The sequence below is a fragment of the Acrocarpospora catenulata genome (assembly GCF_018476525.1).
Taxonomy (GTDB): Bacteria; Actinomycetota; Actinomycetes; order Streptosporangiales; family Streptosporangiaceae; genus Acrocarpospora; species Acrocarpospora catenulata.
On the sequence record NZ_JAHCST010000019.1, the window covers coordinates 1 to 57,671 of the forward strand.

Consider the following 57,671-nt stretch of genomic DNA (forward strand, 5'->3'; position numbering starts at 1 on the left):
GTGGGGGGTTGGGTGGGCTGGTGGGATGGGTGGGGTTGGGGGGTTTGGGGGGAATTTGGTTTGGGGTTATGGGTTATTTGGGGGAAGTGGTGGTGGATTTGAATATAGGGGGATGGGGGTAGGTCGAAAAGATATTGGATGTGGGGGAGTTTGGGAGATGTGGGTGGGATTTCGCCTATGGTGTGAGCTGACAGTGGTGGGCGTCTTGGGATGTCTCTCTTTCGAATTGGCGCGCCTGAATGGCAGGTGCGATGAGAAGAGAGGCAATCGCCATGATGTGCGACTGTCGAGAAGAGAACGATCAAGAGGAGCCGCGTGCGGACCGGCGTCAGGGCCGGACCGGATTCGTGGTGGTACGGGTGATCCTTTGGATCATCTGGCTCTTGATTGAATCTCGCACCCATTAGGGGTGAGGGGCCTCCTACCGCACAGGGCTGGAACTCTAAGCGGGTAGGAGGCCCCTTTTTTGATGGTGCATTAAAGCGAGTACATACCACCCTAGTGGGTTAGTGGTGCGCTGTACTGCGGTTCAGAGTCATGTCCTTTTCAAAGGAAGCATACAACCAGCTGGATGTATGTAGAGGAGTTACGCCCGTTTTTCCTCATCTAGCTGCAGGTATGACAGAACGGCGCCGAAGATGGCCGCCCGTACTGGGCCCAGAGACGGCCGAACCCGGCGAGGAGAACTCTGCCGATGAGAGCTAAGGTTTGCGGGCGACCGCGCCGTGGGCGTCGATGGAAGGTGGGGAGGGTTCGCCGCGCCACTGGGTGATCTGGGTGAGGCCGGGCGGGATCAGGTCGAGGCCCTCGAAGCAGCGGCCCAGCTGGTCGGGGCTGCGCAGGTGATAGGGGACCGCGCCCGCTTCGATGAGGGCCGCGCCGCCCTCGTTGACGGAGGCGCTGGTGTTGGTGCCGTCCCAGAGGACGAGGTGACTGCCGGACGGCATGGGCGCCAGCGTCCGGGAGACGATGGAGCGCAGGGTGGCGAAGTCGCCGACGTAGCCGAGGACCCCCATGAACATGACCGCGACCGGCTGGGTGAGGTCCAGGCTGGAGGCGGCGACGATGGCCTCGGGGTCGTGGTAGTCGGCCTCCAGGTAGGTGACCGGCCCGGGCGGGGTCCCGAGTAACGCGCGGCTCTGCTCGATGACCAGGGGATCGTTGTCGACGTACACGACCCGGGACTCGGGCGCGATCTCCTGGGCGACCTCGTGGGTGTTGGACATGGTCGGCAGACCGGTGCCGATGTCCAGGAACTGGCGGATTCCCGCTTCGGCGGTGAGGAACCGCACCACCCGGATCAGGAAGCGACGAGACTCCAGGGCCATGGTGACGATGTCCGGGTAGACGTCCGCGACGGCCTTGCCGGCGGCGCGGTCGGCCTCGTAGTTGTCGGTGCCGCCCATCCAGTAGTTCCAGATCCGGGCGGCGTGCGGAACGCCGTCATCGAACTGAAGATCATCCACGAGGGACTCCTAGCGCGAGGGTGGCCGGGCTGGTCAGGGCGGTGAGGCCGAGGCGGTCGTGGACGGCGAGCGCCTGGGTGGCGTGTTCCCGGGCCAGGGCGGGCTCGTCGAGGGCGGCGGCCAGTTCGGCCAGGACCTGGTGGACCGAGCCCCAGCAGACCACCTGGCTGCCCATCACCACAAGCTGATCGGCGAAGGGCGCCAGACGGTCGTACATCGCCCGGGGGTCGGGCATGCCGAGCCGCGCGGCGACCAGCCCCCAGCCGGCCGTGACGAACCCGGTGCTCCAGTCCGAGGGGAGCCGGCACGACCAGAGCTCGGTGAGCCGTCGCGCCTCCGCGACATCCCCGGCGGCGAACGTCGCCAGCACCGCCATCGGCCGCATCGGCGCGTGGATGGCCTCCTCTGCGGTCTCGGTCAGCGCTCCGGCGAGCTCCCCGGCCCGGCCCTGCGCCCACCGGCTGGTGAACAGGGTGGCCAGCCGGCAGTCCACCAGGCCCCACATGGTGGTCAGGTCGAGCAGCCGCCCGTACTCGGCGGTGAGCCGCTCCGACTCGGTCCACCGCCCCGCCATCGCGGCCCGGGTGGACTCGGCCACCCAGACCATCGCGGCCAGGTCCGGCTGGCGCACCTCGGCGACCAGGCGGCGGCAGCGCGCCAGCTCGGTGTGCCACTCCTCGACCCGGCCCAGCTCCAGCAGCCCCACCATGCGCATGATCCGGGCCACCAGTTCGGTGGACCTGGACAGCGAGGGCAGGCTCAGCATCTCCTCGGCGGCGGCCAGCCTGGCCTGCTCCCGGCCGGATATCCAGGCGGCGTTGATGAAGTTGTTCAGGGTCCTGGCCAGCAGCACCGGGTCGCCGAGCCGCCGCGCGATCTCCACCGCCTCGGCCGCGTGCCGCTCTCCCTCGGCGCGGCGCGGCCCGTAGTACAGCTCCAGGCCGAGCGTGCCGAGCAGGGCGGCCCGCTGCTCGTCGGGAAGTTCCCCGGCCAGCAGGTCCTCCAGTACGGCCACCATGTGGTCGTCGACGGTGCCGTAGACCCGCCAGTTCCACACGGTCACCCCGCCGAAGACCATGGTGGCCTCGGCCATCGCGGCCCGGTCGCCGGTCGCCTCGGCCAGGGCGATGGCCTCGGCCAGGGTGGCGTGCGCGCCGGTCACGTCGCCGGTCACCCGCTGGGCCCGCCCGAGCTCGATGAGCAGTTCGCACCGCCGTCCCGGCTCGCCCTCCCCGTACGCGGCGAGCGCGGTCCGCCAGAGCACGACCGCCTCGTCGAAGGCCAGCTGGGCGGTGGCCTGCCGGGCCGCCTGGCTGGCGTAGGAGACCGCTCTGGCCGCGCCACCGACCCGGGCGGCCAGGGCGAAATGGTGGGCCAGCACCGGCAGCGGGGCGTTCCCCGCCGCGAGGGCCTCGCCCGCCCGCAGGTGCAGCCTGGCCCTGGCCAGCCGGTCGAGCCCGGCGTACAGGGCGTCGCACACCAGTACGTGCGAGAACCGGTAGTCGAAGCCGTCGGGGGTCTCGGCGAGCAGGCCGGTGGCCACCGCGGGGGCCAGCCCGGCCATCACCTCCTCCTGCGGGGTCTCCGCGGCCGTGGCCAGCACCTCCAGCCGGACCTCCCGGCCGAGCACGGCGGCGGTGCGCAGCAGCTCCTGGGTGCCGGCGGGCAGCCGGGCGACCCGGCGGGAGAGCACCTCGCGGACCGTCTCCGGCACCTCCTCCAGCTGCTCGCTGTCCAGCAGCCGGACCAGTTCCCCCAGGTAGAAGGGGTTGCCGCCGGTGCGCTGGTGGAGTTTGCCGGCCAGTTCCCGATCGGCCTGGCCGCCCAGGAAGGCGGCCACCTCGTCGCGGGTGAACGGGGGGAGCCTGAGCCGCTCGGTGCCGGGTTCCCGGGTGAGCGCGGCCAGCGTCTCGGCCAGCTGCTCGGGCTCCCTGCCGGGTTCCGGGCGGAGGGTGGCCAGCACCAGCACCGGCCGCCGGTGCAGTTCCCTGGCCACGTACCTGAGCAGCCGGAGCGAGGCGGCGTCGGCGGAGTGCAGGTCGTCCAGGACGACCAGGACGGGTTCCCCGTTCAGGGCGGCCAGCACCTGGTCGTACAGCTCGAACAGGGCGGCGTCCAGATCGGTGGCGACCTGGCCGGAGCCGGTGGCCAGCAGCTGCACGGTCTCGGCCGCGCCCAGCTCGCGCAGCGCCTGCGCCCAGGGCCAGAACGCGGGCGCGGCGTCGGCCTCCACGCACCGGCCCCAGGCCACCCGGATGCCCGCCGCCTCCGCCGCCGTCTGGGCCAGCCGGGTCTTGCCGATCCCCGCCTCCCCGACGACCAGCACCACCCCGCCCCGCCCCTGTACGGCCTCCGCCACCCGTTCCCCGATCCGGCGCAGCTGGGAGTCCCTGGCGATGAGCGTGGCCTGCGGCCGGGCCGGGGCGGCGGCGGGGGGCGCCGGGGCGTCCAGGGCCGCCGACTGCTCGAAGACGGCCTGCTCCAGGCGGCGCAGCTCGGGCCCGGGCTCCAGCCCGAGGTCGTCGGCGAGCAGGGTACGGACCCGGCGGAGCGCCCCCAGCGCCTCGGCCTGCCGCCCGGCCCGGTAGAGCGCCAGCACCAGCAGCCCCCAGAGCCGCTCCCGGTACGGGTAGGCCTCGACCAGCCGTTCCAGGTCGGCCACGGCGGAGCCGCTGTCCCCCAGCGCGAGGCGGGCCTCGAACCGGTCCTCGGTCACCGCCGCCTGCAGCTCGGTGAGCCGCGCGATCACCGGCTGCGCGAAGCCGTACCCGGCGAACTCGGCCAGTGGCTCGCCGCGCCAGGTGGCCAGGGCCCGGTCGAAGGCGTCCATGGCGGCGCCGTAGGCGCGGCGGGACAGCGCCTGGCGGCCCTCCTCGGCGTCGGTGGTGAACCGGATCAGGTCGACCTGGGCGGGCTTGATGGCCAGCAGGTAGCCGGGTTCCCTGGTGACCAGCACCGTGGCGGGGGAGCGCGGCGGCCGGTCGGGCTCCAGTGCCCGGCGCAGGTGGGAGATGTACGCCTGGAGCGTTCCGATCGCCGAGGAGGGCGTCGCGTCGTCCCACAGCTCGTCCACCAGCCGGTCCAGGGAGACGATCCGGCCGGGGTCCAGCGCGAGCAGGGCCAGCACGGCCCGCTGCTTGCGCGGCCCGAGCTCGAGGAGCGTGCCGTCGGCTGTGCCGACCTCAAAAGGGCCGAAGAGGCGAAAAGCCAACGAGTTCATGCCACTCCCAGAAGATCTGCGCAGACAACACTAAGGGCAGTCGGGAGCGGCTTGGAAGCGGCTTGGAGGCCGTCCAAGTCGCGTCCATGATTCCTGCAAATCCGTCACTGCACCCTGATGTCACCACAAAGACATTCAGGGGAGAGAAAATGATCGACTACAGCGCCCTCCGCGCCGACCTGCGCCGCGTGGTCCGCGGTCAGGTGCTGGTCAGCGGTGACTCCGGCTTCGACCAGGCCAGGCTGCCCTGGGACTCCGCGGTTGAGCAGCGGGTGAGCGCCGTGGTGGAGGTGGCCGACGCCGCCGACGCCGCCGCGCTGGTGGGATACGCCCGGGGCGCCGGGCTCGGCCTGGCCACCCAGCCGCTGGGCCACGCCCCGGCCACGTTCGACGACGCCATCCTGGTCCGCACCAAGCGGCTGTCCGGCATCGAGATCGATCCGCGGGAACGCACCGCGCGCATCGGTTCCGGCGTGCTCTGGGGCGACGTGCTGGCCGCCTCGAGCAAGCACGGCCTGACCGGGCTGGCCGGGAGCACCGGCTACGTGAGCACCACCGGCTTCACCCTGGGCGGCGGCCTGTCCTGGTTCGGCCGCAAGTACGGCTTCGCCGCCAACAACGTGCGCTGGTTCGACATCGTGGACGCCGACGGCGTGCCGCAGCGGGTGACCGCCGACTCCGACCCGGAGCTGTTCTGGGCGCTGCGCGGCGGCGGCGGTGACTTCGCCCTGGTCACTGGCATGGAGTTCAACCTGTTCCCGACCCCCGAGCTGTACGGCGGGCGCATCCTCTGGCCGGCCGCCAAGGCCCAGGAGGTGATGGCCGCCTTCCGCGAGATCACTGCGACGGCCCCCGAGGAGCTGACCCTCTGGTTCCAGCTGATCCAGTTCCCGCCCTTCCCCGAGCTGCCCGAGCCGCTGCGCGGCCTGTCCGCGGTCGTCATGGACGTGACCTACCTCGGTTCCGCCGCCGAGGCGGCCGAGTTGCTCGCCCCCTTCGACCGCATCCCGGGCGCGATCATGGACGGCCGGGGCATGATGGACGTCGCCGACCTGCCCGGCATCTGCGCCGAGCCGACCGATCCGATGGCCGCGCTGAGCCACACCGAGCTCTTCGAGCGGTTCGACGCCGAGGCCGCCGCCCAGCTGCTGGCCGCCGCCGGTCCCGGCACCATCGAGCCGCTGGTGACGCTCCAGGTACGGCACCTGGGCGGCGCGCTCAGCCGGGCCGCCGAGACCGACGGGGCCTGCGGGCACGTCGCGGAGCCGTACCTGCTGTTCATGCTGGGGGTGCTGCCGTTCCCCGAGCTGGCGGGGCCGATCAAGGCGAAGCAGCAGGCGATCGCCGGTGCGGTGCGGCCGTACGTGTCGGGCCGGCAGCCCTTCACCCTGCTCAACCACGGCGCGCCGGCCTCGGACGCGTTCCCGGCGGAGACGGTGGAGCGGCTGCGGGAGATCAAGCGGCGGCGTGACCCTCGCGGGACGTTCCGCAGCAACCACTCGGTGCTTGGGTAAAAACACAAAAAACTTCCGGCCGGATCGGGGTGATCCGGCCGGAAGTCCGTGGGAGAGGATGATCGTCAGGCGGCGACGAGCCCCCGGTGGGGCGACATGACGGACCGGTCGGGCATCAGCAGGCCGGTGTCCTCGAACAGGATGACCCCGTTGCACAGAAGGCTCCAGCCCTGCTCGGGGTGGGCCGCCACGACGTGCGCGGCTTCGCGGTCTGAGGCGTAGGGGGAGGGACATGAAGGCTTGTGCTGGCACATGGTCTTTACCTCTTCTGGTCGCACTCCATTTGCGGTCTTGGGGCCGGCGGTCTCTTCATGGGGTCCGTCGCCTCGTGGTCTCAGGGTGCGCGCCGCCGCTGACAGTTCGCTTTCAGGTCGCTAACCAACGTCTTACGCGCCACTCTATGATCTTTACCGAAGCTTCTGTTTGGCTATCTGTCGGTCAGGAACTTCGTCTTGATACTTCATTGAACAGCACCGCTAACCCCTATATTTCGTCATGAAGGCAAAGAAACCGCTGGTCAGCGAGGTTTTTCCTGATGGGCGGCGGAATGCCACACCAGCCTCACGCGGCCCTCTGGCAAGCTAATAAAATGCCACAATTCTCACTTGAGTCTCCCGACACGCTGACGCCACATCATGAACGGGATTGCGGCCGTGGCCGGGTGAAACGCCGCGCGTACACAAGATCGCTCAGCCGTGGTGAACTATCGTGGGCCGCAGGGAGGCAACCATGGCAATCGTTTCGCGTGGCTTCCAGGGGCGCCGCCGGGAGGAGAGCGTCAAGCTCCCGCCGGGGCAGTATCTGACCTACGACTTCCCGGTGCTCTCCGCCGGTCCGACGCCGCGGATCCCGCTGGACCGCTGGGAGTTCGCCATCGACACCGAGGCCGGGCAGACCCACCGCTGGACCTGGCCGGAGCTGATGGCCCTGCCCGCCGAGCAGCCCACCGTGGACCTGCACTGCGTCACCAAGTGGTCAAAACTCGCCACCCACTGGCGGGGCGTCTCGCTGGACGTGCTCATGGCGGACGTGGAGACCACCGCCGAGTACGCGCTGGTCTACTCCTACGGCGGCTACACCACCAACCTCCCGCTGGAGGACCTGCTGGACGGCAAGGCCTGGATCGCCTACGCCTTCGAGGGCGAGGAGCTGGAGCCCCAGCACGGCGGCCCGGCCCGGCTGCTGGTCCCGCACCTTTACCTGTGGAAGTCGGCCAAGTGGGTGCGCGGCATCCGGCTGCTGCACGAGGACTGGCCGGGCTTCTGGGAGACCGCCGGGTACCACGACTACGGCGACCCATGGCGCGAGCAGCGCTACCAGGGGGACTGACGTGCGCCCGCTACCGTGGCGCGCGGCCAAGCTGGTCGAGATCCGCCAGGAGACCCGCACGGCCCGCACCCTGGCCTTCGCCGTGCCCGGCTGGCCGGGGCACCTGGCCGGCCAGCACGTGGACGTGCGGCTGACCGCGCCCGACGGGTACAGCACCCAGCGCAGCTACTCGCTGGCCGCCCCGGAGGACGGGGACCGGGTGGAGCTCACCGTCGAGCTGGTGGCGGACGGGGAGGTCTCGCCGTACCTGACCGAGGTGCTGGAGGTCGGCGACCTGGTGGAGCTCCGGGGGCCGGTGGGCGGCTGGTTCGTCTGGCGGCCGGAGTCCGCCCGCCCGGTGCTGCTGGTGGCCGGAGGGTCGGGGCTGGTCCCGCTGATGGCCATGATCCGCGCCCGGCGGCGATCCGCAGGACTGGCGCCGTTCCACCTGGTCTACTCGATCCGCGAGCCCGCCCAGCGCCTCTACCCGGCCGAGCTGGACCGGCCCGACCCGGGCCTGCGCGTCGACTACCTCTACACCCGGGCCACCCCCGGCGGGTACGGCAGGCCGCCCGGCCGCATCACCCGCGCCGACCTGCTGACCGCGGACCCGGACGCCGACTGTTTCGTGTGCGGCCCGACCGGGTTCGTGGAGGCCGCCGCCGACCACCTGATCGCGCTCGGCCACGACGCGGCCAGGATCCGAACCGAACGATTCGGCCCCACCGGAGGGTGAACCCGATGTCCACCGAGAACGACTATCTGGACGGCAACACCCTGGCAGGCCCGCTCGCCGAGCTCTTCGCCGTGGACCTGACGGTGGCCGAGGGGAAGTGCGTCAGCTGCGGCCGTAACGGGCCCATCGCCGACCTGCGGGTGTACGGCCCCGAGCCCGGCCTGGTGGCCCGCTGCCCCGGTTGCGAGGAGGTGATCCTGCGGCTGGTCCGCACCCCGGACGCCGCCTGGCTGGACCTGCGGGGCGTGGTCGCGCTCCGGGTCCCCCTCCCGTGACTTCCCGGCGGGACACGTTTTACCGGCTGTTCACGCGGCCTTGCGTCAGACGCAAAACCGGTATTGCCCTGCTAAATCCCGGTATTTGATCATCTGGGCATGAGGTTCTCCCTGTTCTATCCCGTGGCGGTGGCCTCCGCCGCCGACCTCGGGACGGGCCTGCTCGGCCTGGATCGCCACCGCTACCACACCACGATCGACGAACTCCGAGAGCAGGCCGTCTGCGCCGACCAGACCGGCTGGACGTCCCTGATGCTGGCCGAACACCACTTCGAGGTGGAGGGGTACCAGGTCACCCCGAACCCGCTGATGCTCAACGTCTACCTGGCCCAGCACACCACCCGGCTCCGGCACGGCCAGATGGGCCTGGTGCTGCCCAACTGGAACCCGCTCCGGCTGGCCGAGGACATCGCCATGGCCGACCACCTCACCGGCGGGCGGCTGGACATCGGGCTCAGCCGCGGCTACCAGACCCGCTCGGTCGGGGTGCTCGGCCAGCACTACGGCGCCAACGTGGCCGGCAGCGGCCGGGCCGAGGTGGAGGCGCACAACCGCCGGGTCTTCGAGGAGTGGTTCGAGGTGCTCCGCCGCTCCTGGACCGAGGACCTCTGGTCGTACGACGGGGAGTTCATCAAGATCCCGATGCCCGGCCTGAGCTGGCCGCACCCGATCTCCACCCGGCTCGGGGCCGGCGTCGAGAACGGCGAGGTCAAGCAGATCGCCACGGTGCCCAAACCCCTCCAGACCCCGCATCCGCCGCTGTTCACCACGCTCACCCAGAGCTCGGCCACCCTGGACTGGGCGGCCCGGGTGGGCAGCTCCATCGTGACCATCGCCACCGACCACGCCATGCTGCGCGGCCTGTTCGAGTCGTACGCGGAACTGGCCACCGGCTACGGGCGGCCGATGGCCCCCGGCGCGTGGAGCCCCGGCGGGGGAGTGGCGGTGTGCCGGATGCTCGCGATGGGCAGAACCCACGAGGAAGCATGGGAGACCGCACGGCAGAGTGTGGCCTTCACCGCGGACTGGCTGGGCGAGTTCGGCTTCTTCGAGGCGTGGCGGCTGCCCGGGCAGACCGGGCCGGTGCCCCGCACGCTGGAGCAGCTGGTCGCCGCCGGAGCCATGCTGGTGGGCACCCCGGACGAGGTGGGTGAGCAGGTGGAACGACTCCGCGACGAGCTCGGGGTGGAGTACGTCGTCTTCGTGGCGTGTGGCGGCGCGGTGGATCACGGCCGGATGCTGGACACTATCCAGCTCTTCGGCGACCACGTCATCCCGCGTGTCTCCGCCGGCGTGTCGGGCGCCCGGGTGTGAGCCGCCCGTCCTCCGACGGCCACGTCCGGTCGGTCCAGCGCGGCCTGGCCGCGCTGGACCTGCTGGTTGCGGCGGCCCCGCACACGGTCAGGGTCTGCGACGTGGCCGACCATCTGGAGGTCGACCAGGGTACGGCGTCCCGCATGCTGGCCACCCTGGTCGAGGCCGGTTACGCCAGCCGCACCCCCGACCGGCGCTACACGGTGGGCCCGCGCTCGCTGCCGATGGCGGTGCACTGGCTGAACCGGCTGCGCCGCGCGGCGGAGGGGCCGATGGGCCGGGTGAGCCGGGCCACGGGGGAGATCGTGATGCTCAGCCAGCTGCTCGGCAACGTGGACGTGCCGATCTCCTGGCTGCCCGGCCGGGACGAGCGGCCGGGCCTGCCCGCGTTCGACGCCAACTACCCGATCTGGGCGACGGCCAGCGGCCGTGCGCTGCTCAGCCACCTGTCGCCAGGGGCCCAGATGCAGCTGCTGCCGCCGGAGCCGTACCCCCGGCTGACCCCGCTGACCACCAGGGACTGGACCTCGCTGCGCGAGGCGATCCGCGCCGGGTCCCGGCGTGGCCTGCACATCGAGCAGGACGAGGTGATCTCCGGCCTGTGGTGCGCCTCGGTTCCGCTGGAGCGCTGCGCGGGCGGCGAGGTCATCGCCCTGGGCGTGGTCGTGGCGGGCGAGCCGACCGCCAGGCAACGCGCCCGCATCCTCAACACCCTCGCCGACGAGACCCGCGACCTGGGCTTCGCCCTGTCCGCCTGAACGGTCCACGTCAGGGACCGGAAAGGGCCTCCAGGGCGTCCGAATACCGCTGGTCCAGGTAGTAGTCGACGTGGCCGAGGACGCGGGCGCCGGCAACCGCGTCCTCGGGGTCCCAGAGGGACTGGTCGGTCGCGGCCGGGTCCGCCGGTTCGATCGCGGCGAAGGCGAACACCGGCCCTCCGATCGGGTCGGAGTCGCGGTAGAGGTTCTGCCAGCCCATCGCCTCCCGTACGGCGTGCAACATGCCCAGATCGAAATAGGCCGGGAAGAACCGCGCGTACAGCCGGGCCAGCGGCGACCCGTGGGTGAGCAGCCGCGCCGAGGGCCGGTCCGCCGGGTCGAGCTGGAGCACCACCGCGGCGGCGATCACGCTGCCCTGGCTGTGCCCGGACAGCACCACCCGGTTGCCCTCCCCGATCAGCCGGTTCATCCGGGTGATCAGCTCCGGCACCACCCGCTCGCTGTAGCAGGGCGGCGCCAGCGGGTGGATGGCCCGGGGCCAGAACGTGCTCAGATCCCAGAGCACCCCGACCGTACGGCGCAGCACCGGCACCCGGTAGGCCAGCCAGCCCACCACCAGCAGCACCACCACGAACCCGCCCAGAATGATCGCCCCGGCGGCGACCAGCGGCGGCCACGGCCGGGTCTCCGGGCCGGTGGCCAGCACCACCCCGACCAGGGCCAGCGTGCCGAGCGCGGTCAGCGCCAGGGCGGCCAGCACCACCTGCGCCTTGTCGGTGAGGGTGGCCGCCGCCCAGGCCCGGGCCACCCTGGCCCGCTCGCCGGGCGGGTAGCGGCCGTCGATCAGCGCGTTGGGGGCGGCGGCCGTGCGGAGCCAGGTCACCAGGAGCCAGATCCCCAGCAGGAGGACCGTGCCGATTCCGATGGGCACCGCGTACAGCGCCCAGGCGTAGGAGTCGGGCAGCACCACCGCGTCGGCGGGGGTGGACACGGGGGCGAAGACCGGGGTGCCGACCAGCTCGGCGGCGGCGAAGGAGGCGCCGATGCTGAAGGCCGCCGTGTAGGTCCAGGCGATCAGCAGGGTGGCGGGCGCGGCCAGGCCCAGCAGGGCCCGGTCGTACAGGCCGGGGGGACGGCCGCCCCTGGCCAGGAGCGCCACGCCCAGGGCGATCAGCGCGATCAGGCCGATCTGGGTCCAGAGCAGGGTCACCACCAGCGGTCCGAACCCGGGCAGCGGACCGGCCGCCGGGGCCTGGCCGTCCGTGCGGAACAGCAGGATCAGCGCCGCCACGTACAGCGCCAGGCCCGCCCAGCGCAGCCCGGTGCACAGCAGCGTGAGGGCGGTCGGCGCCGCCCCGGGGTCCCGCCTGGTCGCCGCGTACGGCAGCGCCACGCTGATCACCACCACCGCGCCGACGGTCGCCTCGGCGGCCAGCAGCGCCGGCGACGGGAAGGCCAGGGTCAGCACGGCGGCGATCAGCGTGAACCCGAAGGCCACGTGGAGCGAGCGCAGCCGCCCCACCGGCGGGCCGCCGTTCCACATCCGGCGCCGGGCCAGCAGCGGCCCGCCCGGCTCAGGCTCGGCGCCCTCCGGCACCGGCACCCGGTCGGTGGCCTGCCAGGACCGGTTGCTCAGCAGCCACATCAGCGCGAGCACCAGCGCGGGCAGCAGCGAGGCCAGCGCCAGCCGGAGCGGGGCCTCGGCGGGCCCGAGCCGCCCGAGCCAGGTGGTGGCGGCGTGGCCCGACTGCCAGCCGAGGATGTCCACCGCCACGCCCGCGAAGCCGAGCAGCGCGGTGCCGGTGAGCGAGAGCGCGAACAGCCGCTGCCCGGCGTCCACCGCCAGGCGCACCCCGCCGGAGCGTTCCACACCGTTCACCATGCGCCGGGGTGTCATGAAGAAGGCGATGTTGGCCAGCGCGAACGGCAGCAGCAGGAGCCAGAGCGCCCGGCTGGCGCGGCCCGAGGTGAGGCTGCCCCAGACGTACGCCTGCCGGTTCCAGTCGTCCGGCTGGGGGTCGGGGCGGTAGAAGCCGACCCCGCCGGTGACGCCGTCCGGTTCGACCTTGCCGGGATTCGCTGTGCCGGGATGGCCGGGGTAGAGGACCGACTGCGGGGACGCGCCCGCCACTCCGTGTACGCGTAATTCCACGCGGTGCATCTGCCAAGTGTGGATACCGGAACCCAGGGTCACAATCTCCCCCCTGGTTAACTTGCCGTAACGATCAATGTCGGATCTCGGCTGGGAATCGGGGGGTGGCGCGTGCGACACTCGGAGAGGCCACAAATCGGCAAATTGCTGTCTTGGAGTGAATATGCGCGTGGATCGGGCTGGACAGGATCTGCCCGACATATCCGGCTTCGTGCATGAAAAAGCCGGACCGACCGTTTTGCGGATGCTGGTCGGTGCGCAATTGCGCCGGTTGCGCGAGGCCGCCGGGATGTCCAGGGAGAAGGCCGGGGACGCCATCCGGGGGTCGCACTCCAAGATCAGCCGCATGGAGCTGGGCCGCCATTCCTTCAAGCTCCGCGACGTCGCCGACCTGCTCGACCTGTACGGCGCCACCCGCGACGAGCGCGACAGCCTGCTCTGCCTGGCCGAGCAGAGCAACGCGTCCGCCTGGTGGCACGCCTACCGCGACGTCATCCCCGACTGGTTCGACCAGTACCTCGGCCTGGAGCAGGCCGCCTCGGTGATCCGCAGCTCGGAGGTCCAGTTCATCCCCGGCCTCCTCCAGACCGAGCAGTACGCCCGAGCGGTCATCCGCCTCGGCCACCTGGACGCGCCCAACGCCGAGATCGAACGCCGGGTGGCACTTCGCCTGCGCCGTCAGGAGATCCTCCGCAAGCAGTCCCCCGCCGTCCTCTGGACGGTCATCGACGAGGCCGCGCTCCGCCGCCAGATCGGCGACCGGGAGATCATGCGCGCCCAGCTCGCCCACCTGCGCGAGCTCTCCCACCTACGCAACGTCACCATCCAGGTGATGCCGTTCAGCAGCGGCCACCCGGTCGGCGGCGGCCCGGTCACCATCCTCCGCTTCGCCGAGACCCGCGTCCCCGACGTCGCCTACCTCGAACAACTGGCCCAGGCGTCCTACCTCAGCAAGCCCAACGACCTCGACACCTACTGGCACCTGATGAACCAACTCTGCGTCCTGGCCGCCACCCCCGACGAGTCCCGAGATCTGATCCGCCAGATCATCGCCGAAACCTGAGCCGACCGCGCCGGTTCCACCGAGCGGAGAGCCACTGGTGTAGGTCGTCTCTTTCGAGGGGCGGCCCGGCCCGCCGGTGGGAACCCGAACGCCTGCCGTTTGGCCGCCGTGCCCTCGTGAAAAACGGTGCTAGGCGACCTTCGGTGAACTCGCCGTCCACGTATTGCAGGCGCCGGGCTTGCCCGTCTGGTAGCCCTTCTTGATCCAGTACAGGCGGCTGGCAGGTTTGCCGTTCCACTTGTAGCCGGCGTACTCACTGGGCTCCATTCCGGCGATCACCGGCTTGAAGTTCTTGATCTTCCGGCCCAGGCTCTTGGCGGACACCCCGGCCAGACAGTCGGCCTGCAGGTAGAAGCGGCGATTCTGCTCCTCCATGTCGGCTCCGGTCCGGTCGTTGGGCAGGGCCCACCACGCCCGGCCGATGCCCGTCTGTCCCTGGACCACGCCGCTCCACGCCCGCATGACGGCCGCGAACGCCTTCACGTCGTTCTTGGAGTTGATCCAGTCGTTGGCCAGCCGCACTTCGATGGCCTGGCCGCAGATCTCGGCATAGGAACCGGCGATGTCCAGCCCGGTGGCGCAGGACTCCTTGTCGGTCTTGAACACGACCGCCACCGGCTGGAAGTCGTCAATCGTGCCTTTCCAGGCGGAGTTCAGGCAGGAGACGAGTTTCTTGACGTATTTCTCGGTCGAGGACTTGGTGGTGCCCTTGACCGGCTTGCAGGAAATCTTCGGTAGAGCACCCTTCTTGTAGAGCTTGTTGTGGGTCAGTACGGGTTCGCCCTTGATGGGAGCGGCGTGGGCCGTACCGGAAAGCAGGACGAGGCCTGCCACTGTGGCGCCCAGTAAACGCGTGATCATGTGATCGGAGAGTAGTGGGGCGCGTCCCGGCATGGCCGGAAACTTCTCAGCTTCTTCACAAAATCTCCCCAATGAGTACGACAACGGCGCATCCTGTCACCCACGCCAGAAGGCGATAGCTACTTCAGCTCGTTCCAGAGAGCGGTGGTGAGGGATGCCTGGGCGTCGTCGCCGTCGAGGGACCACAGCATGGAACCGCCGAGGCCGCGGGCCTTGATGTACTGCGCCTTCTGAGTGAGTAGCGTGGGGTCGTCGTAGCTCCACCAGTTGCTGCCGTCGTAGAGCCAGAGGGCGCCGATCGCGGTGTCGCGGTAGCGGGTGCCGCGGCTGGCGACGATCTTCTTGTAGTCCTCGGTGCCGTTCTCGTACGTACCGCGGGCGGGCCCGGTGGAGGTCTGGTAGAGGCCGTTGTTCGTGTTAGGGACGCCCTTCCAGCCCTTGCCGTAGGCGGGGACGCCGACAATGATCTTGCCTGCGGGGGCGCCGCGGGACAAGTAGGCGCCGACGGCGGCGTCCACGCTGAACTTCTCCGCTGACGGGTCCTGCGGGTCGGAGTAGAGGTTGGACTGATGTCCGGTCCTGCTGTTCCACGGCCCGTTGAAGTCGTAACCCTGCACGGTGGCGAAATCAAGCGAAGAGAAGACCCCCGGCACCTCGACCCCGGCGTCGATCTTGACGGGGTCGGCGGGGAGAAAAGCCGTCAGGTAGTAGTGCCTGCCGGTCTGCGTGCCGTACGCGTCGAGCTGGCGGCGGAGTTCGGCCAGCAGCAAGGTGAAGTTCTGCTTGTCCTCGGGGCGGACGACGTTACCGACGTTGCCCGCGGAACCGGGCCACTCCCAGTCGATGTCGATGCCGTCGAAAACGCCCGCGCCGGAGCCGGGCCCGCCGTGCGGGGAGGTGCCGATCTTGGGGAGGTTACCCTTGAGGTACAGGTCGATGCAGGACGCGGCGAAGGCCTGGCGGGAGGCCGGGGTCAGAGCGGCGTTGGAGAAGTACTTCGACCAGGTCCAGCCGCCCAGGGAGATCAGCACCTTCAGGCCGGGATGCTTGGCCTTGAGCTTTCTGAGCTGATTGAAATTGCCGGCCAGCGGCTGGGTGACGACGTCTCCGACTCCGTCGACAGAATCGCCCGCCTTGAACCGTTGCTGATAATCCGCCCACGCGTCGCCCACTCCGGCCTCGTTGGCCTCGAAGCACAGGCCCTGCTCGCTGACGTTTCCGAACGCGTAGTTGATCGTGGTGAGCTTGGCCGCCGCGCCGCTGGTATCGACATTCTTGACGAGGAAGCTCCGCTTGTAGATGCCCCACTGGGTGAAGTAGGCGACCCGTTCGTGGGCGACGGCCGCGCTCGCGGGGCCGATGGATGGCAGGAGGCTTGCGGCAACGACGCAGACGGCGGCTAGTCGGCGAAACAGAGACATGGACGCCTCCCAGGGCGGCTCGTCCCCCAAATTATTAAGAAAGCTTCCTAAAGATTAGATGTTGATCAGGCAAGCCGCAACGGTCAAGCCTGACCGGCGCCAAAACCTGCTCGTGGCGCCGGCCTGCGATCTTCGTCGTCGTCGCCAGACAACTCTGCGGGGCTGGCCATCGTGGGCGTCGACGACTCCCCGGTCGAGCTGCCGGCCCGCGGCTCGGGCGAGCGACCCCCGTGATCAGGTACCCGCCGCGCAGACGGTCCCGTTCCTGGGCGTCTTCCCCGTCAGCAGGTACGTGCTGACCTGCCGCCGCACGCACTCCGACTGGAAGAAGGCGGTGTGCCCGTCCCCGTCCAGGGTGAGCAGCACCCCGGAGTCGAACTGCCGGGCCAGCGCCTTGGCCTGCGCGTACGGCGTGGCCGAGTCGCGCAGCGTGCCCACCACCAGGATCGGCGCCGAGCCCTTGGCCGGCAGCGAGTTGGGCACCGGGGACGGCTCGGCCGGCCAGTTCGCGCACGAGTCGGTGGTGTCGTCCCCGTCGCCGAAGTAGTCGGCGAACAGCGTCGGCTTCTCGTTGTTCTCGACGTAGGCGACCGGCCGGGAGTGGGCGGTGGCGGACGTGCTCCGCGGCCGGTCGGCGCAGTTGACCGCGCGGAACGCGTCGCCGATGTTGCTGTAGGTCCCGTCCGGACGCCGCTCGTTGTAGAAGTCGGCCAGCGACTGGAGGCCGGTGCCGTCGCCCTTGAAGCCCTTGGTCAGCGCGTGCCGCAGCTCCGGCCAGGTGTCGGCGCTGTACAGGGCGGACATGATGCCGGTCAGCGCCACCGGCTCGGTCACCTTCCTGTCGTCCGTCGTGGAGGGCAGGGACTTGCGGTCGGCCCGCTTCAGCAGCCGCCTGGTCTCGGCGAACGCCTTGGCCACGGTACGCCCCTTGAACGGGCAGTTCGCGGCCTTGAAGCAGTCCTTCACGAAGGAGGTGTAGGCCAGGTCGAAGCCCGCGCCCTGGTTGTCGACCGACTCGTTGTCGGTCAGCGCGGGATCGATCGCGCCGTCCAGGGTCATCGTCCTGACCCGCTTGGGGAACAGGTCGGCGTACACCGCGCCCAGGTAGGTGCCGTAGGAGAAGCCCAGGTAGCTCAGCCGTTCGTCGCCGAGCGCGGCGCGCAGCACGTCCATGTCCCTGGCCGCGTCGAGCGTGCCCACATGCGGCAGCAGGTGGCCGGAGTTGCGCTCGCAGGCCTTCAGGTACTTGTGTTCCGCCGCCTTGAGCGCCTTCTCCTCGGCCCTGGTCTCAGGCGTGTCGTCGACGGCCAGGTACGCGTCCTGCTCCGGGCCCGTCAGGCAGCGCACCGGCGTCGACTCGCCCACCCCGCGCGGATCGAAGCTGACCAGGTCGAACTGGGCCCGCAACGCCGGGCCGAAGGAGGCGTTGCTCTCGCGCAGGAACTCCAGCCCGGACCCGCCCGGGCCGCCCGGGTTGGTGACCAGGGAGCCGATGCGCTTGCCCCCGGCGGCCGGCAGCCGGATCACCGCGATCTGGATGGTCTCCCCGCCGGGGTCGCGATAGTCCAGCGGCACCGTCAGCCTGGCGCACTGGAAGCGCTCACCGCAGCCGGTCCAGCTGAGTCGCTGAGTGTAGAACCTGTCCAGACCGGGCTTTCCGGCCGAGGACTGATCCGCCCGGGCCGGCGACGCGAAGCCGGTGGCGAGCAGCCCCACGCCCAGCACCGTGATGAGTCTGGATGCGCGTCCCATATGCGTGTCCTTCGGGTCGATTCGGGTGGCAGGCTCCACCCGCATCGGCGCATCCCACGCTTACGGCGCTCGTCAGGTTCGTGAGGAACAGCAACAAACCCGATGACCAGGAGGACGACGACGATCAGGGCCGTCGTTGGGGTGGGGGGAGCCGGCTGGAGATCAGGAACTCCAGTCCGAGCGGCGAAGTGTGGAGCGCGGGGCGTTGATGGACACCCGGTCAGGACGCACCCGCTGCTGGTCGGGACGCGGTCGGCACCGCGATGGTGAAATACGCGGGGCGAGCCAGCGGCAAGTATACCGACCGCCAAATGCGCTGCTCCCCGGCAAAGTTTCAGCGGGTGTCGAGCTCCAGCTTGCGGGGCTGGCCCTCGCCGACGACATCGGCGAAGATAATGTGATGATCCACCTCGACACCTACCATATGAACATCGAGGAGGACGACCTGGTAAGGCCGGTACGTGACGCCGGGGACCGGCTCGGCTACGTGCACATCGGCGAGAACCACCGGGGCTTCCTCGGATCCGGGCACCTCGACTTCACCGGGTTCCTCGCCGCCCATCTCGCCACCGCCGCCCATGCTTGACCGCCTCACCGACCGGGCCCGGGGCCTGAGCGACCCCGGCGGGCGGGCCATCCTCGGCATCACCGGCTGTCCCGGAGCGGGCAAGTCGACGCTCGCCCACCTCCTGGTCCAGGCGCTCCACAAGGGCGGTTTCCCCGCGGTGTGGGTTCCCATGGACGGCTTCCATCTAGCGGACGCGGCCCTCGACCGGCTCGGCAGACGCGACCGCAAAGGCGCGATCGACACCTTCGACGGCCACGGCTACCTCGCCACGCTGCGGCGGTTGCGCGACGAGTTCGACAACCCGGTGTACGCGCCGGACTTCGACCGCGAGATCGAACAGCCGATCGCGGGCAGCATCGCCGTCGACCCCGCGACCCGCCTCATCGTCACGGAGGGCAACTACCTGCTGAGCCGTACGGACCCGTGGCCGCGGATCCGCGAGCAGCTGACCGAAGCCTGGTACGTCGAGGTGGCCGACGACCTCCGCCTGACGCGCCTTGTCGCACGGCACGTCAGGTTCGGCAAGCCCCCGGAGGCCGCGCGGCGGTGGGTGGCGGAGGTCGACGAGCCCAACGCCCGGCTCATCGCCTCCACCCGCGACCGCGCCGACCTCCACATCGACCTGTCCCAGCTCTAGGTCACAGGGCGCCCGGCGGTCCGGGGAGGACCAGGTGGAACAGGTCCTGGACCAGGTAGGTATCCGGCAGCTTGCGGGCCTCGCCGGTCTGGACGTTCAGGGCATAGGCGTCGACCGTGGCGTTACGACGGGGCGGGCCGGGGGTCGGGCGCGTCCTCCGGGATCTCGGGTTCGCCGGTCATGCAGTAGGGGTTGGGCTAGGCGACGGCGGTGACTTCGGTCGGGCTCAGCCAGGTGCGCAGGGACACGGTGTGGGTGTCTCATCGAACCCTCCTTGAAGGCTGGAAACCCCGGGCTTCAGCCCTGGGAGGGAAGCCGGAACCGTGTCAATCGGGCTTATGCAAAGCAGATGGTTTTGGTAAAGTTGATCTATGCGGACGGCGTACAAGTGCCGGGCTTACCCGACACCCGAACAGGCTGCGGTGCTCAACCGCACGTTCGGCTGCGTCCGCTTCGTGTGGAACTGCACCCTGGCCTGGCGGCATGAGCGCTTCCACGGCGAACGCGTGAAAACGAACTTCGTCCAGGCCAACGCCCACCTGACGGCAATGAAAGCCACTGACGAGACGGCATGGCTGAACGAGGTGTCCTCGGTCCCGCTTCAGCAGGCGATCCGCCACCAGCAAGTGGCGTTCACAAACTTCTTCGCCGGGCATGCCCGCTACCCGCGCTACAAGTCCCGCAACGGCCGTCAGAGCGCGGAATACACCCGGTCGGGTTTCCGCTACCGCGACGGTCAACTCTGGCTGGCGAAGATGGATGCCCCGCTGGCGTTCGTGTGGTCCTGGCCCGGCATCGACCCGGTGACGATCGACCCGACGACGGTGACGGTTTCCCGTGACCCGTGCGGACGCTGGTATGTGTCCTTCGCCGTTGACGTGGACGACCCCGCCCAATTCCCGGCTACCGGTGCCGTCGTCGGCGTGGACGTGGGCGTCAAGGACTTCGCCGTCACCAGCGACGGGGAGAAGATCGCCAACCCGCGCCATCTGGCGCGCAGAGCGGCGAGCCTGGCCCGCTACCAGCGTCGCATGGCCCGCAAGCAGCGCGGATCGACCAACCGCGCCAAGGCCAAGGCGAAGGTCGCCCGCGCCCACCGGAAGGTCAAAGCCGCCCGCGCCGACTTCCTGCACAAGACCAGTACCCGGCTGGTCCGCGACCACGACGTGATCGTGATCGAAGACCTCAACGTCAAGGGCATGGTCCGCAACCGATCCCTGGCCAAAGCGATCTCCGACTCCGGATGGGGCACCTTCCGCCGCCTCCTGGAGTACAAGACCGCGAAATACGGCCGCCACCTGATCGTGATCGACCGCTGGTTCCCCAGCTCGAAAACCTGCTCGGCGTGCGGGCATCTGCTCGCCGGGCTGAGCCTTTCCACCCGGCGCTGGACGTGCCCGGGATGCGGCACCCTGCACGACAGGGACGTCAACGCCGCCAAGAACATCCTGGCGGCAGGTCTTGCCGTGACTGCCTGTGGAGGTGACGTCAGACACTCCGGGTCCTCCCGGGTGCGGTCGCCGGTGAAGCAGGAACCCCAGCCTGTGAAGGCTGGAATCCCCCGCCTCTAGGCGTGGGGAGGAGTCAAAGCGATCCACCCTGCCTCCTCTCGCCCGTTACAACACCGCGTGCCGCCCAAAGGGTTGGTTCGGCGTGCGGATCGGTTGGAACCGGTGACAGGGACACGGGCAGGCGGAAGCACGCGCGTGCGCAGAATCATGCAAGAACTCGCGCGGGCGGTGCGGACCCGCGTCGCGTTCGGCCACACCTTGGCACACCGTCCGCCGAGCGTCAATCGCCCGCCCGATGCGGCACGGTGATCTTGATACATCCGATGATTTCAAGAGCGCGTTCCCGAGATTTTCCGAAGCGGTGCGACATAAATCACAGCTGCTTGCGCATGATCCTGGGTGTTCCTGAGCGGTTTTGTTGGATTTGTAGTCAGTAAGTTACCTATTGACGTCTCGAAGACATCCAATGTTAACTGCGCCTGACAGTCCCGAACTGGTGTTGGTGCGATGGCCTAGGTCGCTGACCACCAGTGGTGCACATCGGGTCTGTGCTGCGCAGAGGGGCCCTCGGGCCGTACCCCGGTCGCCGATTGCCGGGAGTCCGGTTCCAGGCCCCTCTGCCAGGCATCCCCCACCCCCCAAACCGTCACGCATTGCGGCGCAAATACGTGGCATCGACCGCGCAACCTTTCGCTGGTCGCGAGGAAGCGAGATGTCAATGAGGCTCTTACGGACCCTGCTGGCCGGCCTGCTGGCCGGGGGACTGGGGATCACCGGGGTGACCGCGCCGGCCGCGGCCTCGGTGACGGACCAGGCCTACAACCAGAGCGCAGGGTACCTGGACGTGAACTACGCGAGTTACATGTCCAAGCACGACATCGTCTACAACCGCCCGAACACCAACCCCCTGCACGGCCTCACCGTCGGAAACGGCAAGACCGGGGCCATGGTCTGGTCCCAGAACGGCATCACCGCGCAGGTGGGCGGCGTCGACCTGTCCCAGCAGTCGGCCTTCGGCGCCGGTCTGGTCAACCTCAACACCACCCCGGCCCTGGACAGCGGCTACACCACCTACCAGCAGCGCCTGTCCCTCTACGACGGCACGCTGACCACCAAGTACGACAACAACCGCACGGTCACCGTGATGGGCTCGCCCAACTCCGAGGTCATGGGCATCCGCGTGGACGACAGCCGCAGCGGCGTCTCCAACGTCTCCTTCGAGCTGAGCATGTGGGACCCGAACACGGTCCAGAACATGGGCGACGTGCCCGACCTGAACACCTGGCGGAACATCTCCACCTTCGCCGACGCCACCGCCGCCGGCCTCAGCCGCGGCCAGACCGACGCCAACAACTTCGGGTACACGCTGGCCGCCACCGTCGAGGGCGCCAACTTCACCACCCAGGTGGTCAACTCCCGCACGGTCCGCATCACCATCACGCCGACCGCCGGCTACACGATCTGGTTCACCGCGGCCAGCCGGATCAACTCGCCCGGCCTCAACTCGGTCACCCAGGCGCGCAACCAGCTGAACGCGGTGAAGTCCACCGGCTACGGCACCACGTTCACCAACTACAAGAACTGGTGGCACGACTTCTGGGCCAAGTCGTTCGTGCAGTACAGCAACGGCAACGGTGACGCCGACTACATGGAGAACGTGTACTACCTGAGCACGTACATGATCGCCGCGGCGGGGTACGGCAACTACCCGGCGCACTTCATCAACGGCGTGTTCCGGGCCACCCAGGACCAGACCAAGTGGAGCAACGCGTACTGGTACTGGAACCAGCGCGACGTGTACTACTCGTTCCTGGCCTCCAACCACGCGGACGTGTACAACCGCCACAACAATCTGTTCAGCCGGAACTACAACGCGCTGAAGTCGTACACGCAGAGCAGGTTCGGGGTGGACGGCATCTGGGTGCCGGAGACGATGGGCTGGGACGGCAACGCCCGGGGCACCATCAACAGCGACTACACCAAGCTGATCTACTCCACCGCCACCGAGGCCGCCTACAGCATGTACCTGCAGTACCGGTACACCAACGACCAGAACTACCTGCAGACCGTGGCGTACCCGTTCATGCGGGAGGCCGTGAAGTTCTACAAGGGCATGCTGTCCTTCGACAGCGCGACCGGTAAGTACTACATGGCCAACTCCAACTCGCACGAGACGTACTGGAACGTCCGCAACGCCATCACCGATCTCACCTCGGTGCGGCTGCTCTTCCCGATCGCCATCCAGGTCAGCCAGCAGCTGGGCGTGGACGCCACACTCCGGGCCGAGTGGCAGAACATCCTGAACAACCTGGTGGCCTACAGCATCACCAACAACGCCTACCAGCCGCACCAGCCGCCGATCTCGCAGACCCGCAACAACGAGAACGTGGCCGCCGAGATCATCTGGCCCTACGACCTGACCGGCATCGGCTACCCCGACTACTCCACCGCCCTGCAGACCTGGAACGTCCGCCCGCACCCGTACGGCAACGTCTGGTCCAACGACCACGCGCAGGCCGCCCGCCTGGGCCTGGGCGACCAGACCTACAACGGCATGAAGACCATGCTGCAGAAGTACCAGAACTACCCGAACGGCATGACCAACAACACCAACGGCGTGTTCGAGTACCTCGGCATCCACCTGGTGGCCATGAACGAGGCGCTGCTGCAGAGCTACAACGACAAGATCCGGGTCTTCCCCGCGGTCCCCGGTGACAGCGGCTTCGTCGGCAAGTTCACCCTGCTCGCCAAGGACGGCCACCTGGTCAGCTCCGAGCGCGAGGGCGGCGAGATCAAGTACGTCGGCGTCAAGAGCCAGTACGGCAAGCAGGCCACCGTGGTCAACCCATGGGGCACCCAGCAGGTCCGGGTCCGCCGTACCAGCGACAACGCCATCATCACCACCTCCTCGGCGGCCGAGATCAGCTTCGCCACCGCCGCGAACACGGTGTACGTGGTGGAGCGCACCGCCAAGCCGCTGTCCAGCTACACCTGGACCACGCTGACCGGCACCGCCAACCAGGGCCAGAAGACCCTCTCCGGCACCGCCTCCACCCTCGGCCTGCCCGGCGGCGCCACCGGCGGCCTGGTCAACAACACCGACCTGACGTACGACTCCGGTTGGCACCTGACCACCAACCGCGGCTACGGCGACTACAACGACGACACCCACCACAGCACCACGGTGAACGCGGCCGCCACCTACACCTTCACCGGCACCGGCATCGAGATCCTGTCGGAGCGGTTCAGCGACATGGGGAACATGGACGTCTACATCGACAACGTGTTCCAGTCCAACGTGAACCTGTTCCTGAGCGGCGCCCGCCAGGCGCAGCAGGTGGTCTTCAGCAAGACCGGCCTGGCCAGCGGCCAGCACACGCTCCGGGTGGTGAACAAGACCACCTCGGTGGGCATGATCGACGCGGTCCGGGTGCTCACCGGGGGCGGCTCCGCCAACGTGGTGGCGCTCCGCTCCCGGGCCAACAACCTGTACGTGACCGCCGCCAACAGCACCACCGCGCTGATCGCCAACAGCGGCACGGTGGGCACCGCCCAGAAGTTCGAGCGGGTCAGCCTGGGCGGCAACAACATCGCCCTGCGCGCGCTGTCGAACAACCAGTTCGTGGCGGCCGAGAACGCCGGGGCGCAACCCCTGATCGCCAACCGGGCCTCGGCCGGCTCCTGGGAGACCTTCACCCTGGTCAACAACCCGGACGGCACGGTCAGCCTGCGCGCCACGGTCAACAACATGTACGTCTGCGCGGAGAGCGCCGGCAGCCAGTCGTTGATCGCCAACCGGACAGCCATCGGACCTTGGGAGTCCTTCGACCTGATTCCAAGTTGAGATCTAAGCTGTACAACTTGATATCTGGGCTGTATATCGTCCGACCGGCGGTGGGTTTCCATCGCCGGTCGGCGGTTTTCCAGGAGGTACGTTCCAATAGTCATCCGATGTATCAGGGTCCCACCTCTTGACGTAACTCAGAAGTAAACGGCATGATTTAGGGACGAAACATCGGATGTATGGAGACTCTCTTGGAGCAGTGGTGTGCCGGTCTTCTGGCCGGACCGATTTGCGCGGGTCCGATTAATCGGATGTCTCGGCGGGCCGCATGAAGATCGTCGCGCTGGAGACGCATGACATCCGGTTCCCCACCTCGGCCCAGCTCGACGGCTCCGACGCGATGAACCCCGACCCGGACTACTCCGCCGCCTACGTGGTGCTCCGCACCGAGGAGGGCGAGCGCGGCCACGGATTCGCCTTCACCATCGGCCGCGGCAACGACGTGCAGACCACGGCCATCAGGGCGCTGGAGACGTACGTGGTGGGCAGGGACTGCGCCGACCTCGGGGCCGTCTACCGCGACCTGGTCGGCGACTCGCAGCTGCGCTGGCTGGGCCCGGAGAAGGGCGTCATGCACATGGCCATCTCCGCGGTCATGAACGCCCTGTGGGACCTGCGCGCCAGGCTCGCCGGCAAGCCGCTGTGGCTGCTGCTGGCCGAGATGACCCCGGAGGAGATCGTCGACCTGATCGACTTCCGGTACATCACCGACGCCCTCGACCGGCAGGGGGCGCTGGAGATCCTGCGCGCCGCCGAGCCCGGCAAGCGGGAGCGCATCGCCTACCTGCGCGAGCACGGCTTCCCCGCCTACGCCACCTCCCCCGGCTGGCTCGGGTACGACGACGACAAGCTCCGCCGCCTCTGCAAGGAGGCCCTGGACGAGGGATTCACCCAGATCAAGCTGAAGGTCGGCGCCGACCTGGACGCCGACGTGCGGCGCATGCGCATCGCCCGCGAGGTCTGCGGCGAGGGCTTCCCGATCGCCATCGACGCCAACCAGCGGTGGGACGTGGCGACCGCGGTGGGCTGGGTCAACGCGCTGGCCGAGTTCGACCCCTGGTGGGTGGAGGAGCCGACCAGCCCCGACGACATGCTGGGGCACGCCGCCATCGCCCGCGAGATCGCCCCGATCCCGGTGGCCACCGGCGAGCACGTGCAGAACCGCATCGTCTTCAAGCAGCTGCTGCAGGCGGGCGCCATCTCCTACCTCCAGCTGGACGCCGCGCGGGTGGGCGGCGTCAACGAGAACATCGCCATCCTGCTGCTGGCCGCCAAATTCGGGGTGCCGGTCTGCCCGCACGCGGGCGGGGTCGGCCTCTGCGAACTGGTCCAGCACCTGGCCATGTTCGACTACGTCGCGGTGAGCGGCTCCATGGAGGGCCGCGTCATCGAGTACATCGACCATTTGCACGAACATTTCGTGGATCCGGTCGTGATCGAGAACGGCAGCTACGTCGCTCCCCGCACGCCGGGTTTCAGCTCCGCGCTGAGAGCCGAATCGCTCGCCGAGTTCGCATATCCATGGGGCCCGGTCTGGAACACCGAAGGTTATTCAAGAGATCGCCCGCCGATCGCATCACCCAAGGCAGGTGGCTCCCCTTCAACGGCGCCGGGCTCCTCTTGAACAACCTTCGCCGCCAACGATTCACCCCCCGTTTCCTGAAAGGCAAATCGGCATGAAACACCTAACTATCGCCGCGGGTGTCACCGTGCTCGCGCTCGCGCTCGCCGCCTGCGGCTCTTCCGACCCCGAGCCGACGACGGCCGGGGGCGGCGCTTCGGCACCGGCCGCGGCCGGTGGCAAGGTCGGGGTCGACTTCCCCCGCGCCGACTCGGACTTCTGGAACTCCTACAACAAGTACGTTCCGCAGATGGCCACCGAGCAGGGCGTCGACCTGATGCCCCCGACCAACTCGCAGAACGACATCGCCAAGCTGGTCGCCAACACCCAGGCGCTGGTCAGCCAGGGTGCCAAGGTCATGATCATGGCGCCGCAGGACACCGGCGCCATCGCCGCCACCCTGGACAGCCTGGCCGAGAAGAAGATCCCGGTGGTGACCGTGGACACCCGCCCCGACAAGGGCAACGTCTACATGGTGGTGCGCGCGGACAACAAGGCGTACGGCACCAAGGCCTGCGAGTTCCTCGGCGAGAAGCTCGGCGGCACCGGCAAGGTCGTGCAGTTGATGGGCGCGCTCTCCTCGATCAACGGCCGCGACCGCGCCGAGGCCTTCCGGGACTGCATGAAGACCAAGTTCCCCGGCATCACCGTGTTCGAGGAGCCCACCGAGTGGGAGGGCACCAAGGCCGCCTCCATGCTGCAGACCCGTCTGGAGCAGCACCCGGACATCAAGGGCATCTATATGCACGCGGGCGGCGTGCACCTGGCCCCGACGCTCCAGGTCCTGAAGGCCAAGAACCTGCTGGTCCCGTCGACCGACCCCAAGCACATCTTCGTGGTCTCCAACGACGGCATCCCGCAGGAGTTCACCGCCATCCGGGCCGGTGAGATCGACGCCACCGTCAGCCAGCCGGCCGACCTGTACGCCAAGTACGCGCTCTTCTACGCCAAGGCCGCGGCCGAGGGCAAGACCTTCCAGCCCGGCCCGACCGACCACGACAGCACGATCATCCAGCTGCCCAACGGTCTGGAGGACCAGCTGCCCGCCCCGTTGGTCACCAAGGACAACGTGGACGACCCCAACCTCTGGGGCAACCAGGTCAAGTAATGACATCTACTGATTTGACGGTGGTCGAGGCGCGCGGCATCACCAAGCGCTTCGGCCCCACCGTCGCTCTCGACAACGCCGGCATCGCGATCCGAGCCGGCGAGACGCACGCCCTGGTCGGGCGGAACGGGGCGGGCAAGTCCACCCTGGTCTCCATCCTGACCGGCCTGCAGCGCCCGGACCTCGGCGAGGTGCGGTTCGCGGGCGAGCCCGCGCCGCCGCTGGCCGACCGGGACGCCTGGCGGCGCCTGGTCGCCTGCGTCTACCAGCGCTCGACCATCATCCCGGCGCTCACCGTCGCGGAGAACCTGTTCATCAACCGGCAGACCGAAGGGCGCGTCATCAACTGGCGCGCCCTGCGCGCGCGGGCCCGGGCCGTACTCGACCAGTACGGCCTGGACATCGACGCCGGCGCGCCGGCCGGCACCCTCGGCATCGAGCAGCGCCAGCTGGTCGAGATCGCCCGCGCGCTCTCCTTCGGCGCGCGGTTCATCATCCTGGACGAGCCCACCGCCCAGCTGGACGGCCCGGCCATCGGCCGCCTGTTCGAGCGCATGCGGGCCCTGCGCGAGCAGGGCGTCACGATGATGTTCATCTCGCACCACCTGGAAGAGGTCTACGAGATCTGCCAGACCGTCACGGTCTTCCGGGACGCCCGGCACGTGCTCACCCGGCCGGTGGCCGAGCTGCCGCACGACGCGCTGGTGGCCGCGATGACCGGCGAGGCCGCCACCGCCTACCAGGCCAGGAAGCGCCAGGTGCGCAAGCGCGCCCCGGTGGTGCTCGCCGCGCACGGGCTCACCCTGGCCGACCGGTTCCGCGACGTGGACCTGGCGGTGCGGGCCGGGGAGATCGTCGGCTTGGCCGGTTCCGGCAGCAGCGGCAAGGTGGGCCTGGCCGAGAGCCTGGTCGGCCTGCGCCGCCCCGACGCCGGGACGATCACCATCAACGGCGTCACCCCCCGGCCAGGCGACGTGCCCGCCGCGCTGCGCGCCGGGGTCGGCTTCGTCCCGCAGGACCGGCACGAGCAGGGCTTCGTGCCACTGCTGTCGATCGGCGAGAACGCCACCATGCCGATCGCGCACAAGCTCGGCCGGTTCGGCGCGATCTCCCCGTCCCGGCGGCGCGCCAGGGCCGCCGGGATGATCGAGACGCTGGACATCAAGACCACCGGTCCCGACCAGCCGGTCGGCGACCTGTCCGGCGGGAACGCGCAGAAGGTAGTGCTGGCCCGCGCGCTGGCCGACGACCCGGCCGCGCTGGTCGTGATCAACCCCACCGCCGGGGTGGACATCAAGGCCAAGCGGGCGCTGCTCGGTTCGGTGGAGGACGCCGCCGCCCGCGGCGCGGGCGCCGTGCTGGTCTCCGACGAACTGGACGACCTGCGCATCTGCGACAGGGTGCTGGTCATGTTCCACGGCAGGGTCACCAAGGAATTGCCACGAGGCTGGTCCGAGAGCGAGCTCGTGGCGGCGATGGAAGGTATTGACTGATGACGGACTCGGCTATGTCCGAACCCCGGACACTGGTCCGGGCCGGAGCCAGGTTACGCCTGGGGAGGTTCCGCGACCTGACCCTGGTCCCGGTGATCGTCGTGCTGCTGATCGCCGGGTCCTTCGTGGACCCGGTCTTCCTCACCACCGGCAACCTGACCAACGTGCTCCAGCAGCAGTCCGCGCTGGCGCTGGTGGTGCTGGCCGAGGCGCTCATCCTGATCGCCGGCAAGTTCGACCTGTCCCTGGAGTCCACGGTCGGCATGGCCCCGGCGGTCGCCGTCATGCTGGTCATCCCGGTCTCCGCCGGGGGCTTCGGCCTGGGCATCCCGTCCGGTCTGGCCATCCCGCTCTGCCTGCTGATCGGCGCGGCCATCGGGGCCTTCAACGGCTTCCTGATCATGCGCTTCCAGCTGTCGGCGTTCGTGGTCACCCTGGCCATGCTGATCGTGGTGCACGGCCTGCAGCTCGGCCTGACCGGCGGCAAGAGCCTGTTCGCGCTCCCGGAGTCCTTCCTCTACCTGGGCGGCGCCACCTGGCTCGGCCTGCCGGCCGCGGTCTGGATCACCGGCCTGCTGTTCGCCGCCGGGATCGCCGCGCTGGCCTACTTCCGGGCCGGCCGCGCCCTGTACGCGATCGGCGGCAACGCCGACGCGGCCCGGGCGGCGGGCATCCGGGTGGACCGGGTGCTCTGGGTGGTCTTCATCGTCGGCGGCACACTGGCCGCGCTGGCCGGGGTGCTGGAGACCGGGCGGCTCGGCGGCATCAGCGCCAACCAGGGGGTCGGCTGGATCTTCATGGTGTTCGCCGCGGCGGTCATCGGCGGCGTCAGCATGGACGGCGGCAAGGGCACCATCCTCGGCGCCCTGACCGGCGTGCTGGTGATCGGCCTGGTGGAGAACATCCTCACCCTCAAGGGCGTGCCGGGCGAGTGGAAGCAGTTGGTGTACGGCGTGATCATCCTGGTCGCCCTCATGATCAGCCGCGTCGCGGGCGGCCGGGCACAGGACTGACCGGAGGAGCGGGGTCCCGATGCGAATTCGTGATATTTCGCAGGGGTGTCCGGCGTGTTGACCCGTGTTATAACACGGTTAATTAATCTCCAATAAATACAAAGAGGGGAGTGACGTGCCACGCCAGCCTGCCAGCACACCGGTCAGCGCACCCAACAGTGCACCAGCCAGTGCGCCGGCGAGCACGGGCCACCGGACCCACCCCGCGGGATCCGGGCACGCCTCCCTGCGCCGGGCCAACCTCTCGCTGGTGCTCCGGCACCTGCGGGATGAGGGCCCGTGCTCCCGCTCGGACGTGGCCGACGCCACCGGGCTGCACCGCGCCACCGTCTCCAGCCTGATGGCCGAGCTCATCCAACGCGGCCTGGTCCGCGAGGTGGGCACGGCCAGGGCGGGGGCCATCGGCCGCCCCCGCCGGGCGGTGGCGCTGGACGGCTCGCACGTCGGCGCGCTGGGCATGGAGATCAATGTCGACTACATCGCGGTCCACGGCGTCGACCTGGCAGGGCGGGTCCTGGTCGAGCGGCGGATCGCGTTCGACGCGATGGGCGAAGGGCCGGACCGCTCGCTGGTGGAGCTCGGCCGGGTGGCCCGCAGGGCCATCGCCGAGATGCGCCGGGCCGGGGCGGCCCCCGGCGGCATCGTGGTCGCGGTCCCCGGTCTGGTGGACATCGGCCCCGGTGTGGTCACCCTCGCCCCCAATCTGGGCTGGGACGGCCTGCCGCTGGCCGAGCGGCTCCGCGCCGAGCTGGGCGGATTCCGGGCGCCCGTGGGCGTGGACAACGACGCCAACCTGGCCGCGCTGGCCGAGTTCACCTCGGGCGTGGCGGCCGGGACCCCGGACATGGTCTACCTGACTGGCGAGGTCGGCGTCGGTGGGGGGATCATAGTCGGCGGGCGGCTGCTCCGGGGCGCGGACGGTTTTTCCGGGGAGGTCGGCCACCTGCCGGTCAACCCGACCGGACGACGCTGCGGCTGTGGCCGTACCGGCTGCTGGGAGACGAAGGTGGGACTGGCCGCACTGGTACGCACGGCCACCCCCCATCGGGCGTATGAGTCCCAGGTCAAGCATCGGGTCAGGCCGGGCGCGGTTCCTGCGCCGGACCCCGAGGAACGAGTGAAGGAGATCTCCAGAGCTTTGGCGGCGGGCGAACCGCGCACGCTGGCCGCCGTCGCGGAGGTGGGCAGATGGCTCGGGCTCGGCGGCTCGATCCTGGTCAACCTCTTCAACCCGAGAGTGATCGTGGTGGGCGGTTACTTCGCCCGGCTGGCCGAGCGGCTCATCCCGCCGGCTCAAGCCGAGCTGGAACGGCTCGTCGTGGCAGGTCCGGCGGCACGCTGCCGGTTCCTCCCCTCCAACCTGGGTTTTGGCGCCGCCTCGCGTGGCGCCGCGAGCATGGTTGCCGATCACATCATGGACGACCCCGCCGCGATCGGCCTCGCGCCGGCCGCGCGGACGTCCAACGGAAATTGAGCTGTCGGCGGCACCCCGATGGTCGATTCCGGTACCAGCACTACCCGGCAACAAGCGCGGCGGCGCGCGCCTTGCCTGACTGAACACCTCATGTCAGGAAGGAATTTCCCATGTCTCCACGACTGTCCCCCCGCACGCCCTCGACCCGCCTGTCGTCATGATGGTCGGGATCTGGCTGATCGGGGCACGGGGTTCGGTGGCGACGACGGTCGTCGCGGGTGCGGCGGCCCTCCGGGCCGGGCTGGCGCCTCCGATCGGATGCGTAACTGAACTGCCGGAATTCCGGGGGAGTGGCCTGCCCGGATTCGGTCACCTGGTGTTCGGCGGTCACGACGTCACCAGCACACCGCTGACCAAGCGGGCCGAGGAGCTCACCCGGTCGGGGGTGATCCCGCCCCCGCTGGCCGAGCTGGTCCGGCCCGCGCTGGACGCGGCCGACTCCGAGATCCGGCCGGGCGTCACGGTCCCGTCCGGCGGCTCCGGACAGGACAGCCAGGCGGCTGTGGCCCGGCGGCTCATCGGCGACCTGGCCGAGTTCCGCGAGCGGCGCGGCCTGGCCAGGGTCATCGTGATCAACGTCTCCTCCACCGAGCCGCCCGCGGCTCCCGACCCCGCCCACCTGAGCCTGGCCGCGCTGGAGCGGGCGCTCGAAGGCGACGTCCCCCTGCTGCCGCCGAGCTCGCTGTACGCCTACGCGGCGCTCAGCGCCGGTTGCCCGTACGTGGACTTCACCCCGTCCACGGGGGCCCGGCTGCCCGCGCTGGACGAACTGGCCAGGCGGCGCGGCCTGCCGTACGCCGGCAGTGACGCCAAGACCGGGGAGACGCTGGTCAAGACCGCGCTGGCGCCGCTGTTCGCGGTGCGCGGCCTGGCCGTACGGTCCTGGTCGGGCACCAACCTGCTGGGCGGCGGGGACGGTGCCACCCTGGCCGACCCGGCGGCGGGGGAGAGCAAGAAGATCTCCAAGGACCGGGCGCTGGCCGAGATCCTGGGCCACCAGGTCGACGGCCAGACGCACATCGACAACGTGCCGCACCTGGGCGACTGGAAGACCGCGTGGGACCACATCACCTTCGACGGCTTCCTCGGCGTGCGCATGTCCATGCAGTTCACCTGGCAGGGCTGTGACTCGGCGCTGGCCGCGCCGCTGGTGCTCGACCTGGCCCGGCTGATGGCCCGCGCGCACGAGCGCGGGGTGGCCGGTCCGGTGGCCGAGTTCGGGTTCTTCTTCAAGGACCCGGTGGGCAGCGGCGAACACCGGCTGCACGCCCAGTACGAGGCGCTCCGCCAGTGGCTGGAGGCGTGAGGTGGATCTCGCGTCGCTGGCCCAGCTGGTCCGGGCCCCCGCCGCGCTGACCGTGCCGGGCGACACCCTGGCCGGCGGCACGGCGCAGCCGGGCCTGGCCGCCTCCTCGGTCTGCCTGTACTGGGCGGGCATGGCGCTCAACGACTACGCCGACCGGGAACTGGACGCCACCGAGCGCCCGGAACGGCCGATACCGTCCGGGCGGATCCGCCCCGGCCAGGCGCTGGCGGTGGCGGCAGGGCTGACCGTCAGCGGGGTCGCGCTGGCCGGGCTCTCCGGCGGACGGCGCGGCCTCGCCGTGGCCACCGGCCTGGCCGGCGTGGTCTGGGCCTACGACCTGAGGCTGAAGGACACCGTGGCCGGGCCGGTGGCGATGGCCGCCGCGCGCGGCCTGGACGTGCTGCTCGGCAGCCCTTCGGCCAGCCCGCTGGCCGCCGCCTCGGTGGCCGCGCACACGCTGGGCGTCACCGCGCTCAGCCGGGGCGAGGTGACCGGCGGCTCGAACCTGCGGTCGGCGGTCACCCTGGCCGCCACCGCCGTGGCCGCAGGCCTGGCCGCGCGGCACATCGCCAAGGGCGGCGACCGGTGGGCCAAACTGGCCGGGTTCGGCCTGCTGGCCGGGTACGCGGCGCTGGTCGGACGGCCCCAGCTGGCCGCCGCCCGGAGCCGGGACGCCAAGGTCACCCGGGCGGCGGTGGGCCAGAGCATTCTCGGGCTGCTGCCGTTGCAGGCCGCGCTCACCGCCGGCAGCGGGCGGCTGGCCCCCGCGCTCGCCCTGGCGGCGGCGCACCCGGTGGCGGCGAACCTGTCCAGGAAGGTGTCGCCGACATGAGGTTCGGTTACGGCACCAACGGGTTCGCCAACCACCGGCTGTCGGACGCGCTGGTCCTCCTCGCCGACCTGGGCTACGAAGGTGTCGCGCTGACGCTGGACAGCGGGCACCTCGATCCGTACGGGCCGTTCCTGGCGCGGCGGGTGGCGCAGGTCGGGCGGTGGCTGGACCGGCTCGGCCTGGCCCTGGTGATCGAGACCGGCGGCCGGTACGTGCTGGACCCCAGGCGCAAGCACTACCCGACCCTGGTGCACCCGGCGGAGGAGGCCGCCCCCCGGGTGGACCTGCTCAAGAAGGCCGTCCAGGTGGGCGCCGAGCTGGGCGCGGAGGCCGTCTCGTTCTGGAGCGGCATTCAGCCCCCCGAAGTCGCCGACGGCTGGGACAACCTGGCCAAAGGCGTCGAAGCCGTGCTGGAGGAGGCCGACGCGCTCGGCGTCACGCTTGGGTTCGAGCCGGAGCCGGGCATGCTGGTGGACACCGTGGCCGGGTACGAGCGGCTCCGCGACATGCTCGGCCGGCCCGCGCGGCTCGGCCTCACCCTGGACATCGGCCACTGCCGCTGCCTGGAACCCGATCCGGTCCCCGACTGCGTGACGCGGGCGGGGCCGTACCTGGTGAACGTGCAGATCGACGACATGCGGCGCGGCGTGCACGAGCACCTGGAGTTCGGCGAAGGCGAGATCGACTTCCCGCCGGTGCTGGCCGCGCTCACCGCCACCGGCTACCAGGGGCTGGTCAGCGTGGAGCTGCCTCGGCACAGCCACGCCGCCCCCATGGTGGCCGAACGTTCCCTTCACTTCCTGAGAAAGGCGGTGTCATGATCCCCCCTGTTCGCCCGCGACTGACCGAGGACGGCACCCGGTGGCTGGACGCCGCCGAGGCCAAGGTCAAGGCCGACCCGGGTGCCGTGCTCGCGCTCTTCCCCGCCGCCGGGCGGGCCTGCGGCCGTGGCCCGCTCCCCGAAACCGGCTGGACCGTCGACCTGGCGGTCCGCGCCACCCTGCTCACCGCGCTCCCGCTGGACGGAGAGGCGCTCGGCGAGCTGCTCTTCGACCTGTACACGCACGGCGACACCGCGGAACGCCTGGGCGTGCTGGCCGGTCTCGACGCCCTGGACGGACGGCTCGGCGACGCCGGGCTGCCCATCGTCCGGGACGCGCTGCGCACCAGCGACACCCGCCTGATCGGCGCCGCCCTCGGCTCGTACGGCGCAGCCCGGCTGCCGGCGGAGGCCTACCGGCAGGCCGTGCTCAAGTGCGTGTTCACCGGGGTCCCGCTGGACACCGTGCGCGGCCTGGACACCCGGGCCGACCGCGAGCTGGCCCGCATGATGGCCGACTTCGCCCGGGAACGGGCCGCCGCCGGGCGCGAGGTGCCCGCCGACATCTGGCCGGTCGTCGAACGCCACCCCGAGGTGCTCGCCGAGCTGACCACCGAACTTCCCTCCTTGTCCAGCGGAGCCTTGTGATGCGCATCTTCGACCCCCACATCCACATGACCTCCCGCACCACCGACGACTACCGCCGGATGTACGACGCCGGGGTCCGCGCCCTGGTGGAACCCGCCTTCTGGCTGGGCCAGCCGCGCACCTCCCCGGGCACCTTCGCCGACTACTTCGACGGACTGCTCGGCTGGGAGCCGTACCGGGCCGCCCAGTACGGCATCCGCCACCACTGCGCGATCGCCCTCAACCCCAAGGAGGCCAACGACCCGCGCTGCCGCCCGGTGCTCGACCTGCTCCCGCGCTACCTGGCCAAGGACGGCGTGGTCGCGGTGGGCGAGGTCGGCTACGACGAGATGACCCCGGCCGAGGACGAGGTCTTCCAGGCCCAGCTGGCCCTGGCCGCCGAGCACGGCCTGCCGGTGCTGGTGCACACCCCGCACCGGGACAAGGCGGCCGGCACCCGGCGCACCCTGGAGGTGGTCAAGGACTCCGGCCTGCCCCCGGAGCGCGTCCTGGTCGACCACCTCAACGAGATGACCGCCGGCATGGTGGCCGACAGCGGCTGCTGGCTGGGCTTCTCGGTCTACCCGGACACCAAGATGGACGTGCACCGCATGATCGCGCTGCTCCGGCAGTACGGCACCGAGCGGATCCTGGTCAACTCGGCCGCCGACTGGGGCCACAGCGACCCGCTGAAGACCCGGGCGGTCGGCGACGCCATGCTGGCCGACGGCTTCACCGAGGCCGACGTCGAGCAGGTGCTCTGGACCAATCCGGTCACCTTCTACGGCCAGAGCGGGCGCCTTGACCTGGCGGACGACGCGGCCCCGGCCGCCGACTACGCGGGCAACACCATCAAACGGGGTGTGGCGCCGTGAGGTTCCGCCATCCCGACGGTTCCACCGTGCACCTGGCCTACTGCACCAACGTGCACCCGGCCGAGGACCTGGCCGGGGTGCTGGCCCAGCTCCGCCACTACGCCGGTCCGGTGCGGCGGCGGCTGGGGGTGCCCCGGCTCGGGGTCGGCCTCTGGCTGTCCCGCCCGGTCGCCGACGCCCTGCTCGCCAGCCCCGCAGAACCCGTACGGCTGCGCGCCGCGCTGGACCGGGAGGGCCTGGAGGTGGTGACCCTCAACGGTTTCCCGTACCGGGGGTTCCACAACGAGGCCGAGGCCAAGCTGCGGGTCTACCACCCCGACTGGACCACCCCCGACCGGCTCGACTACACCCTCGACCTGGCCCGCCTGCTCATCCCGCTCCTCCCCGACGACGTCACGGCCGGGAGCGTCTCCACGCTGCCGCTGGCCTGGCGTACGCCCTGGGACCACGCGCGGGCGGAGACGGCGGGGCGGGCGGTGGCCTGGCTCGCCGAGGAACTGGCCCGGCTGTCCGAGACCACCGGAAAGACGGTCCGGGTCGGCTTCGAGCCCGAGCCGGGTTGCGTGGTGGAGACCACCGCGCAGGCGGTGGAGCACCTGAGCGGCGTCGACACCCGCTACCTCGGCCTCTGCCTGGACACCTGCCACCTGGCAGTGCAGTTCGAGGAACCGGCCGCGGCCGTGGGCCGGCTGGCGGCGGCGGGCCTGCCGATCGTCAAGATGCAGGCGTCCGCCGCGCTGCGGATCGACGACCCGCGGGCGGGCCGGGACGCCCTGGCCGCGTTCGCCGAGCCGAGGTTCCTGCACCAGACCCGCGAGCAGGGCACACCCGGGACCGACGACCTGGGCGAGGCCCTCGACGGGGGCCTGCCGGGCACCTCCCCCTGGCGGGTGCACTTCCACGTGCCGCTGCACGCCGCGCCCGCCGCGCCGCTGGGCTCCACCCAGGACGTGCTGACCGACACCCTCGGGACCGTGCTCGGCGGGCCGGTCGCCCGTACCCACCACATCGAGGTGGAGACCTACACCTGGCAGGCCCTGCCGCCGGACCGGCGCCCGAGCACCCGGGACGAGCTGGTGGACGGGATCGCCAGAGAGCTGGCCTGGACCAGGGACCGGCTGATCAATCTAGGACTCAAGGAGGAGGCGTGAGCGTGAAACCCCTCGTCGTCGTCGACGTGGTCGGGCTCACCCCCCGGCTGCTGGAGCACATGCCCAACCTGCGCCGCTTCGGCGCGCCCGCCACGCTCGGCACGGTGCTGCCCGCCGTGACCTGCTCGGTGCAGTCGACGCTGCTGACCGGCCGCCCGCCGCGCGACCACGGCATCGTCGGCAACGGCTGGTACTTCCGCGACCTGGGCGAGGTGCTGCTCTGGCGGCAGCACAACGCGCTGGTGGAGGGCCCCAAGCTGTGGGACGAGGCCCGCCGCGTGCACCCGGGCTACAAGGTGGCCAACATCTGCTGGTGGTACGCGATGGGCGCGGACACCGAGTTCACCGTCACCCCCCGCCCGATCTACCACGCCGACGGCCGCAAGGGCCCGGACTGCTACACCACCCCGCCGGAGCTGCGGGTGGACCTCACCCGCGAACTCGGACGCTTCCCGCTGTTCACGTACTGGGGCCCGAAGGCCGGGATCGCCTCCAGCACCTGGATCGTCGAGGCGGCCCGCCGGATCATGGCCAGGGAACGGCCCGACCTCACCCTGGTCTACGTGCCGCACCTCGACTACGACCTCCAGCGCTTCGGCCCCTCCGGCCCGGAGGCGATCAAGGCCGCCCAGGACGTGGACCGGATCCTCGGCCCCCTGCTGGACGACGCGGCCTCGCTCGGCGCGGCCACCGTGGTCCTGTCCGAGTACGGCATCACCGACGTGTCCCGCCCGGTCGACATCAACCGGGCACTACGCCGCGAAGGGCTGCTCTCGGTCTACCGGCAGGCCGGGATGGAGTACCTGGACCCCTGGACCTCCCGCGCCTTCGCGGTCGCCGACCACCAACTCGCCCATATATACGTGCGCGACGAAGCCGACGTCCCCAAGGTCCGCTCACTCCTCGCCGAACTACCCGGCGTGGACGAGGTACTCGACGCCGACGGCAAGGCCGCCTACGGCCTCGACCACGGCCGCGCCGGAGAACTGGTCGCCATCGCCGAGCCCGACTCCTGGTTCACCTACTACTACTGGCTGGACGACAAGGTCGCCCCCGACTTCGCCCGCCTGGTGGACATCCACCGCAAACCCGGCTATGACCCAGCCGAACTCTTCATGAACCCCGCTGACCCCTTGGTAAAGGCCAAGGCCGGCCTCGCTCTGGCCAAGAAGGAACTGGGCTTCCGCTACACGATGCCGGTGGTGCCCCTCGACCCGTCCTGCGTACGGGGCAGCCACGGGCGCATCCCCGACAACCCGCTGGACGGCCCGGTCCTCCTCTCAGACCAGCCACTGGAGAAGGACACCTACGCGGCCACCGAGATCAAGGACCTCTTGCTGCGCTTCGCCGGTCTCGCCTGACCCCTTTCAGGGGGCCGGTTCCGGACCGGCCCCCTGAATATAAGGTGCCGACTGTCCGTTCAGGCGGCGCCGACGCCGTGGAGCAGGGCCTTGTGGTAGGAGCGAATGATCGTGGGCACGTGACCGAGCACGGCCATCAGGCGCTCGGCCCCGCCGGTTGCCGTACCGGCCTCGAACTGCTCGAAGACGATGACACCGTCACGGATGACCGACCGCAGCTCCGCCAGGAACGCCTGATCGTGTTTCCTGACTTCGGCACAGAGGGCGCGCAGGGTCGACCAGGTGTCTTCGTGGACGGAGGCGTGGTCGCCCGCGACGGATCGGTAGCGGATCCGAAACTCCTCCGCGAAGCGTTCGGCGGCGACGGCGTCGGCTGTGGTCATGGCTTCGGCGAGAACGGTGTGGGGATCGGAGACCGATGCCTCCGGCGCGGTGAGGCCGGTCGTCAGGGTCCACAGCCGCGGGAGTTCCTCTTCCAGTACGGCCTTGTAGTAGCTGCCGAGAAAGCGCTGGTGCGCGTTGGAGGCGTACTGGACCTTGAGGGCGTTGACCTCGTCGGGGCCCTCGTCTCCGCGCGTCATCACTCCCGTCATGAATCCCCAGTCGTTCTCCAGGGCATTGGACATGGCGGTGATCAGGTGCAGGAGATGAACCCATTGCTCATACAGCTCGCTGAGGGAGATCCGCACGGTGCCGTGCCCGGGTAGCACGACGGTGCCGTGATGGTCGCCCAGGTCCAGGCGCCGGACTCTGCCGATCCGGTACATGGCGAGCATCGCGTCGATTTCGCTGTTCTCATGGTGCAGGACGGCCCGATATTCGGCGGTGGCGTCGAGGCCGACATTCTCGGTGATGATGCGGGGGCCTCCGGGGTGCAGGTGGAGGAACTCCGTCATGTCGTAGACCTGGTCGTCGAGAATCAGCCACTGCCCGGTTTCTGCGGTGGTGCGCAGCGCGACATCCGAGATGTCGTAGACCGTGTCCGTGCTCTCCGCGGGCGTCCAGGTGCTGAACACGTCCTGCATGTAGCGGCCCTCGGCGACGAGCCGCCGCACAACGGTCTCGGGTGGCTCTCCCGGGTCGGCGAAGCGCCTGGCCACCTGGTTGAGCGTCGCCAGGACACTTCCCGCGAACCCGGCACGACCGCAGACATAGAAGTAGGCGCCGCGGCCACCGTCCTGTTCGCCGCGGAGCAGGTCCCACAGCGCCCGTTGTGCGTCCACATCGTTGGCGATGGCGTCGTGGAGACGCCTCGGAGGGCCGGCGACCGTCCGTGGGTTCTCGCCTGGGGCCGCGCGCAACCCGCCGCCCTCGATGGAGAACGTGACGTACAGGGCGAGCTTGCCGCCCTGCAGCGCTGTCCGGATCTCGTTCTCGCCGTAGAAGTGGCCGCGTGTGTGCGTGCCGAAGAACAGCCAGTTCTCCCCGGCTGCGGGGTCCGCCAGCCGGTGGGCCAGGAATCCGAGGAACGGGCCGATACCCACGCCTCCGGCGAACATGACGATGGGGCGCGTGGCGTCCCGTGGCAGGCTGAACCGACCGGGACGCACCACCTGGAACGGAATGGATTCGACGGTTGTCCCGGTCGAGGTCAGATAGGTGGAGGCGGTGCCGAGCAGTTCGGTCCCGCTTCCGCGCGGGCTGTCGCCGCCCGCTTGGTGACTCAGCCGGGCCACGGTGAGCCGGACCTCGTCGCCGGCTTCTTCAGCACCCTTCGACGGGCTCGACGAGATCGAGTACATGCGGAATGTCTCCGGCGGAATGATCTTGGCCAGCGCCCGGTCATCCCGGAGCTCCCCGGTGAGGAGCTCGCCCACCCGGTACCCTTCCGCGCCCAGCAGTTCCAGGGCGTCGGACAGCTCCCACTGCCGCAGTCCGGTCCCCGTGGCCACCGAACGCAGACCGGGCGAGCCCGTGGCCTCCGCCAGTGCCCTGACCACGCCGTGGGTGAGCGGCCGGAGCTTGGCGTAGGACAGGAACGTCCGTAACGGCAGCGTCTCAGTGGACAGCGGATGCCGGGCGCGGTAGCGAATCGCCTCGCGCCACGCGACGGTGAGGGGCACCTGCTCGGCACCCGTGGCACCCAGTGCCCGGACCGTGGCCTCGACCATTTCCGGCCGGTTCTCCGGCAGCACGGCGCAGCGATCGCCGGGGCGGTAGATGACGCCGGTGTCGGCGGCGTCCAACGTCACATGCGTTACGGTTCCCGCCGCTGCCGCCGCGTCCCGGAACCGTACTCGTGCGTACTGCACGTGCGGAGGCAGTTCCCGGTAGCGTTCGAGGCGGGTCTCCTCCAAGATCGCGTCAAGGGTCTTCCAGTGCTGCTCCTTGAAGCCGCCGACGATGCCGGTGACGGTCTTCGACCGGCCGACTTTGAACGCCAGTTCCAGGAAACCGTAGACCTTCGTCCGATGGATGCCCAGATAGCCCATCTTCCCGGCGTAGACGTCGAACAGTGTGGCGAAAAGGTTCTGTAGCCGCCGGTCTCCGCTCGCGGCGACGTAATCGCGTACGGAGACCTTCTCCACCGCCTCCAGAAAGGCGATGTGATGCGGGGGAAACCATTCTCGCAGTTCCGCGACCTCCTTGCCGAGACGGGACTCCTTGTGCTTGCGCCCGAGAAAGGCGTCCATGAGATGGAAGATCGGGGAGGCTTCCCCTCCTGGCACCGCGGTACCGGATTTGATCGGTACCGCCAGCGGGGCAACCGTGTTGGCCCATACCACCTGGTCGATGTAGGTGGCGGACAGCGGGTTGGGATCCACCTTCCGGAAGGACAGCTCGATGATGTCCAGCCAGGTCCGCAGCATCAGCGTCAACTCGGCGGCCACGGTCTCCCGGTCGTCGCGTACCGCGGCTTCCTGGGCGCGCACCACCGAGGTGACGACAGGGGTCGCCCGGGCAAGGATCTCGACCTGCGCCAGATAGAAGCGTCTTTCCTCCCTGTTGTCCACACTGGGAACGAGAAGTTCCATGTTCTCGACCTGGTATGGGTTCGGCAGGGTCACGTCACGCAGCTGATGGTTGTAAACGATGAGGTCGTTGTACGACATGTGGGGCTCGCGGCGGCCCAGGCGCTCGCTGATCTGGGCCCAGGGCACCGTGATCGATGGCGGTAACCCATCGTCGGGCAGCACCTCCACCTTCACGTACGCGTGCGCGAATATGCTCAGCGCCACCGACGCCCGCCAGACGAACTCGTCTGGAAGATCGTTCTGATCGGCGCCGAGCACCGGCATCTCACGAAGGACCTGGCGCAACGTAACGGTGCGCCACAGTTCCGGCATAGACGCGATGACCTCGTCCCACGCCGCATGGCTGCGCGGAAACGATCGAACAGTCGGGAACCGTGGCATGAACCCCGACGAGGACGACAAGAAGCCCTTTAGTTCATGGCCGCGCGTCGTGTTGTATTCCTCGGCGAGTTTCAGCATCTTCCGACTTGGTACCTGTTCCATACCACACCTCTACACGAGAGGAAATAAGCGAATTGCCAGATCATTGGCGGCAGGTGGCGCCCTCGCAGCCGCCGCGGCACGGAAGTCGGTTGCGATGCTTCTTATGGTGGATCGATGAAGGATTTCCACGCGCGCGCCTACCATGCCGATGACGCGGCGGCGGTTGCCGAACTGATCAACGTTGTCTTCCAGGCCGGCGGCTGGAACGCCGGGCACACCGCCGCCGAGATCGAAGATGTGGTGAACAACGAGGTCAAGGACCCGGCGACGGACACCCTGCTGATCACCGACGCGGAGGGTCGGCTGGTGGCCGCCGCGCTGGTGCCACCCCCACCCGAGGGCGGCCACCGGATCGAGCTGATCGGCGGCGTCCACCCAGACCGGCGCGGAGCAGGGATCGGCCGCGAACTGCTGGCCTGGCAACTCGACCGAGCCGCAACACGCCACGCCGAGACCGCACCGGACACGGAATGGCTGGGCCAGGTCGCCGCCGGCGTCGCCGACACGTCCGCGAGCCGCCTGTACGAACGCTTCGGCTTCACCGTAGGTCGATACTTCCTGCAGATGACAGCGCCCACCACGCCACCGCCGGTCGCCACACCCGCCGCCGGCGTGCGGATCGCCCCCTACGATCAAGCCCAAGACCGTGAGCTGCACGCCGTGCACACTTCGGCCTTCCGCGACCTCTGGGCCCACCAGGATCGCGATTTCGAGTCCTGGGCGGCGTTGACCGTACGATCGGAAACCTTCCTGCCCGACCTGTCCCGAGTGGCGCTCGCCAACGACAAGATCATCGCTTATGTCCTGCCGTACGCCCACGCCGCACCCGACAGGCTTTACATCGGCCAGGTCGGCACCGTCGACTCCTGGCGCCGGCGCGGCGTCGCGACCTCGTTACTCGCCGACGTACTGGGCGCGGCCGGCCGAGCCGGCTACACCCACGCCGCCCTCGACACCGATGCCGACAACCCCACCGACGCGGCCGACATCTACGCGAAGGCCGGCTTCGTCATCGACCAGCACATCGCCGTCTACTGCAAACCCGTCTGACCTCCTGTATCTGTGTCGTACTCAGCCCAGGCTGAGTAGCCGGGCTCTGGCGCGCCGAACGGATTGAGAAGATCATCCTGGTATGCGAGGTATGGAACCGTTGATCGTGGTGGGCAAAGCTGTGCCGGTGGGCCTGGTAGGGGCGAGGTGAGCGGTCGGAAGGCGGTGGTTAGGCAGATCGCCGCGGCCTGGCTGGTTGGCTCCCTGCTGAGCCCGTTGCTGCTGTGGGTTGTTGTGGTGATCCTCTTCGGCGGCTCACCCGCCCTGCTGGCCCTCCTGGCTGTGCCCATGGTTGGCGCGCTGTGTCTGGTCGCCTGGACCGTCCGCCAGGGATCTCCGCTGACGTCGCGTGGCCCCGGGGGCCGGGTTTCCTGGGCGGCGCTGGTATTTCTGGTGGGGGCGGTGGGTTTCGTCGGTGGCGCCTGGGCCAATGCCGAGCTGGAGCTGCCGTTCGGCAGGGAACCGCTGATGTTTCTGGCCAGCGGTCTGCCGTTCGCGCTGGCGGCGGGGATGCTCTCGCAGCGCAGGGTCGCCCTCGGCGCGGTCGCGGTGACGACGGCACTGGTGGTCACGACCGTGTACCTCGTGGTGCAACACCGTGTCGACAAGCAGGCAGCGGCTGTTGCCGCGGATTTGGCCGCCCGTTTGCAGCCGGTGCGTGACCTGCTCTACGTCGTGCAGATCCCGGGATACCGGGTCAGTGGACGCGACACCTCAGGGGTGAGCGCATTCTTCGAACCTCTGGATCAGCGGGTGGTCAAGGTCTGGCAGGACCACACCATCGTGCTCACCGCTGAGCGTGGGTGGTCCGAGGAAATGTGTGCGGGGGCGTTCCTCGCTGCGCCCCTCGGCCGCGACGAGCATCCTCGGTGTGTCCTGGAGCGTCCCGGGCTCTGGTACCTCACCGGCCGCATCCCGGAACCGGAATGGGGATGCCCGTGCGGGCTCCAGCAATACATCCGGCAGGACGGCGGCGTCATGGTCAGAGTACACTCCTCCGACGCCGTACCCCGAGAAGTTCTCCGAGACGCCGTGCTCAACGCCCGCCATGCCACCGAGGAGGAGGCCCGCGAGCTCCTCACCCCGTCCTGAGGCCGCGCTGGTAGGCCCGATCAGTTCCGAGATCACCAACAGCAGGTCATCCAGACGGTCCCCCCTCAGCTCCCCACAGATGCGCCGGGCGAAATCGGGCGCCTGGGGGACCGCGATCGCTGTACCGGGGATCCACAGGTCAAGATGGGGCGAGGCGTAGCATCTGGTCGCGGACGTGGTCGTCCAGGTCGGCCTGGAGCATGCCGTTGTTGATGGCGGGGACGCAGTTCATTGAGATCGTTACCGCGGCGGCCGGTCCTTCCGGATAATCGAATATGAGGCGGATGCCGCGTTCGTTAACGCCGCCAAGCCCTTGGCGTGTGTTCTGGCTCGGCACGGTGTCCAGGGAGTTCAGTGTCTTGGCCAGGTCGCGGGCGATGTCCCTGCCGTGCCGTTTCCGGTAGGGCGGCCTTGCGTACGTGGCGTCCCTGCACACGGTGAGTCGGCCGGGTCGTCCTGAAACCATCTGTTTGTCCTGATCCTTTCGGTCGCCGGGGCCCCGGCAGGGGTCGTCCGGCGGTACGGGCCGCCAAATTCCGTCCTTGTAGGCGGTGGTGATGGCGGACCCGGTGTACGAGTTGCTGCCGACCGTGCCGTTGGTCGTCCTCACGCAGTGGTTGACCTCCTCGGCGCTGCCCACCCACAGGGCGTGGCCATTGGGGTAGGCGAACCGGATGAGGTAGTTGGTCATCGGTCCCCCCGGAGAGCCGGGGACGAGCGACTCCGCCGCGCCGTCGATGTCGGCGGCGGCGGGTACCCAGCCGCCGATGTCGTTGCCGCCCCAGCGCTGCGGGCAGGTGGACGGTACGGGCAGTGACTCGCTGACCGATCCCGAGAGCACCACAGCCGCTGTACAGACCCCGGCCGCCGCGAGGCCGAGACTGATCCAATTGGAAAGCTTCACAGTTCGTAGACGCGATTCCTGTTCGATCGGTTCGCTTCCCTTGTCCCAACGCGACGGCACGGCGTGCTGCCGACGACTGCTTTCGTCGCTTTCGTACCACCCCTCCCTTCCTGTACAGTTCAACGACTATGAAAATCATTTCCATCGGGACGGTCGGAAGCCTGCTGGTGACTCTTGCCGCCTGTGCGGGCCCCGGTGGCGCGTCCTCCAGCGGTCCCACCGGGGCTCCCCCGCGCGCCGCTGTGGAGCTGACCAGCTGCGGCCTGCCTGTTCGCCTCACCTCACCGCCGCGGCGGGCGGTCTCCATGGAGCAGAACGCGACGGAGATCATGCTGACGCTGGGCCTCGCGGACCGGATGGTCGGTACGGCCTATCGGACGGACCCGGTGCTCGACGAGCTCAAGAGCGACTACGACAAGGTCCCCGTCCTGGCCGACCAGTATCCCGGCCGTGAGGCCCTGCTTGCCGCCGCTCCCGACTTCATCTACTCGATGCGCGCCTCCGCCTACGCCCCCGACGCCGGCGGCACACGTCAGGACCTGGCCAAGCTCGGCGTGCCGGCCTACCTGTCCGCCAACGACTGTGAGGACCGCGCGCTGATCCCGGCCTCGCTGTCGTTCGAGGCCGTCTTCGCCGAGATCGGTGACATCGCAAAAATCTTCGATGTCGAGGACCGCGGCCGCGACGTGGTGGCCGACCTGCGCCGACGTCTGGACACCGCCAAGGCCGCAGCTCACATCGGGACGAACACGAAACTGATGTGGTACTACTCCGGCACCAAGACCCCCGCCATCGCCGGTCGCGGAGGGCTCCCCGATACCATCAGCACGTTCCTCGGCGCCGAAAACGCGTTCCCCGACATCACCCAGCAATGGGCGGAGGGCGACTGGGAGACGATCGCCCGGCGCGACCCCGACGTGATCGTGCTCGCCGACCTCACCCGTGGCGGCGAGGGCGACAGCGCCGAGACCAAGAAGGCGTTCCTGCGGTCCGATCCCGTCGCATCCGAGCTCACCGCCGTCAAGAACGACCGCTTCATTGTCGTGCCCGGCTCGGCCATGGATCCCTCGATCAGAAGCGTCAGCGCCGTGGAGCAAGTCAGCAAGGGCCTGCAGGACCTCTATCGCTGATCTGCGGCGGAGCCCGCCTGCCGTACCCGCCCGGGCCGACGTCCGCGGAAGGGCCAGCCCGCGGCCCATCCGGCATCCCCCACCCTCGCCTTCCCCAGGAGACCCCGATGACCGTTTCCCTCACCCCACCGACCTTCGAGGACCTGCTCTCCCAATGGGAGCGGCAGCAGGCCGCCTACGTGGCCCACCGGGAGAGCCGCTTCCAGGTCATGCTGGACGTGCTCGACCTCCTCTGCCCGGCCGATCCCACGGTGCTCGACCTGGCCTGTGGGCCCGGGTCGATCGCCGACCGAGTGCTGCACCGATTCCCGGGCGCGCGAGCGGTGGCCACCGACTACGATCCGGTCCTGGCGCAGATCGCCCGGTCCGTGCTCGCACGGCACGACGGTCGCGCCACCGTGGTCGAAGCCGACCTGGTGAGCGCCGACTGGTCATCAGCCCTGTCGGCGTGGACCTTCGACGCCGTGCTCAGCTCCACGGCGCTGCACTGGCTGTCGCCCGGGCAGTTGCTGGCCCTCTACACCGAGCTCGCGCGGCTGCTGCCGCCAGGGGCCGTGCTGCTCAACGCCGACCACCTGCGCTTCGGTGGGGACCGGCAGGTCCTGCGGCGGCTGTCGGCCGAGCACGACTCCGCCGTCCAACGGGAGGCGTTTGCCGGCGGCGCCGCCACCTGGGAACAGTGGTGGGAACTGGCCGCCCGCCACCCCGAGCTCGCCCCCCTGCTACCCGAGCGCGAGCGGCGCTTCGCCGACCGCCCGCCACAGCCACTCGCACCGCTGGAGTTCCACCTCGCGGCCCTGCGGACCGCCGGGTTCACGGAGGTGGGCACCGTATGGCAGTACCTGGATGACTACGTCGTCTTCGCCCGGCGATGATCTCTCACGCACCCCCGCGAACCACAGGACCCGGCCCGGCGGCGCCAGGCACCGCCGGGCGCGGCAGGCGGTCGGGCGCGGTCTGGCTGGGCGGCGCCGGCCTGCTGGTCCTCCCCATGTCGGTGGCGTTCGCCGTGACCGTCGGCGCGGCGGGCCTGTCGATCGGTGAGGTGTTCCGGAGCGTCGCGGCGCACCTGGGCCTGCCGGTGACGTCGCTCCCCCCGCTGCAGGACGCGATCGTCTGGGAGTTGCGCCTGCCGCGCGTGTTGCTCGCAGCGCTGGTCGGCGGCGGCCTTGCCGTGTGCGGGGCGGTTCTCCAGGCGTTGACACGCAACCCGCTGGCCGACCCCTACCTGCTCGGTATCTCCTCCGGCGCCTCTACCGGGGCCGTGGCGGTCCTGATCCTCGGCCTCGGATCCGCCGCCCCCCTGACCACGGGGGCCTTCGCCGGCAGCGTCGTGGCCTTCTGCTGCGTTCTCGCGTTGGCCGGCGCGGGGATGACGAGTTCCGTCCGCGTCGTCTTGGCCGGGGTCGCGGTGTCGCAACTGTTCAGCGCGGTGACCAGCCTGATCGTCATCTGGGCCGGCGACGCGCAGAGCACGCGGAGCGTGACGTTCTGGCTGCTGGGCTCGCTCGCCTCGGCGAGCTGGGGCGGCGCCGCCCTGTGCGCGGCGGCCGCCGGGATCGCCCTGGCCCTCTGCTGGGCCGCCGCCCCCGCCCTGGACGCCTTCGCCTTCGGGCGCGAAGCCGCCGCCTCCCTGGGTGTCTCCCCGGCAAGGACACAGCTCACGCTGCTGGTCACCACCGCGCTGAGCACATCGGCTCTGGTGGCCGCGAGCGGAGCGATCGGGTTTGTGGGTTTGATCGTGCCGCACGCCGTGCGATTCGTGGTCGGCTCCCGCCACCGCATCCTGCTTCCGGCCTGCGCCGTGTACGGGGCGATCTTCTTGCTGTGGGCCGACACCGCCGCGCGGGCGCTGTTCGCCCCTCGGGAGATACCCGTCGGCGTACTCACCGCGCTGATCGGCGTGCCCGTCTTCGCGGCCGTCATGCGCCGAAGGAGCACCGCGAGATGAGCCTGGACGCCCACGACCTCACCTGGAGCGCCAACGGCACGCCCATCATCGACGGAATCACGCTCTCGATACCCCAAGGTCGTCTCACCGGGCTGCTGGGCCCCAATGGAAGCGGGAAGTCGACCCTGCTGCGCCTGCTGGCCGGGCTGCTCCGCCCGCGCACGGGAACGGTCCTGTTGGACGGACGCCGGCTCAGCGCGTTACCGCGGCGCGAGGTCGCCCGCCGCCTGGCCGTGGTCGCGCAGGAGACCTCCACCGACGTCGACATGACTGTCACCGACGTTGTGCTGCTGGGTCGCATCCCGTACAGGACGGGGCTCGCCCGGGTGAGCCGTGACGATCCCGACGACGTGCTGGAGGCCGAGAAGGCCCTGACCTGGTGCGGCCTGGCCGGTTGGGGAGAGCGCCGATGGTCGACGCTGTCCGGCGGGGAGCGTCAACGTGTCAACATCGCCCGCGCCCTGGCCCAGCGGCCCACCGAGTTGCTCCTGGACGAGCCGACCAACCACCTCGACATCCACCATCAGCTCGACCTGCTGCGGATGCTGGCCGACGCCCCGACCACCGTCATCGCCTCGCTGCATGATCTCAACCTCGCAGCCCAGTATTGCGATCATCTGCTCTTGATGGAGTCCGGGCGCCTGGTCGCCTCCGGTCCGCCGGCCCAGGTACTGACCGAACAGTGGATGGAACGCGTCTACCGTGTCCGCGCGACGGTGAGCATGTTACCCGATGGCCGCCCCCACCTGCGCTACACCTCGCTGGACGCCGCCTCTCCTGCCTCCCCGGCGGCGACGCGCTGACGGTGCCTGTGATGTTGTCGGCGATGTCATACCGTCGGAGATGATCCGGCTTGGACGATGCCTTCTCGGGCTGGGTCGTGGGTGTGGGCGACCGGGGGTCGTGGCCTTGCTGATGTGTCAGGCAGAACATGGGGCCGGTCATTGTGGCCGGCCCCATTGTTGTGTCAGCTCGCGTACGCCTCCAGTTCGAAGATTCGGGCGGCGGTGTCGCTGTCGCTCGTCGGCGTGATCACGTTAAGTCGGATATATCTGGCCGATGTCGGTGTGAAGGTATGCGTCGTGGTGCTGGCGGTGTTGTTCCGGACCTGGGCGACGTTTGTCCAGTTAGTGCCATTGGTGCTGATCTGGAGGTCGAAGTCCTTGGTGTTCCAGGACGTCTTCTCGCCACCCGCGCCCGAGTGCCGGAGGACCACCTTGCCGACCGTGGTGGCGTTCTGGAGGTCTACGCGGAGCCACTTGGAGGTACCGAGGGAGCACCACTTGTCGGAGAGGCCGCCGTTGTAGGTGCCGTTGACCGCCTTGGCCGGGCCTTCGTTGGCCGCGCACTGGCTGTCGGCCGTGGCGGGCTTGTTCAAGGCCAGGTTGGGGTTGGTGGTCTGCGGGACGTACAGGCGGAGGTCGGTGAGGCTGGCGCTGCCTTCGTAGACGTTGGTGTAGAGGTCGCCGATGACGAAGTAGTCGGGGTAGGCCGATCCGGCCGGCCACTGGTTGGGCCAGGTGGTGCTGCCGTTGGGCTCGTTCTGGACCAGGCTGGCGTTGTAGCGGCCGTCGTACTCGCCGGGGGTCACGTTGTAGTGCCAGATGGGGGCATTGTTGACGATGAACGGGCGGTGCATGCGGATGGTGCGCTGGCCGGAGCGGGCGAAGTTGCCGGTTACCTCCAGGATGTAGCCGGTGGCGTCACGTTCGATGGCGAAGGTGTAGTACTGGTTGGGCATGAGCTCCGGCTGGAGTTCGGCCGCTGAGGAGAGTTGCTGTTCGGCCACGCCGCCCGAGCACGGGGTCATGAACCACTGGGAGTTGCCGGCCAGGCCGCCGGGGCCGGGGGTCCAATTGGGCAGGCCGCTGATCCACATGTTGACCGTGTTGAAGTTGCTGTCGCGGTAGTTGTAGTACGTGTTGTTGGCCGCGTTGCAGACCCGGCCGCCGGTGCCGGAGCCGACGCGGTCGGGGTGCTGGGAGAAGGAGTCCATCAGGACCTTGCGCCGGTAGTGCCAGAAGTGGTTGTTCCGGGGCGCGGGGTTGGCGAAGTCGACGACCGCCATGAAGTGGAAGCCGTTGTAGCCGTACACGCCGGACCGTACGTCCTGCCACTCGCAGTACAGGACCGAGGCGTTGCCGGACCAGCCGGGTGAGCGGGAGCCCTCACCCCAGGGGTGCTGGGTCTTGCAGCCGGTGTTGCTGTAGCCGTTGGTCCGGTTGTTGTAGGTGATCGAGCCGTTCCGCTTGCCGCCGAAGTCGAGGGTCTTCAGTTTGTACTCGACCCGGTACCGGTCGGGCAGCGCGTTGGTGGGGCGGAGGATGACGCCGCCGGTGTGATCGGGCACGTTCATCACGGCCACGCTCTCCGAGCCGAGTTGCTGGGTGGTGAGCGTGGGCGGGTTCTCGATGACCCCGTCCTTGTTCCAGTCCCTGGCCGACAGGGAGGCGGTCAGCCAGCCGTTCTGGCCGACGGGGAACTCCTTGCGGTAGGTGGAGAAGGAGTTGAGCGCCGTGGTCCAGGCGGGGCCGTAGTCGTTGCGGTACCACTGTCCTGGGTCGTCCATGATCGTGTCGAACGAGGTGGCGTAGGTGTCCCGGGTCCACCCGACATTGCCGGGGTTGAGCGGCGCGGTGAAGGTCTCGTTGTAGAGGAGGGTCCAGCCAGGGCGGGTCGGGTCGTCGGCCACCGCGGGGGAGCTGGTCATGGTGAGGCCGGACAGCACGAGGGCCGTGGCCAGGGTCGTACGGCGTGCGACTCTCTTTTTCATTTTTCCTTCTTGAGGGGGTTGGGGGACTGGGTGGCGTCGCCGTCCGCCACCCAGTCACGAGAAGATCAGAAGCTGCCGTCGGGGTTCTGGAACTGCGCTGCGTTCTCCTTCGTGACTCGGGGGGAGGGCACCACAGTGTCCTTCTCGACCTGGGCGCCGCTGAGGATGTCCACCGCGCGGTCCAGGCCCATGGCGCCGATGATGTCGGCATCGTTGAGGCCGGTGACCAGGTAGTTGGTGCCGTCCAGGATGGCCTGCAGGGCCTCGGCCTGACCGTCCACGCCGGCGATGATGATCTGCTCGGACTTGCCGGCGTCCGCGATGGCGCGCTGCGCGCCCAGGCACATCGCGTCGTTCTCGCAGAACACCGCCTTCAGGTCGGCGTTGGTGGCGAGCAGGCTCTCCATCACGGTCAGGCCGCCGTCGGAGCCCCAGTTGCCGAAGTCGGGGGCCTCCACCAGGGTGATGCCGGGCTTGGTGGACAGCACCGACTTGACGCCGTTGGTGCGGGCCAGGCCGATGCTGTTGTCGGCCGGGCCGCCCTTGATGATGCCGACCTTGCCGCCGTCCGGGAGCTTCTCGGCCAGGAACTCGCCGTTCTGGCGGCCGATGGCCTCGTTGTCGGGGCCGATCCAGCTGGTGTACTCGCCGGTGGCGAACTTGCGGTCCACCAGCACCACCGGCTTGCCGGCCGCCTTGATGGAGTTGAGCACCGCCGGGGCCGACTCCAGCGGCCCGCCGGAGATGATGATCGCGTCCACGTTCTTGCTCAGCAGGTCCTCCACGTTGGAGGCCAGCTTGGCGGCGTCACCACCCGCGTCGGTGCTGAGGATGTCGATGTTGCCCTTCTTCTGGGCCTGGGCGGCGATGGCCTTGTCCATGCCGCTGAAGTAGGGGCCGCTGAGCATGAAGTTGGCCACGCCGATGGTGTGCTTGCCACCGCCGCCGGCGGCGGTCTCCGGTTCGGAGGAACAGCCGGCCAGTACCACGGCGGCGGCCACCAACAGGCCCGCGAGCCTCTTTGTGATCATGGTATTTCTCTCCCGGGGGGTCAGCCGCGCACCCGGTTGGTGCGCTGGACGAGAATGACGGCGATGATGATCAACCCCTTGAGCACTTGCTGCCAGAAGCTCTGGACCCCGTACAGGTTGAGCAGGTTGTTGATCAGAACCAGGACCAGCACGCCGCCGAAGGTGGCGCGGGCCGAGCCGCGCCCTCCGGCCAGGCTGGCGCCGCCGATCACGCAGGCGGCGATGGCGTCCAGCTCGAAGGCCACCCCCACGCTCGGCTGCGCGATGCCCACCCTGCTGGCCAGGATCACCCCGGCCAGCCCGGCGCAGGCGCCGCTGATCGTGTACGCGAGCGTGAGGTGTCTCGGCACGCTGATCCCGGCCAGCCGTACGGTCTCGGCGTTGCCGCCGATGGCCGTGATGGCGCGCCCGGCCGGGGTGCGGGTCAGGAAGACGCCCCCGACGGCGAAGACGGCCAGCATGATGAGGGTGGCGACCGGGACAGGCCCGGCCATCGCGGAGCCGAGCGTGAAGAAGGCCGGGTCGTCCGGCGCGATCGGCACCTCGGAGTAGACGAAGGCCAGGCCGCGGATGGTGGTCAGCGAGGCCAGCGTCACCACGAAGGGGGCCAGCCCGAACCGGGCCACCAGCACGCCGTTGACCGCGCCGAAGGCCACCCCCGCGAGCAGGCCGACCAGCATGGCCACCGGGATCGGCAGTCCGGCCACCAGACCGGCGGCGAGGATGCCGGAGAAGGCCACCACCGAACCCACCGACAGGTCGATGCCGCCGGTGAGGATGACCACCAGCATGCCGAAGGCGAGCAGGCCGGTGGTGACCATCTGCTTGAGCAGGTTGGTGAGGTTGACCGGGGTGAGGAAGGTGTCGGAGGTGAACGCGGCCACCGCCACCAGCGCCAGGATGAGCGCGACGAACGCCGCCGTCACGGTGACGTCCCGCCCCCGGACGACGAGGGCGGGCTTTCTGAGGAGTTGCCCGGTCATGCGGCCTGTCCGATCGCGTACGCGAGGATCTCGTCCTCGGTGGTGGAGTCCGAGCGCAGCTCGCCGGCGATCCGGCCCTGGCGCATCACCAGCACCCGGTCGGTGGCGCCGAGCACCTCGGTCAGGTCGGAGGAGATGAGCAGCACCGCCAGGCCCGCGCGGGCCAGGTCGTCGACCATGCGGTAGATGTCGACCCGGGTGGCCATGTCCACGCCCCGGGTGGGTTCGTCGAGGATGAGCACCCTCGGCCCGGCCAGCAGCCACTTGGCCAGTACGGCCTTCTGCTGGTTGCCGCCGCTCAGCGCGGCCACCGGTATGGTGGCGCACCGGGCCGGCTGGATGCTCAGCCGCTCGATCATCTCGCCCACCCGCTTGCGCCGGGCGGTCATGTCGAGCAGCGGGCCACGCCGGGTGGCGCCGAGCGTGGCCAGCGCGATGTTGTCCAGGACGGTCATGCCGAGCACCAGACCGGAGCGCTTCCGGTCCTCGGTGACCAGGGCCAGCCCGGCCGCGATGGCCGCGGCGGGGGAGCGGTAGCCGCCGGTCCCCTTCGACGGCGGTTCGGCGCCGAAGACGCAGCGGGCCAGTTCGCTGCGGCCCGAGCCGACCAAGCCGAACAGGCCGACGATCTCCCCGGATCTGACCTCCAGAGAGACGTCCTGGAATTCGCCGTCCCGGGAGAGCCCTGTCAAGTGAAGCCGGGTCTCCGAGGGGGCTTCCCTGCGGGCTGGGTAGATCTGCTCCAGCAGCCGCCCGGCCATCAGGCCGATCAGCTCGGTCTCGCTGGTCTTCGCCGGTTCGGTGGTGGCGATGATCTGGCCGTCCTTGATGACCACGATCGAGTCGGCCAGCTCCAGCACCTCGGCCAGCCGGTGCGAGACGTAGATCACCAGCACGCCGCGCTCGCGCAGCCGCCGGATCAGCGCGAACAGCGCGTCCAGGTCGGCCCCGGCCAGCACCGCCGACGGCTCGTCCAGGACGAGCACCCGGACCTCCCCGGCCAGCGCCTTGGCGATCTCCACCATCTGCTGGCGGGCCACCGGCAGCCGCCCGGCCGGGGTGCGCGGGTCGATGCCGCCGAAACCCGCGTCGTCCAGCAGCCGCCGGGCCTGGCGGTGCGCCTCCGGCCAGTCGATCAGGCCGCCGCGCCGCCGGGGGTAGGCGCCCAGCAGCAGGTTCTCGGTCACCGAGAGCTCGGGCACCAGGGAGAGCTCCTGGTAGACGGTGCGGATGCCGCGCGCGTGCGCGTCGTGCGGGGAGCGCAGCTCGACCGGCTCGCCGTCGATGCGCAGCTCGCCAGAGGTCATCCGGTGCGCCCCGGCCAGCACCCGGATCAGCGTGGACTTGCCGGCTCCGTTGGCGCCCACCACGGCCAGCACCTCGCCGGGGCGGCCGGTGAGGTCCACGCCGTGCAGGACCTCCACGTCGCCGTAGCTCTGCCGTACGCCCCGGAGTTCGAGGCTCATGCGAAGGCCTCCATCACGATGACGCTCTTCTGCCGGGTGAAGTCGAGGACCGTCTCGTGCAGGCCCTCGCGGTAGCCGCCGGTGTCCTTGGTGCCGCCGAAGGGCAGGTTCTCGGCGCGCAGCGCGGTGGAGCCGTTGATCACCACGCCGCCCACGTCCAGCTGCCTGGCCAGGGTGAGAGCGCGCGAGATGTCCCGGGTGAAGACGGCGGCGTGCAGGCCGTACGGGGACTCGTTGGCCATCCGGACCGCGTCCAGGGGGTCGGTGAACCGGGCCACCGGGGCCACCGGGCCGAAGATCTCCTCGGCGAAGGCGGGGCTGGCGGTGGGCACGTCGACCAGCACGGCCGGGTCCACGAACGCGCCGCGTCGGGTGCCCCCGGCGGCCAGGGTGGCGCCGTCCTGGACTAGGCGGTCCACCGCCGCGATCACCCGCTCGGCCGCCTCCTCGGCGATCAGCGGGCCGACGTCGGTGGACTCCTGGAGCTGGTCGCCGACCACGAGCTTGGCGGCCTGGTCGAGCAGCGCGCCGACGAACGCGTCGTGGATGCCGTCCTGCACGTACACCCGCTTGACCGCGCAGCAGATCTGGCCGTTGCCCCTGGCCAGCCGCCCGAGCACCACGGCCTCGGCGGCCTTCTCGGCGTCGGCGTCGTCGCAGACGATCAGCGCGTCGTTGCCGCCGAGTTCCAGGAACACCTTCTTCAGGGTGGCGGCGGCCAGTTCGGCGACGGCCCGCCCGGCGGCGGTGCTGCCGGTGAGGCTGACGGCGGCGATCCCGGGCAGGGTGGCCAGCGCCCGGGAGACCGCCACCCCGCCGGTGACCAGCTGGTGCGCGTGCGCGGGCAGACCGGCCGTGGCGATCAGCTCGGCCACCCTGACCAGGGCCAGCGGGCAGCGCGCGGGCGGCTGCACCACCACGGCGTTCCCGGCGGCCAACGCGGCGGCGGCCTTGTGCGCGTACAGTTCGACCGGGTAGTTGAACGGCACCAGCGCGGCCACCACGCCGAGCGGCTCGCGCATGGTCACCGCGAGGTGGCGTTCCAGGCCGGGTACGGCGTCCAGCGGGATCTGGCGGCCGAACAGCCGGGTGGCCTCCCCGGCGTAGCCCCGGAAGATCCGGATCGCGGCCTCCACCTCGCCCCTGGTCTGCGGCAGCGGCTTGCCGTTCTCGGCGGCCAGCAGGCGGGCGAGCTCGGGCAGTTCGGCCTCGATCAGGTCGGCGACGCGGAGCAGCAGGCGGGCCCGCTCGTGCGCGGGAAGCGCGGCCATCGCCGACTGACCCTGCCGGGCCCGGTCCACCGCCTCGGCCACCGCGCTCGCGTCGAGGTCGGGCACCTCGCCCAGGTGTTCTCCGGTGCCGGGGTTGGTGACGGCGATCGGCGGCATGTGTTCGCTCCTTGTCACGGCCGGCGGCCGTTCTGGTTGGGGCCGTAGCCCAGGCGGTGGCTGATGTCGGTGGCCATGGCCAGCGCGGTGGGGGCCAGGCGGTGGCAGTCCTCGAGGCCGAAGCGCCCGGCCGGGGCCGAGACGCTGAAGGCGCCCACGGCCTGACCCGCGGAGTTGCGGATGGGCAGGCCGACGCAGCGCACGCCCTCCTCGTTCTCCTCGTCGTCGATGGCGTAGCCCTGCCGCCGGATCAGGGCCAGCTCGGCCAGCAGGGCGTCCCCGGTGAGGGTGTGCGGGGTGCGGCGCTCCAGCGGCCCGGCCAGCACCTCGGCCACCGTGGGGGCGTCGAACAGGGAGAGCACGGCCTTCCCCATGGCGGTGCAGTGCAGCGGCGCCCGGTTGCCGATCCTGGAGACCAGCCGGACCGACTTGGCGCTCTCCACCTTGTCGATGTAGACGATCTGGTGGCCGACCGGGATGCCCAGGTGCACGGTCTCGCCGCTCAACTCCACCAGCTCGGCCAGGTACGGCTGGGCCGCCGCGCGCAGCCCGTCCTCGTCCAGGTACTGCCCGGCCAGCATGATCAGCCGGACCCCGAGCCGGTAGCAGCCCGCCTGGTCGCGGTCGAGTACCCGGAGTTCGAGCAGCGAGGTCACGTACCGGTGGGCGGTGCTGACGGCGACCCCGGCCCGGGCCGCGAGGGCGCCCAGGGCGATGCCGGAGCGTCCGGCCTCGGAAACGGCGGCAACGATTTCGAAAGCCTTGTCAACACTCGACGACTTTCGCCCGCTTCGCATTCGAGTTACTCGAATCTATTTTCATATTTCTGCAACACAATTGCGAGAGTTCCACCAGGCTTTGGACATGTCAAGACTCCAGGACAGGTGGGGTAGATGCCCTTTTCCTGTCCTGGAGCACCAATTAGTGGACTTTTGCGAAAATGTTGGCTATTTGCGGGCGTTGGCTACGCTATGCTTGCTTAGATTCTGATAGATTCTTGCGCGATAGTTTGTCTATCTTGCGGCGGCGCTGCGCTGGGTGAGCAGGGACTCGCGGATCTCGCCGGCGCGGATCGCGGTGGTGGAGAGCAGGGTTGAGGTGATGCCGTGCGAGTGTTCGGTGCCGCCCTGCAAGTAGATGCCGGCGCTCACGCCGGGGACGGTGAGCACGTGGTGGTCGCGGCTCACCCGGAGGGCGTCCTCGTCGTCGCGGAGGCAGAGCTTGCCGGTCGGGCCGAGCAGGGCGGTCAGGTCCTGCGGGCGGTAGCCGGTGGCGTGGACCAGGAGGTCGGCCTCCAGGACCTCGTGCTCCCCGGTGGGCAGGTACTCCACGGTGACCGTCAGGCGGTCGCCATCCTCGCGTACGTCGCGGATGCGGGAGACGTTGAGCATGCGCAGCCGCTCCCGGCCGTGCACCCGCTCCCGGTACATGGTCGCGTAGAGCGACTCGATCAGGTCGGCGTCCACCGCCGAGTAGTTGGTGCTCCGGTGGTAGTCGAACAGGGACTGCTTCACCTCGGCGGGGGCGCGGAAGTAGACGTCCACCGCCTCCGGGTCGAAGATGCGGTTGGCGAACGGGCTGTCGTCGGCGGGGGTGTAGCCGTACTTGGCGAAGACCGCGCAGACCTCGGCGTCGGTGAAGACGCGGTGCAGGTAGTCCACGGCCTCGGCGGCGCTCTGCCCGGCGCCCAGCACCACCGCCCGCCGGATCGGGGCGCCGGTCAGTTCGGCCACCCGGGGGATGAGCTCGCTGGTGTGGCAGACGCGGGAGGACAGCACCGTGCCGGGCGGCAGGTGCGGCTCCAGACCGACGGCCAGCACGATGTTCCTGGTCCGGCGTACCAGCGTGCCGCCGGGGCGCGCCGGGTCCCTGCTGGTCACGTCGAACCACCGGATCTCGCCGTCCTCGGCCCGTACCGGGTCCACGGCCAGCACCTCGGCGTCGTACTCGACCAGGTGGGCCATGCGCGCGGCGGCCCACTCGAAGTAGTCGTGGAACTCGGCGCGGAGCGGGAAGAGCGTCTTCTGGTTGAGGAAGTCCACCAGGCGGCCGCGGTCGCGTAAGTAACACAGGAAGCTGAACTCGCTGGCCGGGTTCCGCATCGTCACCAGGTCCTTGGGAAACGAGACCTGCATGGTGGCGTCCTCCAGGAGCATGCCCCGGTGCCAGCCGAAGCGCGGCTGCCGTTCCAGGAAGCCGGCTCTGATCGGGTCGCCTGTCGCGTTGTGCTCCTCGATCGCGATGGCTAGCGCCAGATTGGACGGCCCGAAGCCGATCCCCAGCACGTCGTAGACAGTCTCCGGCCCGGTCCGCAGCATGGTCACCGCGTCATCGCCTCCTTTATCGCTCGTATGGTAAATAAGGTTAGCCTTACCTTGCAACGACCCCTCCGGAGAGGATCCC

Annotated in this window: 45 protein-coding genes; 29 read left to right on the plus strand and 16 right to left on the minus strand. The window is 69.7% G+C overall.

Annotated elements, in window-relative coordinates:
• Window positions 1-701: 701 nt before the first annotated feature.
• A complete protein-coding gene (locus tag KIP79_RS20965) occupies window positions 702-1,466 on the minus strand; it encodes an SAM-dependent methyltransferase (protein WP_214106577.1) in 765 nt (254 codons plus the stop codon).
• A complete protein-coding gene (locus KIP79_RS20970) occupies window positions 1,459-4,686 on the minus strand; it encodes an ATP-binding protein (RefSeq protein WP_214106578.1) in 3,228 nt (1,075 codons plus the stop codon). The genes KIP79_RS20965 and KIP79_RS20970 overlap by 8 nt, the downstream gene beginning before the upstream one ends.
• 149 nt (window positions 4,687-4,835) lie before the next feature.
• Here KIP79_RS20970 and KIP79_RS20975 point away from each other — a divergent pair, with 149 nt between their 5' ends.
• Window positions 4,836-6,200, plus strand: a complete 1,365-nt coding sequence (locus tag KIP79_RS20975; protein WP_214106579.1) for an FAD-binding oxidoreductase — start codon at window positions 4,836-4,838, stop codon at window positions 6,198-6,200.
• Window positions 6,201-6,265: 65 nt separating this feature from the next.
• On the opposite strand, the gene KIP79_RS20980 is transcribed toward KIP79_RS20975, so the two are convergent.
• Complete coding sequence (locus tag KIP79_RS20980; RefSeq protein ID WP_214106580.1) at window positions 6,266-6,454, minus strand: DUF5999 family protein; 189 nt, start codon at window positions 6,452-6,454, stop codon at window positions 6,266-6,268.
• Between the two features lie 475 nt (window positions 6,455-6,929).
• Between KIP79_RS20980 and KIP79_RS20985 the strand changes: the two genes are divergently transcribed.
• The 5 genes from KIP79_RS20985 to KIP79_RS49540 all read left to right on the plus strand — a co-directional run bounded on the left by KIP79_RS20985 (window position 6,930) and on the right by KIP79_RS49540 (window position 10,591).
• Window positions 6,930-7,529 carry a molybdopterin-dependent oxidoreductase gene (locus tag KIP79_RS20985; protein WP_214106581.1) on the plus strand — a complete coding sequence of 200 codons (600 nt, stop codon included), beginning with the start codon at window positions 6,930-6,932 and terminating at the stop codon, window positions 7,527-7,529.
• Between the two features lies 1 nt (window position 7,530).
• Complete coding sequence (locus KIP79_RS20990) at window positions 7,531-8,244, plus strand: ferredoxin reductase (protein ID WP_214106582.1); 714 nt, start codon at window positions 7,531-7,533, stop codon at window positions 8,242-8,244.
• 5 nt (window positions 8,245-8,249) lie between these two features.
• Window positions 8,250-8,519: a DUF6510 family protein gene (locus KIP79_RS20995; protein WP_214106583.1), complete on the plus strand. Its 270-nt coding sequence runs from the start codon at window positions 8,250-8,252 to the stop codon at window positions 8,517-8,519.
• Window positions 8,520-8,618: 99 nt separating this feature from the next.
• Window positions 8,619-9,833: an LLM class flavin-dependent oxidoreductase gene (locus KIP79_RS21000; RefSeq protein ID WP_214106584.1), complete on the plus strand. Its 1,215-nt coding sequence runs from the start codon at window positions 8,619-8,621 to the stop codon at window positions 9,831-9,833.
• Entirely contained in the window at window positions 9,830-10,591 is a 762-nt protein-coding gene (locus KIP79_RS49540; protein ID WP_214106585.1) for an IclR family transcriptional regulator, read from the plus strand. Before KIP79_RS21000 ends, KIP79_RS49540 begins: the two co-directional genes overlap by 4 nt.
• 10 nt (window positions 10,592-10,601) lie before the next feature.
• Here KIP79_RS49540 and KIP79_RS21010 read toward each other — a convergent pair whose 3' ends face one another.
• Window positions 10,602-12,713 (minus strand): hypothetical protein, encoded by a 2,112-nt coding sequence (locus KIP79_RS21010; protein ID WP_214106586.1) that lies wholly within the window; start codon window positions 12,711-12,713, stop codon window positions 10,602-10,604.
• Between the two features lie 154 nt (window positions 12,714-12,867).
• Here KIP79_RS21010 and KIP79_RS21015 point away from each other — a divergent pair, with 154 nt between their 5' ends.
• Window positions 12,868-13,767 (plus strand): Sco1979 family transcriptional regulator, encoded by a 900-nt coding sequence (locus KIP79_RS21015; protein ID WP_214106587.1) that lies wholly within the window; start codon window positions 12,868-12,870, stop codon window positions 13,765-13,767.
• 129 nt (window positions 13,768-13,896) lie between these two features.
• On the opposite strand, the gene KIP79_RS21020 is transcribed toward KIP79_RS21015, so the two are convergent.
• From KIP79_RS21020 to KIP79_RS21030, 3 genes are all read right to left on the minus strand, one after another.
• Window positions 13,897-14,628, minus strand: a complete 732-nt coding sequence (locus tag KIP79_RS21020; protein ID WP_214106588.1) for a neutral zinc metallopeptidase — start codon at window positions 14,626-14,628, stop codon at window positions 13,897-13,899.
• Window positions 14,629-14,747: 119 nt separating this feature from the next.
• A complete protein-coding gene (locus KIP79_RS21025; protein ID WP_214106589.1) occupies window positions 14,748-16,049 on the minus strand; it encodes a glycoside hydrolase family 18 protein in 1,302 nt (433 codons plus the stop codon).
• 234 nt (window positions 16,050-16,283) lie between these two features.
• Window positions 16,284-17,801, minus strand: coding sequence for an alpha/beta hydrolase (locus KIP79_RS21030; RefSeq protein WP_214106590.1), 1,518 nt, complete (start codon window positions 17,799-17,801; stop codon window positions 16,284-16,286).
• 208 nt (window positions 17,802-18,009) lie between these two features.
• Between KIP79_RS21030 and KIP79_RS50105 the strand changes: the two genes are divergently transcribed.
• The 16 genes from KIP79_RS50105 (at window position 18,010) to KIP79_RS21110 (ending at window position 38,042) form a co-directional block, all read left to right on the plus strand.
• The gene (locus tag KIP79_RS50105; protein WP_372453627.1) at window positions 18,010-18,387 is read left to right on the plus strand and encodes a sugar phosphate isomerase/epimerase family protein; all 378 of its coding nucleotides are present in this window, start codon (window positions 18,010-18,012) and stop codon (window positions 18,385-18,387) included.
• A complete protein-coding gene (locus KIP79_RS21040) occupies window positions 18,380-19,006 on the plus strand; it encodes a nucleoside/nucleotide kinase family protein (protein WP_214106592.1) in 627 nt (208 codons plus the stop codon). The genes KIP79_RS50105 and KIP79_RS21040 overlap by 8 nt, the downstream gene beginning before the upstream one ends.
• A 371-nt stretch (window positions 19,007-19,377) precedes the next feature.
• Window positions 19,378-20,577 (plus strand): RNA-guided endonuclease InsQ/TnpB family protein, encoded by a 1,200-nt coding sequence (locus KIP79_RS21045; protein WP_214106593.1) that lies wholly within the window; start codon window positions 19,378-19,380, stop codon window positions 20,575-20,577.
• 658 nt (window positions 20,578-21,235) lie between these two features.
• A complete protein-coding gene (locus KIP79_RS21050; RefSeq protein ID WP_214106594.1) occupies window positions 21,236-24,361 on the plus strand; it encodes a fascin domain-containing protein in 3,126 nt (1,041 codons plus the stop codon).
• 268 nt (window positions 24,362-24,629) lie between these two features.
• Window positions 24,630-25,985: an enolase C-terminal domain-like protein gene (locus tag KIP79_RS21055; RefSeq protein ID WP_214106595.1), complete on the plus strand. Its 1,356-nt coding sequence runs from the start codon at window positions 24,630-24,632 to the stop codon at window positions 25,983-25,985.
• A 52-nt stretch (window positions 25,986-26,037) separates the two neighbouring features.
• Window positions 26,038-27,090 carry a sugar ABC transporter substrate-binding protein gene (locus KIP79_RS21060; protein ID WP_214106596.1) on the plus strand — a complete coding sequence of 351 codons (1,053 nt, stop codon included), beginning with the start codon at window positions 26,038-26,040 and terminating at the stop codon, window positions 27,088-27,090.
• Window positions 27,090-28,583 (plus strand): sugar ABC transporter ATP-binding protein, encoded by a 1,494-nt coding sequence (locus KIP79_RS21065; RefSeq protein WP_214106597.1) that lies wholly within the window; start codon window positions 27,090-27,092, stop codon window positions 28,581-28,583. Before KIP79_RS21060 ends, KIP79_RS21065 begins: the two co-directional genes overlap by 1 nt.
• A complete protein-coding gene (locus tag KIP79_RS21070) occupies window positions 28,583-29,596 on the plus strand; it encodes an ABC transporter permease (RefSeq protein WP_214106598.1) in 1,014 nt (337 codons plus the stop codon). The genes KIP79_RS21065 and KIP79_RS21070 overlap by 1 nt, the downstream gene beginning before the upstream one ends.
• 115 nt (window positions 29,597-29,711) lie before the next feature.
• On the plus strand, window positions 29,712-31,070 hold the full coding sequence (locus tag KIP79_RS21075) for an ROK family transcriptional regulator (protein WP_214106599.1): 1,359 nt from the start codon (window positions 29,712-29,714) through the stop codon (window positions 31,068-31,070).
• Between the two features lie 157 nt (window positions 31,071-31,227).
• Window positions 31,228-32,376 (plus strand): inositol-3-phosphate synthase, encoded by a 1,149-nt coding sequence (locus KIP79_RS21080; RefSeq protein WP_214106600.1) that lies wholly within the window; start codon window positions 31,228-31,230, stop codon window positions 32,374-32,376.
• A 1-nt stretch (window position 32,377) separates the two neighbouring features.
• Entirely contained in the window at window positions 32,378-33,208 is an 831-nt protein-coding gene (locus KIP79_RS21085) for an SCO3242 family prenyltransferase (RefSeq protein ID WP_214106601.1), read from the plus strand.
• Window positions 33,205-34,029 carry a sugar phosphate isomerase/epimerase family protein gene (locus KIP79_RS21090; protein ID WP_214106602.1) on the plus strand — a complete coding sequence of 275 codons (825 nt, stop codon included), beginning with the start codon at window positions 33,205-33,207 and terminating at the stop codon, window positions 34,027-34,029. The genes KIP79_RS21085 and KIP79_RS21090 overlap by 4 nt, the downstream gene beginning before the upstream one ends.
• Window positions 34,026-34,676 carry an EboA domain-containing protein gene (locus KIP79_RS21095; protein WP_214106603.1) on the plus strand — a complete coding sequence of 217 codons (651 nt, stop codon included), beginning with the start codon at window positions 34,026-34,028 and terminating at the stop codon, window positions 34,674-34,676. Before KIP79_RS21090 ends, KIP79_RS21095 begins: the two co-directional genes overlap by 4 nt.
• Window positions 34,676-35,530, plus strand: a complete 855-nt coding sequence (locus KIP79_RS21100; protein ID WP_214106604.1) for a TatD family hydrolase — start codon at window positions 34,676-34,678, stop codon at window positions 35,528-35,530. Before KIP79_RS21095 ends, KIP79_RS21100 begins: the two co-directional genes overlap by 1 nt.
• The gene (gene eboE, locus KIP79_RS21105; protein ID WP_214106605.1) at window positions 35,527-36,681 is read left to right on the plus strand and encodes a metabolite traffic protein EboE; all 1,155 of its coding nucleotides are present in this window, start codon (window positions 35,527-35,529) and stop codon (window positions 36,679-36,681) included. The genes KIP79_RS21100 and eboE overlap by 4 nt, the downstream gene beginning before the upstream one ends.
• Complete coding sequence (locus KIP79_RS21110) at window positions 36,678-38,042, plus strand: alkaline phosphatase family protein (protein WP_214106606.1); 1,365 nt, start codon at window positions 36,678-36,680, stop codon at window positions 38,040-38,042. Before eboE ends, KIP79_RS21110 begins: the two co-directional genes overlap by 4 nt.
• Before the next feature lie 59 nt (window positions 38,043-38,101).
• On the opposite strand, the gene KIP79_RS21115 is transcribed toward KIP79_RS21110, so the two are convergent.
• Window positions 38,102-41,500 carry a cytochrome b5 domain-containing protein gene (locus KIP79_RS21115; protein ID WP_308169818.1) on the minus strand — a complete coding sequence of 1,133 codons (3,399 nt, stop codon included), beginning with the start codon at window positions 41,498-41,500 and terminating at the stop codon, window positions 38,102-38,104.
• Between the two features lie 114 nt (window positions 41,501-41,614).
• On the opposite strand from KIP79_RS21115, the gene KIP79_RS21120 reads away from it, so the two are divergent.
• Together KIP79_RS21120 and KIP79_RS21125 are read left to right on the plus strand one after the other, a co-directional pair.
• The gene (locus KIP79_RS21120) at window positions 41,615-42,550 is read left to right on the plus strand and encodes a GNAT family N-acetyltransferase (protein WP_214106608.1); all 936 of its coding nucleotides are present in this window, start codon (window positions 41,615-41,617) and stop codon (window positions 42,548-42,550) included.
• A 165-nt stretch (window positions 42,551-42,715) separates the two neighbouring features.
• On the plus strand, window positions 42,716-43,642 hold the full coding sequence (locus tag KIP79_RS21125; protein WP_214106609.1) for a hypothetical protein: 927 nt from the start codon (window positions 42,716-42,718) through the stop codon (window positions 43,640-43,642).
• 139 nt (window positions 43,643-43,781) lie between these two features.
• Here KIP79_RS21125 and KIP79_RS21130 read toward each other — a convergent pair whose 3' ends face one another.
• Window positions 43,782-44,483, minus strand: coding sequence for a hypothetical protein (locus KIP79_RS21130; protein WP_214106610.1), 702 nt, complete (start codon window positions 44,481-44,483; stop codon window positions 43,782-43,784).
• Window positions 44,484-44,674: 191 nt separating this feature from the next.
• Between KIP79_RS21130 and KIP79_RS21135 the strand changes: the two genes are divergently transcribed.
• The 4 genes from KIP79_RS21135 to KIP79_RS21150 all read left to right on the plus strand — a co-directional run bounded on the left by KIP79_RS21135 (window position 44,675) and on the right by KIP79_RS21150 (window position 48,430).
• Window positions 44,675-45,676 carry an ABC transporter substrate-binding protein gene (locus tag KIP79_RS21135; RefSeq protein WP_214106611.1) on the plus strand — a complete coding sequence of 334 codons (1,002 nt, stop codon included), beginning with the start codon at window positions 44,675-44,677 and terminating at the stop codon, window positions 45,674-45,676.
• A gap of 107 nt (window positions 45,677-45,783) precedes the next feature.
• Window positions 45,784-46,551, plus strand: a complete 768-nt coding sequence (locus KIP79_RS21140) for a class I SAM-dependent methyltransferase (RefSeq protein ID WP_214106612.1) — start codon at window positions 45,784-45,786, stop codon at window positions 46,549-46,551.
• On the plus strand, window positions 46,548-47,627 hold the full coding sequence (locus KIP79_RS21145) for a FecCD family ABC transporter permease (RefSeq protein ID WP_214106613.1): 1,080 nt from the start codon (window positions 46,548-46,550) through the stop codon (window positions 47,625-47,627). The genes KIP79_RS21140 and KIP79_RS21145 overlap by 4 nt, the downstream gene beginning before the upstream one ends.
• Window positions 47,624-48,430, plus strand: coding sequence for an ABC transporter ATP-binding protein (locus KIP79_RS21150; protein ID WP_214106614.1), 807 nt, complete (start codon window positions 47,624-47,626; stop codon window positions 48,428-48,430). The genes KIP79_RS21145 and KIP79_RS21150 overlap by 4 nt, the downstream gene beginning before the upstream one ends.
• Window positions 48,431-48,594: 164 nt before the next feature.
• On the opposite strand, the gene KIP79_RS21155 is transcribed toward KIP79_RS21150, so the two are convergent.
• The 7 genes from KIP79_RS21155 to KIP79_RS21185 form a co-directional block, all read right to left on the minus strand.
• Entirely contained in the window at window positions 48,595-50,400 is a 1,806-nt protein-coding gene (locus tag KIP79_RS21155; RefSeq protein WP_214106615.1) for a discoidin domain-containing protein, read from the minus strand.
• A gap of 65 nt (window positions 50,401-50,465) precedes the next feature.
• Window positions 50,466-51,431 carry a substrate-binding domain-containing protein gene (locus tag KIP79_RS21160; RefSeq protein WP_214106616.1) on the minus strand — a complete coding sequence of 322 codons (966 nt, stop codon included), beginning with the start codon at window positions 51,429-51,431 and terminating at the stop codon, window positions 50,466-50,468.
• A 20-nt stretch (window positions 51,432-51,451) separates the two neighbouring features.
• Window positions 51,452-52,414: an ABC transporter permease gene (locus KIP79_RS21165; protein ID WP_214106617.1), complete on the minus strand. Its 963-nt coding sequence runs from the start codon at window positions 52,412-52,414 to the stop codon at window positions 51,452-51,454.
• Window positions 52,411-53,880 carry a sugar ABC transporter ATP-binding protein gene (locus KIP79_RS21170; RefSeq protein ID WP_214106618.1) on the minus strand — a complete coding sequence of 490 codons (1,470 nt, stop codon included), beginning with the start codon at window positions 53,878-53,880 and terminating at the stop codon, window positions 52,411-52,413. The genes KIP79_RS21165 and KIP79_RS21170 overlap by 4 nt, the downstream gene beginning before the upstream one ends.
• On the minus strand, window positions 53,877-55,268 hold the full coding sequence (locus tag KIP79_RS21175; protein WP_214106619.1) for an aldehyde dehydrogenase family protein: 1,392 nt from the start codon (window positions 55,266-55,268) through the stop codon (window positions 53,877-53,879). Before KIP79_RS21175 ends, KIP79_RS21170 begins: the two co-directional genes overlap by 4 nt.
• 14 nt (window positions 55,269-55,282) lie before the next feature.
• Window positions 55,283-56,065 (minus strand): IclR family transcriptional regulator, encoded by a 783-nt coding sequence (locus KIP79_RS21180; RefSeq protein ID WP_214106620.1) that lies wholly within the window; start codon window positions 56,063-56,065, stop codon window positions 55,283-55,285.
• 216 nt (window positions 56,066-56,281) lie between these two features.
• Window positions 56,282-57,586 (minus strand): lysine N(6)-hydroxylase/L-ornithine N(5)-oxygenase family protein, encoded by a 1,305-nt coding sequence (locus tag KIP79_RS21185; protein ID WP_214106684.1) that lies wholly within the window; start codon window positions 57,584-57,586, stop codon window positions 56,282-56,284.
• Between the last annotated feature and the right edge of the window lie 85 nt (window positions 57,587-57,671).

Excerpts from the sequence above, each read along its gene's own strand:
- KIP79_RS20970 (WP_214106578.1), bottom strand. The coding sequence starts at position 4,686 with ATGAACTCGTTGGCTTTTCGCCTCTTCGGCCCTTTTGAGGTCGGCACA.
- KIP79_RS20975 (WP_214106579.1), top strand. The coding sequence starts at position 4,836 with ATGATCGACTACAGCGCCCTCCGCGCCGACCTGCGCCGCGTGGTCCGC.
- KIP79_RS20980 (WP_214106580.1), bottom strand. The coding sequence starts at position 6,454 with ATGTGCCAGCACAAGCCTTCATGTCCCTCCCCCTACGCCTCAGACCGC.
- KIP79_RS20985 (WP_214106581.1), top strand. The coding sequence starts at position 6,930 with ATGGCAATCGTTTCGCGTGGCTTCCAGGGGCGCCGCCGGGAGGAGAGC.
- KIP79_RS20995 (WP_214106583.1), top strand. The coding sequence starts at position 8,250 with ATGTCCACCGAGAACGACTATCTGGACGGCAACACCCTGGCAGGCCCG.
- KIP79_RS21000 (WP_214106584.1), top strand. The coding sequence starts at position 8,619 with ATGAGGTTCTCCCTGTTCTATCCCGTGGCGGTGGCCTCCGCCGCCGAC.
- KIP79_RS21010 (WP_214106586.1), bottom strand. The coding sequence starts at position 12,713 with ATGCACCGCGTGGAATTACGCGTACACGGAGTGGCGGGCGCGTCCCCG.
- KIP79_RS21015 (WP_214106587.1), top strand. The coding sequence starts at position 12,868 with ATGCGCGTGGATCGGGCTGGACAGGATCTGCCCGACATATCCGGCTTC.
- KIP79_RS21020 (WP_214106588.1), bottom strand. The coding sequence starts at position 14,628 with ATGATCACGCGTTTACTGGGCGCCACAGTGGCAGGCCTCGTCCTGCTT.
- KIP79_RS21025 (WP_214106589.1), bottom strand. The coding sequence starts at position 16,049 with ATGTCTCTGTTTCGCCGACTAGCCGCCGTCTGCGTCGTTGCCGCAAGC.
- KIP79_RS21030 (WP_214106590.1), bottom strand. The coding sequence starts at position 17,801 with ATGGGACGCGCATCCAGACTCATCACGGTGCTGGGCGTGGGGCTGCTC.
- KIP79_RS50105 (WP_372453627.1), top strand. The coding sequence starts at position 18,010 with ATGGACACCCGGTCAGGACGCACCCGCTGCTGGTCGGGACGCGGTCGG.
- KIP79_RS21040 (WP_214106592.1), top strand. The coding sequence starts at position 18,380 with ATGCTTGACCGCCTCACCGACCGGGCCCGGGGCCTGAGCGACCCCGGC.
- KIP79_RS21045 (WP_214106593.1), top strand. The coding sequence starts at position 19,378 with ATGCGGACGGCGTACAAGTGCCGGGCTTACCCGACACCCGAACAGGCT.
- KIP79_RS21050 (WP_214106594.1), top strand. The coding sequence starts at position 21,236 with ATGAGGCTCTTACGGACCCTGCTGGCCGGCCTGCTGGCCGGGGGACTG.
- KIP79_RS21055 (WP_214106595.1), top strand. The coding sequence starts at position 24,630 with ATGAAGATCGTCGCGCTGGAGACGCATGACATCCGGTTCCCCACCTCG.
- KIP79_RS21060 (WP_214106596.1), top strand. The coding sequence starts at position 26,038 with ATGAAACACCTAACTATCGCCGCGGGTGTCACCGTGCTCGCGCTCGCG.
- KIP79_RS21065 (WP_214106597.1), top strand. The coding sequence starts at position 27,090 with ATGACATCTACTGATTTGACGGTGGTCGAGGCGCGCGGCATCACCAAG.
- KIP79_RS21070 (WP_214106598.1), top strand. The coding sequence starts at position 28,583 with ATGACGGACTCGGCTATGTCCGAACCCCGGACACTGGTCCGGGCCGGA.
- KIP79_RS21080 (WP_214106600.1), top strand. The coding sequence starts at position 31,228 with ATGATGGTCGGGATCTGGCTGATCGGGGCACGGGGTTCGGTGGCGACG.
- KIP79_RS21090 (WP_214106602.1), top strand. The coding sequence starts at position 33,205 with ATGAGGTTCGGTTACGGCACCAACGGGTTCGCCAACCACCGGCTGTCG.
- KIP79_RS21095 (WP_214106603.1), top strand. The coding sequence starts at position 34,026 with ATGATCCCCCCTGTTCGCCCGCGACTGACCGAGGACGGCACCCGGTGG.
- KIP79_RS21100 (WP_214106604.1), top strand. The coding sequence starts at position 34,676 with ATGCGCATCTTCGACCCCCACATCCACATGACCTCCCGCACCACCGAC.
- KIP79_RS21115 (WP_308169818.1), bottom strand. The coding sequence starts at position 41,500 with ATGGAACAGGTACCAAGTCGGAAGATGCTGAAACTCGCCGAGGAATAC.
- KIP79_RS21120 (WP_214106608.1), top strand. The coding sequence starts at position 41,615 with ATGAAGGATTTCCACGCGCGCGCCTACCATGCCGATGACGCGGCGGCG.
- KIP79_RS21135 (WP_214106611.1), top strand. The coding sequence starts at position 44,675 with ATGAAAATCATTTCCATCGGGACGGTCGGAAGCCTGCTGGTGACTCTT.
- KIP79_RS21140 (WP_214106612.1), top strand. The coding sequence starts at position 45,784 with ATGACCGTTTCCCTCACCCCACCGACCTTCGAGGACCTGCTCTCCCAA.
- KIP79_RS21145 (WP_214106613.1), top strand. The coding sequence starts at position 46,548 with ATGATCTCTCACGCACCCCCGCGAACCACAGGACCCGGCCCGGCGGCG.
- KIP79_RS21150 (WP_214106614.1), top strand. The coding sequence starts at position 47,624 with ATGAGCCTGGACGCCCACGACCTCACCTGGAGCGCCAACGGCACGCCC.
- KIP79_RS21155 (WP_214106615.1), bottom strand. The coding sequence starts at position 50,400 with ATGAAAAAGAGAGTCGCACGCCGTACGACCCTGGCCACGGCCCTCGTG.
- KIP79_RS21160 (WP_214106616.1), bottom strand. The coding sequence starts at position 51,431 with ATGATCACAAAGAGGCTCGCGGGCCTGTTGGTGGCCGCCGCCGTGGTA.
- KIP79_RS21165 (WP_214106617.1), bottom strand. The coding sequence starts at position 52,414 with ATGACCGGGCAACTCCTCAGAAAGCCCGCCCTCGTCGTCCGGGGGCGG.
- KIP79_RS21170 (WP_214106618.1), bottom strand. The coding sequence starts at position 53,880 with ATGAGCCTCGAACTCCGGGGCGTACGGCAGAGCTACGGCGACGTGGAG.
- KIP79_RS21175 (WP_214106619.1), bottom strand. The coding sequence starts at position 55,268 with ATGCCGCCGATCGCCGTCACCAACCCCGGCACCGGAGAACACCTGGGC.
- KIP79_RS21180 (WP_214106620.1), bottom strand. The coding sequence starts at position 56,065 with ATGCGAAGCGGGCGAAAGTCGTCGAGTGTTGACAAGGCTTTCGAAATC.
- KIP79_RS21185 (WP_214106684.1), bottom strand. The coding sequence starts at position 57,586 with ATGCTGCGGACCGGGCCGGAGACTGTCTACGACGTGCTGGGGATCGGC.